This is a genomic window from Rhodococcoides fascians A25f (assembly GCF_000760935.2).
Classification (GTDB): domain Bacteria; phylum Actinomycetota; class Actinomycetes; order Mycobacteriales; family Mycobacteriaceae; genus Rhodococcoides.
The window spans coordinates 1,782,838-1,827,500 of record NZ_CP049744.1 but is presented as its reverse complement, the minus strand read 5'-3'; the positions used below and the strand labels follow the sequence as shown (position 1 = coordinate 1,827,500).

37 protein-coding genes (2 of these 37 only partly in view) are annotated in these 44,663 nt (G+C 65.1%); 16 read left to right on the top strand and 21 right to left on the bottom strand.

Translation table 11 applies throughout. The annotated features are described in order from the left end of the window. Positions 1 to 800 carry the 3' portion of a LysR family transcriptional regulator gene (locus BH93_RS08780; protein ID WP_037178075.1) on the top strand. The gene continues 88 nt to the left of window position 1, outside the view, so 800 of the gene's 888 nt are visible here — the last part of the coding sequence; its start codon lies beyond the left edge, outside the window; its stop codon occupies positions 798 to 800. A 50-nt stretch (positions 801 to 850) separates the two neighbouring features. Here the strand turns inward: BH93_RS08780 and BH93_RS08775 are convergent, their stop codons facing one another. From BH93_RS08775 to BH93_RS08745, 7 genes are all read right to left on the bottom strand, one after another. Further along, a complete protein-coding gene (locus tag BH93_RS08775) occupies positions 851 to 1,549 on the bottom strand; it encodes an SDR family oxidoreductase (RefSeq protein WP_037177756.1) in 699 nt (232 codons plus the stop codon). Between the two features lie 109 nt (positions 1,550 to 1,658). Further along, positions 1,659 to 2,207 (bottom strand): LpqN/LpqT family lipoprotein, encoded by a 549-nt coding sequence (locus tag BH93_RS08770; RefSeq protein WP_052065912.1) that lies wholly within the window; start codon positions 2,205 to 2,207, stop codon positions 1,659 to 1,661. A gap of 76 nt (positions 2,208 to 2,283) precedes the next feature. Next, the gene (locus tag BH93_RS08765) at positions 2,284 to 3,201 is read right to left on the bottom strand and encodes a hypothetical protein (RefSeq protein ID WP_052065910.1); all 918 of its coding nucleotides are present in this window, start codon (positions 3,199 to 3,201) and stop codon (positions 2,284 to 2,286) included. A gap of 4 nt (positions 3,202 to 3,205) precedes the next feature. Continuing rightward, positions 3,206 to 3,988: a hypothetical protein gene (locus BH93_RS08760; RefSeq protein WP_155291135.1), complete on the bottom strand. Its 783-nt coding sequence runs from the start codon at positions 3,986 to 3,988 to the stop codon at positions 3,206 to 3,208. A 63-nt stretch (positions 3,989 to 4,051) separates the two neighbouring features. Continuing rightward, positions 4,052 to 4,891, bottom strand: coding sequence for an HAD family hydrolase (locus tag BH93_RS08755; protein ID WP_037177753.1), 840 nt, complete (start codon positions 4,889 to 4,891; stop codon positions 4,052 to 4,054). 28 nt (positions 4,892 to 4,919) lie between these two features. After that, entirely contained in the window at positions 4,920 to 6,125 is a 1,206-nt protein-coding gene (locus BH93_RS08750; protein WP_037177751.1) for a metallophosphoesterase, read from the bottom strand. A gap of 9 nt (positions 6,126 to 6,134) precedes the next feature. After that, positions 6,135 to 11,198 (bottom strand): AAA domain-containing protein, encoded by a 5,064-nt coding sequence (locus tag BH93_RS08745; protein WP_052065906.1) that lies wholly within the window; start codon positions 11,196 to 11,198, stop codon positions 6,135 to 6,137. Between the two features lie 293 nt (positions 11,199 to 11,491). On the opposite strand from BH93_RS08745, the gene BH93_RS08740 reads away from it, so the two are divergent. Both BH93_RS08740 and BH93_RS08735 read left to right on the top strand, forming a co-directional pair. After that, complete coding sequence (locus tag BH93_RS08740; RefSeq protein WP_037177748.1) at positions 11,492 to 12,166, top strand: TetR/AcrR family transcriptional regulator; 675 nt, start codon at positions 11,492 to 11,494, stop codon at positions 12,164 to 12,166. Between the two features lie 415 nt (positions 12,167 to 12,581). Continuing rightward, positions 12,582 to 18,059 carry an ATP-binding protein gene (locus tag BH93_RS08735; protein ID WP_037178064.1) on the top strand — a complete coding sequence of 1,826 codons (5,478 nt, stop codon included), beginning with the start codon at positions 12,582 to 12,584 and terminating at the stop codon, positions 18,057 to 18,059. 97 nt (positions 18,060 to 18,156) lie between these two features. Here BH93_RS08735 and BH93_RS08730 read toward each other — a convergent pair whose 3' ends face one another. From BH93_RS08730 to BH93_RS08715, 4 genes are all read right to left on the bottom strand, one after another. After that, positions 18,157 to 18,369: a hypothetical protein gene (locus BH93_RS08730; RefSeq protein ID WP_141215851.1), complete on the bottom strand. Its 213-nt coding sequence runs from the start codon at positions 18,367 to 18,369 to the stop codon at positions 18,157 to 18,159. 98 nt (positions 18,370 to 18,467) lie between these two features. Further along, positions 18,468 to 19,343 (bottom strand): pseudouridine synthase, encoded by an 876-nt coding sequence (locus BH93_RS08725; protein WP_037178047.1) that lies wholly within the window; start codon positions 19,341 to 19,343, stop codon positions 18,468 to 18,470. A 3-nt stretch (positions 19,344 to 19,346) separates the two neighbouring features. Next, a complete protein-coding gene (gene trhO / locus BH93_RS08720) occupies positions 19,347 to 20,189 on the bottom strand; it encodes an oxygen-dependent tRNA uridine(34) hydroxylase TrhO (protein ID WP_037177743.1) in 843 nt (280 codons plus the stop codon). Positions 20,190 to 20,207: 18 nt separating this feature from the next. After that, the gene (locus tag BH93_RS08715; protein ID WP_037177740.1) at positions 20,208 to 21,860 is read right to left on the bottom strand and encodes an alkaline phosphatase D family protein; all 1,653 of its coding nucleotides are present in this window, start codon (positions 21,858 to 21,860) and stop codon (positions 20,208 to 20,210) included. A gap of 127 nt (positions 21,861 to 21,987) precedes the next feature. Between BH93_RS08715 and BH93_RS08710 the strand changes: the two genes are divergently transcribed. Next, positions 21,988 to 23,460 carry a cryptochrome/photolyase family protein gene (locus BH93_RS08710; protein ID WP_037177738.1) on the top strand — a complete coding sequence of 491 codons (1,473 nt, stop codon included), beginning with the start codon at positions 21,988 to 21,990 and terminating at the stop codon, positions 23,458 to 23,460. 371 nt (positions 23,461 to 23,831) lie between these two features. Then, positions 23,832 to 25,271 (top strand): HNH endonuclease signature motif containing protein, encoded by a 1,440-nt coding sequence (locus tag BH93_RS08705; RefSeq protein WP_165712666.1) that lies wholly within the window; start codon positions 23,832 to 23,834, stop codon positions 25,269 to 25,271. Positions 25,272 to 25,507: 236 nt separating this feature from the next. Here the strand turns inward: BH93_RS08705 and BH93_RS08700 are convergent, their stop codons facing one another. After that, on the bottom strand, positions 25,508 to 26,569 hold the full coding sequence (locus tag BH93_RS08700; RefSeq protein WP_037177735.1) for an iron-siderophore ABC transporter substrate-binding protein: 1,062 nt from the start codon (positions 26,567 to 26,569) through the stop codon (positions 25,508 to 25,510). A gap of 102 nt (positions 26,570 to 26,671) precedes the next feature. Here BH93_RS08700 and BH93_RS08695 point away from each other — a divergent pair, with 102 nt between their 5' ends. Together BH93_RS08695 and BH93_RS08690 are read left to right on the top strand one after the other, a co-directional pair. Beyond that, complete coding sequence (locus tag BH93_RS08695) at positions 26,672 to 27,496, top strand: SDR family NAD(P)-dependent oxidoreductase (protein WP_037178043.1); 825 nt, start codon at positions 26,672 to 26,674, stop codon at positions 27,494 to 27,496. After that, on the top strand, positions 27,493 to 27,987 hold the full coding sequence (locus tag BH93_RS08690; protein WP_037177732.1) for an SRPBCC family protein: 495 nt from the start codon (positions 27,493 to 27,495) through the stop codon (positions 27,985 to 27,987). The genes BH93_RS08695 and BH93_RS08690 overlap by 4 nt, the downstream gene beginning before the upstream one ends. A gap of 3 nt (positions 27,988 to 27,990) precedes the next feature. Here BH93_RS08690 and BH93_RS08685 read toward each other — a convergent pair whose 3' ends face one another. Further along, entirely contained in the window at positions 27,991 to 28,500 is a 510-nt protein-coding gene (locus BH93_RS08685; protein WP_037177729.1) for a mycothiol transferase, read from the bottom strand. A gap of 100 nt (positions 28,501 to 28,600) precedes the next feature. Between BH93_RS08685 and BH93_RS08680 the strand changes: the two genes are divergently transcribed. Next, positions 28,601 to 29,635: an NADPH:quinone reductase gene (locus tag BH93_RS08680; protein ID WP_037177726.1), complete on the top strand. Its 1,035-nt coding sequence runs from the start codon at positions 28,601 to 28,603 to the stop codon at positions 29,633 to 29,635. Between the two features lies 1 nt (position 29,636). Here BH93_RS08680 and BH93_RS08675 read toward each other — a convergent pair whose 3' ends face one another. Continuing rightward, a complete protein-coding gene (locus BH93_RS08675; RefSeq protein ID WP_032380613.1) occupies positions 29,637 to 30,110 on the bottom strand; it encodes a phosphoribosyltransferase in 474 nt (157 codons plus the stop codon). Between the two features lie 83 nt (positions 30,111 to 30,193). On the opposite strand from BH93_RS08675, the gene BH93_RS08670 reads away from it, so the two are divergent. The 3 genes from BH93_RS08670 (at position 30,194) to BH93_RS08660 (ending at position 32,888) form a co-directional block, all read left to right on the top strand. Further along, complete coding sequence (locus BH93_RS08670) at positions 30,194 to 30,862, top strand: class I SAM-dependent methyltransferase (RefSeq protein ID WP_052065902.1); 669 nt, start codon at positions 30,194 to 30,196, stop codon at positions 30,860 to 30,862. Between the two features lie 10 nt (positions 30,863 to 30,872). Beyond that, positions 30,873 to 31,235, top strand: a complete 363-nt coding sequence (locus tag BH93_RS08665) for a VanZ family protein (RefSeq protein WP_037177724.1) — start codon at positions 30,873 to 30,875, stop codon at positions 31,233 to 31,235. Between the two features lie 153 nt (positions 31,236 to 31,388). After that, positions 31,389 to 32,888, top strand: coding sequence for a stealth family protein (locus BH93_RS08660; protein ID WP_197914652.1), 1,500 nt, complete (start codon positions 31,389 to 31,391; stop codon positions 32,886 to 32,888). Here BH93_RS08660 and BH93_RS08655 read toward each other — a convergent pair. Beyond that, entirely contained in the window at positions 32,885 to 33,796 is a 912-nt protein-coding gene (locus tag BH93_RS08655) for a phosphodiesterase (protein WP_037178037.1), read from the bottom strand. The genes BH93_RS08660 and BH93_RS08655 overlap by 4 nt on opposite strands. A gap of 158 nt (positions 33,797 to 33,954) precedes the next feature. Between BH93_RS08655 and BH93_RS08650 the strand changes: the two genes are divergently transcribed. Next, the gene (locus tag BH93_RS08650) at positions 33,955 to 34,764 is read left to right on the top strand and encodes an alpha/beta hydrolase (RefSeq protein ID WP_165712663.1); all 810 of its coding nucleotides are present in this window, start codon (positions 33,955 to 33,957) and stop codon (positions 34,762 to 34,764) included. A 77-nt stretch (positions 34,765 to 34,841) separates the two neighbouring features. On the opposite strand, the gene BH93_RS08645 is transcribed toward BH93_RS08650, so the two are convergent. Continuing rightward, positions 34,842 to 35,969: an acyl-CoA dehydrogenase family protein gene (locus BH93_RS08645; RefSeq protein ID WP_032403844.1), complete on the bottom strand. Its 1,128-nt coding sequence runs from the start codon at positions 35,967 to 35,969 to the stop codon at positions 34,842 to 34,844. A gap of 16 nt (positions 35,970 to 35,985) precedes the next feature. Then, a complete protein-coding gene (locus BH93_RS08640) occupies positions 35,986 to 37,161 on the bottom strand; it encodes an acyl-CoA dehydrogenase family protein (protein WP_037172276.1) in 1,176 nt (391 codons plus the stop codon). Between the two features lie 78 nt (positions 37,162 to 37,239). Between BH93_RS08640 and BH93_RS08635 the strand changes: the two genes are divergently transcribed. From BH93_RS08635 to BH93_RS08620, 4 genes are read left to right on the top strand one after another with little or no spacing between them, the layout of a single operon-like run. Then, positions 37,240 to 37,794, top strand: coding sequence for a histidine phosphatase family protein (locus tag BH93_RS08635; RefSeq protein WP_037172277.1), 555 nt, complete (start codon positions 37,240 to 37,242; stop codon positions 37,792 to 37,794). Between the two features lie 14 nt (positions 37,795 to 37,808). Then, positions 37,809 to 38,291: a RidA family protein gene (locus BH93_RS08630; RefSeq protein WP_037172278.1), complete on the top strand. Its 483-nt coding sequence runs from the start codon at positions 37,809 to 37,811 to the stop codon at positions 38,289 to 38,291. 39 nt (positions 38,292 to 38,330) lie between these two features. Next, positions 38,331 to 39,821: an ABC transporter permease subunit gene (locus BH93_RS08625; RefSeq protein WP_080738947.1), complete on the top strand. Its 1,491-nt coding sequence runs from the start codon at positions 38,331 to 38,333 to the stop codon at positions 39,819 to 39,821. Beyond that, positions 39,818 to 40,564, top strand: a complete 747-nt coding sequence (locus BH93_RS08620) for an amino acid ABC transporter ATP-binding protein (protein ID WP_037172280.1) — start codon at positions 39,818 to 39,820, stop codon at positions 40,562 to 40,564. Before BH93_RS08625 ends, BH93_RS08620 begins: the two co-directional genes overlap by 4 nt. 50 nt (positions 40,565 to 40,614) lie before the next feature. Here BH93_RS08620 and BH93_RS08615 read toward each other — a convergent pair whose 3' ends face one another. The 4 genes from BH93_RS08615 to BH93_RS08600 all read right to left on the bottom strand — a co-directional run. Continuing rightward, positions 40,615 to 42,687, bottom strand: coding sequence for a xanthine dehydrogenase family protein molybdopterin-binding subunit (locus tag BH93_RS08615; RefSeq protein ID WP_197914580.1), 2,073 nt, complete (start codon positions 42,685 to 42,687; stop codon positions 40,615 to 40,617). Continuing rightward, a complete protein-coding gene (locus tag BH93_RS08610; protein WP_037172282.1) occupies positions 42,684 to 43,697 on the bottom strand; it encodes an FAD binding domain-containing protein in 1,014 nt (337 codons plus the stop codon). Before BH93_RS08610 ends, BH93_RS08615 begins: the two co-directional genes overlap by 4 nt. Next, positions 43,694 to 44,194 (bottom strand): 2Fe-2S iron-sulfur cluster-binding protein, encoded by a 501-nt coding sequence (locus BH93_RS08605; RefSeq protein ID WP_037153784.1) that lies wholly within the window; start codon positions 44,192 to 44,194, stop codon positions 43,694 to 43,696. The genes BH93_RS08610 and BH93_RS08605 overlap by 4 nt, the downstream gene beginning before the upstream one ends. A gap of 98 nt (positions 44,195 to 44,292) precedes the next feature. Next, positions 44,293 to 44,663, bottom strand: partial view of a DEAD/DEAH box helicase gene (locus BH93_RS08600; RefSeq protein WP_032380623.1) — the end only. It continues 1,438 nt past the right edge of the window; the window shows 371 of its 1,809 coding nt (coding positions 1,439-1,809); its start codon lies off the right edge, out of view; it ends in the stop codon at positions 44,293 to 44,295.

Genomic DNA, 44,663 nt, shown 5'->3' with positions numbered 1-44,663 from the left:
AACCCGCCCTGTCGCATCAGTTGGCCGCGTTGGAAACCGAGATCGGCACATCCCTTCTCGAGCGACTACCTCGCGGTGTTCGTCCCACCCCGACCGGCTTGGCAATACTCGCTGACGCCGGAGCCGCACTGGCAGCGGCCGATCGGGTGGTCGAGACCGGACGAGCCGTGGCCGACGGTTCTCGCGGACGACTGCGGCTGGCCTGTGTGGAAACGATGACAGTCCCGGTGGTCGCTCCGATCGTGCGCACGTGGGCCCGCAAGTATCGCAACGTCGACGTGGAGCTTTCCGAACACAGCAGCGCCGACGCCATCGCCGATTCCGTGACCGGCGGCGCATCCGACCTGGCCGTCGGCCCAGCGTCGGATCGATTCACCGGGCAGGTCACCGAAATCGGCACCGAGGACATCGTCGCGGTGATACCCGAAGGCCTCGACCTCACCGACGAGCCGAGCATCTCGTGGAACGACCTCCGCGGTAGACCGATGGTCCACTACCACCCGTCGAATGGACTCGGAGCGTGGATAGACGCCGAGGCCGCGGCGCACGATATTTTCCCGACGGTCGGCACACGTACTCGAAGCGCCACTACCGCAGCGCAATTGGCCCGCGCCGGCTTGGGAATTGCGCTGGTGCCGACGTCTGCTCTCCCTGACCGATTCGACGGCGTCGTCAAGCCCCTACAACCGAACCTACGTCGCACCGTGGTCGCAATGGTCGGATCGCCGAGTGACGCCTTGGTTCAGCGGTTCGTCGCCGACCTGCTCCGCCGCGGGATTCCAGCCGGCCCGCCGCGATGACATGCGTCCACTCGTCCCCACCAGCAACGACAACCCGAGCGACACCCCCCTCAGACGAACCGTCCCCCGCCGTCGACGTGCAGGGTGGTACCGGTGACGAATGTGTTGGTGAGTGCGAAGAGCACCGCGGCCACCACGTCGTCCGGCCGGCCGACCCGACCTGCAGGATTGGCTCGCGCTGTCTCGGCGAAGAACGAGTCCTTCCCTGCTCCCATCGAATCCCACGCGCCGGAATCGACGATGCCCGGCGACACCGCGTTGACCCGAATCGGAGCCAATTCGACCGCGAGCGCCTCCACGAGAAACGCCACGGCCCCGTTGGTCGTCGCCATCACCGAGAGACCGGGTGCCGGCTTCCACGCGGCCACCCCGGAGAAGAACAGTAGCGAGCCGCCCTCCGCAATACTCGATGCGAAATGCTTGGCCAGCACAATGGGCCCGATCACTTTCGCGTCGAACGCCTTTCGGATGTCGGCGACGTCGAGGTCGGCGACCGAACCGTTCGCGTGATCGGCCGCGAGACTCACCACGTGATCGACCGATCCGACCTCCGCGGCCGCTGCGGCGATCGATTCCTCGTCGGTCAGATCGACGATCACCGAGGTTGCCCTCGGACCCATCGCCGCGGCCGCGTCGTTCAGCACATCCGGACGTCGACCGGCGAGGATCACCTCGCCTCCCCCGTCGACGATCTCGGCAGCAACGGCCCGCCCGATTCCCGACGCTCCACCTATAAGCAGTACTCGCATGACACATCACCCTTCGCTCGATTGGTACCTCACCAGCCAAGCGAAGAGTTCACCGTCGGACAATCGTAATTACCTACTACTGCCATAAACGAAATCGATGGATCCGAGGCTACGATCCGCTGGTCGTCAAGCCGTCGTTGATCGCTGTGACGTCGAAGGCCAACGCGTCGAGCTGAGATGCCAACGTAGTTACCGTCAACTGCACCAGGTACTGCGTATCGACGCCTACCAACACGTACCGAGTCGTCACCGCTGCTTCGAGTTGCTGAGCGACGTAGGAACCCCGAATGAATCGCGACGGCCAACCGAGCCACGACGCTGCACTCGCCTCGCGCTCCACCCAGCCGGGCATCGCCCGCCCGTCTCCGAAACCCAACGCCATCAACGCTTCCGGATCGATCGTGCGCGAGAGAGCACCGACGAGAAGCACAGCATTGGGAGCGAATCCGTTCTCCACGAGATTCGGTTCCACGATCACCTGGGTGGCCCCGGGAAACTGTGCCGGATCGAGCGTCTGCCAGCCTGCAGGCACCGGCACGGTGATGCCCAGCTCTGCCGCCGCGGCACCGTCGAGCGGGGACACCCGTATCGCGTTCGCGTTCAAGTACTCGGCAATCGTGGTGGGTTCGGTCGGCTCCGGCGACTGGGCGTCGTTCACAGCATGGGCCTTTCGATGGCGGACGAATCACTGGCACGCCAGAGGCTACCTGCGCCGATCCGGGCCTCGACAATCGCTAGAGGCAGTGCCCCGCGGGAAGCCGATCACTGCGCGACTCCAGCCAATCACCGACCGCGTCGAGCATGGCGGTTCCGTCGGTGAACGAACCCGAATCCGGTTGCGCCGCAATCGCTACACCGACACGTCCAGCAACGGTGGTGACGATACCGACTTGTCGCACGACGTAGCCACCGTCCACTCGCGGTCCCCAGCCGCCTTTGAACGCTGCGTCGGACAGCTGCCCCAGACCCCATTGCTGCTCCGGCACAACATTGTTCATCATCTCGACCACGGGCCCCGCATCCGGAATGCACGACAAACCGGCCGCGAACGTCGCCTGATCCTGCGTGGACCATTCGGTCTGCCCGAACGCGCTGAATTCGGGACGGATCCGCTCCCGCTGAATCGTCGTGGCAGAGTCGCCGCCTTGCCGCAGAACCGACTCGACCGCGGCACCCGCAGCAGCGGAATCACCCAGCGAACCCCACAGCGCGTCGGCCGCCGCGTTATCGGAGCTTTCGATCGCCGCTGCGGCGTCGGCCAGAACCGCGTCGCCGCCATTGCGTAGAGCGGCGACGGCCATCGGTACTTTGACCGTCGACCACGCGACACCGGAGGTCCACGTTCCGAGCACGGTGGCCGGCCCGCCGCCGACCGGAACCAGAGCAAGGCCGATGGGGCCACCTGCCGCGGATTCGAGTACGCCGAACTCCTCAGCGAGATCGGCGACAGGCAACGGTTCGACCGGAACTGCGGTGCTCCACACTCCAGGGTCCGACGTCGGTCGGTCCGACCGGGGCATCGGCAGGGACGTCGACTCGGAGACCCTGGGCGTATCCGTCGCAGTGCCGTCGTCCGTGGCAATCGTGCAACCGGAGACCAGCAGTGCAAGCGAAAGTGCGACCGCGCAGAAGCTTCCGGTGCCGCGGTGCATCGACCTAGAAGAGGTAGACAACAGCGTTCTCGCCACCGGTGCACGTCACCAACTGCGCGGACGACACGCAGTTCATCTCGTACCGCTTGCCGGTGACAGGACTGCTGGCCACCACCGTTCTGGAATTACGATCCGAGCCGCCACGCGTGTAGGCCAACCGCACTTCCTCGGCGAACGGGCACGACGTTGCCGTCGACCCCACTGCCGAACCCCGAAGGCCGCCGGTCGACGCAACGGTGGCCGGGCAGGTCTGGGCACCCGCCGGCAGAGTTGTCACGCCCGATTCCTGTCCAGCCGTCGACGAGGAGCCCGGCACCGCGCCCGAAGCGCTGCCGTCGCTCTCCACCGACGGCGGTGCGGCACTCGCCGACGCCACGGCTGGACCGGCGTCGTCGCGCAGCGTCAACCAGGCGAACACTCCCCCGAGAATCAGTGCTACCGCCACCAGAACGGCAACGACGATCCAGAGACCGCCGTTTCCATTGCGCGGCGACTGCGGCGGACAACCCGCGAACACCGGCGGGAAGGGAACTGCGCCGGGCCCTCCCGACTGCGCTGCGACATTGGGCTGCGCCGCGACATTGGGCTGCGCCGCGACATTGGGCTGCATTGCGGCACGCGGCGGGCGAAGGGGACGACCGGACGGAGACGGGGAATCGGAAGACCCGGAGTCGGCAGTGTCCGGTGAATACCCCGGCGGTGGAATCACTCGATCGGACGGATTCGGCTGCGCGCCGTACTGCCCGTAGGCGCGCTGCGAGGGGTCCCCCGAACCTGGATAGCTCATGGTGTCCTTCTGCCGATGATGGGGCCAGCCTTTCACACAGGGTCGAAACGAGCAGACCGGACGTTACAGTCCGGCGCGGAGTGCGGTGAGTTCTTCCAGGTAGCGTGCGACCGCATCGTCGTCGTTGCATCCGAGGACACCATCTGCGACGGCAAGCACCGGTGCCGCGGCATTCGACGGACACAACGCCGTGCCCGCCCAGGCGAGCATCGGCAAATCGTTGCGCGCATCTCCCACTGCTGCAACCGAATCCGCCGATACACCCCACTGCTCACACAACTCGTGCAGCGCGCTTGCCTTCGAAACTCCCGCAGCGGACATCTCGATGTACGGCGCACCCGAGTGCGTCAACTCCACCCCGGTCAGGCCGGCCGCAGCGACGAGCTCGTATAGGGCCTCACTGCTTGTATCCCTGTGCCGGGCAACGATTTTGACCGTCGGCTCGACCTCGACCGACAAGCCGTGATCGGAGAGTTCCATCTCGTGGGGTTGCCGATGATGGTCGGCGAACACGCACAGTTCCGCATACCCGGCCTCTGCCACGAATCGAGTGGCACCGACGGTCGCGAAGGCCACGCCGGGTACGAGAGACCGCACAGCCGACTTGACCGACGCGACAGTGTCGGCCGGTACCGATCTGGTACAGACGATGTTCGGGGTACCGTCGGCCAGATCGAGAACCACGGCCCCGTTGGCCCCGATAGCCGTTCCACGGAATCCGCAGGACGCAGCGAGTTCGTCGATGGAGTGCCGCGCCCGTGCGCTCGCCCACACCACCCTTATCCCGGCGGCGTCGGCACCGGCCATCGCGTCGGCCGTGCGCGCCGAAATCGTTCGGTCCGAACGCAACAGCGTGCCGTCGAGATCGGTTGCGACCACAACGACGTCTTCGGCTCTCTTCACGTCACCGATACTGCCAGGTGTCGCTGCCTCAGCCGGCGACCAACGTCAGAACGGAAATCTCACTCGGTGCGAACACCCGAAACGGCGGACCCCAGAAGCCCGATCCGCGGCTGGTGTAGAGCTGAGTTCGGTCGCCATGACTGCTCAGTCCGTGTACGACCGGCTGATCCAGGCGGACCAACGCCGAGAACGGCCAGATCTGGCCGCCGTGCGTGTGACCGGACACCTGCAGATCGACACCCGCCAGGACGGCGTCGCCGATCTGTTTGGGCTGATGGGCCAGCAACAACACAGGCGTCGAGGGATCGGTACCTGCGAGAGCTCGAGGAAGATCGGCACCGTGGCCGGGCGCACCGGAACCCTTCGCCGTGGCGTCGTCGACGCCGGCGATGATCAGGGCATCGTCACCGCGATGGAGCACCACGTGCCGATTGTGCAGAGAGTTCCACCCGATGCTCTCCATGTGATCGAGCCACTCCTGCGCCTCGCCGAAGTACTCGTGATTTCCGGTGACGTACACGCGCGCCGATGTTGCGAGCATGGATTCCAGCGGTGCTGCCTGCTGTCGACGCCGATCGACCGAACCGTCGGCGATGTCTCCCACATGGGCCAACACATCGGGTTCGAGCGCATTGACCGCATCGGTCAATCGGTGCGACCACGTTGTCCGATCGAGCGGACCGAAATGTGTGTCGGTCACCAGAACTACTCGCAGACCGTCGAATCGAGGGCCGAGCCGATCGATCCGCACTGTCGTGTGCCGTACCCGCGGTGTGCGCATGGCCTCGTAGTGTCCCCACAGGGCAAGGACCACCACGATTCCCACGGTCGAAACCGACACGATCCGCGACCGCACCGGGTCGTCGACTCCGGCGAACCACAGGCCGAGCCGCAGCAGCAACGACAGCGCCGACCACACGAATGCGATCCAGACCAGACCGAGCAGCACGTCTCCCACGCGCGCCCAGGCATCTTTGCTTCGCCCCTCGGGACCGGGCCGGTGACCCATGTACATCGACGTGGGGAGCGCGAGGAACGCGGCGACCGCGACCGAGGTCCCGACGACCTGCACAGCCGATCCCCACTGTGCGCCCGCGAACACAACCGTCCACGTCGGCAGCGCGAAAAGTACCGCGCAGACCGAGAACACGACGGTGGGCACCACTATCCGGCGGCGACGCGAACGACCGGGTGAGGCCGACCGGTCGGGGTGCTGTGTCTGGTGATCTGTCATCGGCGGGCGCTACGGTCGACGCCGGGTGGTGTAGCCGCGGAGTCCGTTGAGCGGGAGTTCGTGCTCGGCGATCTTCTGGTCCTCCGATTCTTCGAGACCGACGCTCGTCTCGACGTCGGTCTTCTCGGGCTCCACCGGACTCTCGTCCGCCCCGTTCGACTCGGCAGCGCCGGACTCGGTAGTGCTGGACTCGGGCGGCACGACGCTCGGCGTGGTCTCGTCCGGAGCCGCAGCCTCCTCCCCTGCAGGTGATGTCGTTTCGGCGTCGGCCGTGTGTTCGGCTTCTGCGGGTGCCTGCTTCTCGAGCTTGGGCTGCGTGGATCCGTTGGTCATCGGCGATCGACTCGGCGTCGAAGACCCGTTCGGGTGTGCAGAGCTACGGGAGGCAGCGGACCCGCCGGATCCGTTGGTCGCGTGAGCACCGTTGGTTCCCGACCCGTTGGTCGGCGTCGTAGTCGATGTTTCTCGGTCTCCGGAGTTGGCCTCGGTCGGGATGTCGATGTGCGGCATGGTCCACAGGGACAACACCGACCGATGGTGCACCGAAGAGTCGTCGGTGGAGGAGGTGTCGAAGGCACCGGAATCGTCGAACTGCGAGGCCTCGAGCGGCACCGGCGTCCACGCTTCGTCGGAAGACGTAACGCCGTCCACCACAACGCTGTTGGGCTTGATTCCCAGCTGCGCCAACGTTGCCCAGAGACTTTCCAACGCCGCATCGCGGTCGAGGTAGTACTCCGATTCACGCACCCGCCAGAACGTCCAGCCGCAACGCTTGAGTTCCTGCTCACGCTGCAGATCGGCCAACCGCTGCGCCGAGGTGGACAGGAAGGTGTCGCCGTCGCACTCCACCGCCAGCCGCGAGGATTCCCCGGTGACCACGAGGCCCAGACGCCGATTGTTCACCATCACACCGGGATTGACGTGAAATCCACGTTCGACGAGGTCGCTCCACAGCTGCTGTTCGAGAAGCGTCTCGAAGGGTGCCGTCCGGACCTCACGTGAGACGTTCACCGGCATCGGGTCGGCCGGCGCGGGCGAAACGGAAGTGACATAGCTCAGCAACGAGTTGCGCAGGTCCGCTCGCTTGAGGCGGTCGACCGTCACCGAATGGAAGAGCCACAACTGATCCTGTGCCCGCGAGGCCGCCACGTTGAACCGCCGCTTGTACTGGTTGGCGGTGAGGGTGGCGAAATTTTGGTCGGGAGCCACCACCATCGAGAGAAACACGACGTTACGTTCGTCTCCCTGGAAGTCCGGCGGCGTGCCGACGCGCAGCCGCCGCTGCTCCCACTGTTCGATGCCGATGCGCTTGATCAACTCGTTGCGAATCTCGTCGACCTGCGACTGTCCTTGCAGCACAACGACGCCGAAGGTCAAGTTGTCGTACGAGGGATCCTCGAGGCAGTCGGCGATCTGTTGAGCGATCGCAACGGCCTCGGTGCGGTTGACGAGCGACGCATTCTTTCCGGTCACCGTCGCACCGCGAACGTACGTGTGCCGCAACGGCGGTAACCGATCCGCCCCGAATTGCCGCACGGGAACGAGCGGTGAGTCTCCGTAGAACTGCTGGCTCGACCAATTGATGATCTCGGGCATCGACCGGAAGTGCTCGCGTAACCGCACCACCTGGCCGAACCTGGTGCGCAGCATGGAGAACAGACTCGACCTCGGCGTCAGAGTCGCCCGTACGTGTTCGGGTAGATCGGGCAGGTAGACGTCCAAGCGATCGAACACGTCCTCGAGGGTGCCGGTCTGCATGACGTCGGCGGGGGCGCACTGCCGGTCGTCACCCACCACGATCACGCGAGGCGCGAGATACAGCAGGAAGAGGCTGGTGATGTCGGCCTGGCTGGCCTCGTCGACGATGACGACGTCGAAGCTACCCGGTACCGGCGGAATCGACGACAGCACCTGCGAGAGCGGCATGACCCAGGCAGGCACCGCGCTCTGCGCCTCGCGCATCGCCGATCGTGCTGCACTGCGGTAGGTTTCGGCGTACTTGCCGGCCCCGGATCCGATGCTGGAGATGTGCTCGCGGTAGGTCTGCAACGCACGGACCTCGACGGCTGTCATGCGCTCGAGACTGTTGCGCCACGCACTCGCGGCAGCGAGACGGGTAGTGAGATAAGCGATATCGGTATCGGCAGCGGCCAATTCCGCTTCGAGTTGCTGTTCGAGACCGCCATGATGCTGCTCGCCGACCCACTCGCGAGCACGACGCCACGCCCAGGCCTTCGACATCTGCCAACTGAGCTCGTCCCATTCGAGGTCGGCGGCGGTGTCCTCGACCAGATCGAACAGGGCGGGTGCCACCGCGGACAACGACGCCGACATCGATTCGAGCAGGAGTTGATCTTCTTGCTCGGCACATGCCTGCGAATACGAGGCAACGGCGGCAGCCAATTCCACCGGATCGGCGGTGCTCAACGCACTCACCAGGGTCGAGCCCTCGGGCGACGGCCCGGCATCGATGCGAGTGGCGACCGAAAACTGCAGGGCCTCGAGTTCGGCACGCGCGGCGTCGATGTCCGCTCGCTGGGCGATGGCGTCGGCAGCTCCGGCGACCTCGTGAGCCTCGGCCAGGCTTCGAATCCACGGTGCCGCAGGGGAAATGGCGTAGAGACGGTGCACCAGAGCGTCACGTGCGGACACCACCTGCGCCACCAGGCCGAGCCGATCGGCGATGCGCGCTACGTCGTTCACACGAATCGAACGCGTTCCGTCGAGCGGAACGATGATCGCAAGGTCGGCCAGCAGCACCGCTGCGCTCTGCACGGAGTCCAGCGCGCGGAGGTGTTCGGCCACCAGACGCGCCGCCATCGCCGTTGTCGCGGGCTGTCCGTCGACCGTGGCCACGATGTCGAGAGCCTCGACGGCTTTCTGTTCCTCGCTGCGACGGAACCGCGGCTTCCATTCGACACCCGACTCCAGCGCTCCGGCGAGCGCATCCATCGCCGCCAGCGCCGCCGACGAACTCGACGAACACTGCACGTCGTGTGCACCGACGTAGCGATCCGACGCAGCTGCCGTCTCCACCATCAGGTCCAGTCCGCTGACCCGGGACCACAGGTGCGCGGCTTCGCCGGACAGCACCGAATCGGTCAGGCGCGAATAGGAATCGTCGAGTTCGACCACCGCTCGAACTCGGGCGGCAAGTTCTTCGCACAGTTGCCTGATCTCGGCGGACACCGCCGGCTGCACGCCGTCGAGCAGCGCGATGAGGGACTGGGCCTGGGGCGAGACAGCGTCGATCTGCGCGCCTGCACGCTGGCAGAGCGCCGCGAGTTCGGCCGAATTCGGCAGCATCGTCTCCGGGCGGGGCAGCACCTGGCGAGAGCGCAGCTCACGATTCTCGTCCGAGGTCGCGATCAACGTGCGCAAACGATCGACCTGGGCACCGTCGAGTGGTGGCCGGTCGGCCAGCAGCGGGCCCGGCAGCCACTCGTGTGAGCTCTCGGCCGCTTTGACCTTGCGCACGATCGACGACACCGTGCCGTCATATCCGTCCGAAACATACTCGTGCACAACAGTTTCGGACTCACGGAGCGCGCTGACGCGGTCCAGCAGCTCGGCTCGCCGAGCAAGAGCCGCCGCACGCTGCGTCGTCAGCGCCTCGATCTTCTGCACCTCGCTGGCCTCGTCGAACGAGGTCTTGCGTTCGGCTATCTTCGCGACGCTGCGGTTGAGCTCGTCCGAACCACCACGGGAGAGGTCGGTGATGGACACGCAGAGCTCCTGCAGCTCCGGCGGCAGTTTGTCACGCAGCACCCGCAAAGCTTGTGACTTTTCACTAGTCACCAAAACCCGCTGACCGCGCGCCAGCAGACCTGACATCAGGTTCGCGATGGTGTGGGTCTTGCCCGTACCGGGTGGCCCCTCGACCACGACACCGCTGTCGCGTCCGAGACGTTCGATGATCTGCGACTGCTCCGCGTTCGCCGGCAACGGAAACAGAGGATCCTCGGCCAGTACCGCCGACTCACCCGCTCCGGTGCGCTCGAGCCACGCCAACCGATCGGCCGGTTCGATGGCATCGACGAGCTGCGCGAGACCCAGCGGTACCGGGGAGTCGGCGAACTCGAGATCGGCGATCATCTGCTCGTAGTACTCGACCAACGCAAACGAGTTGCGGGTACGGAGCACGAGGGCAGGCGAGATGGTCAGTGTTCGGTCGTCGTCGATGTAGGCGAGAGCTCCGGGCGGTCCGACCCGATCGAGTACCTCGATCTCGTGCCGCGGAACTCGCGCAGCCCAGGTTCGGAGGAACTGCTCCACTCCGGCTCCGACGGGCGAGGTGACCGAGTCGTGAAGTTGCTGCGCCAGGTCAACCGATCCGGAAGTATCGAATTCGTTCGAGCCCGTCAGCAGCTGCCCGTCCTCGAGCCGCGGGGTTGTGTTCGCCGCGAGACGTACCAGCAGGTCACCGGTACGAACATCCCGCTCGATGTTGGCCGGCTGCGTGACCAGGTGGGTGCGCACACTGCGCTGCGGATCGACGTTGCTCGACGTCAGCAACCCCGACGCCACCACCAGTTCGATCGACTCGGGCCGCGACGCAAGCTCTTGCATCATCAACTGCAGGGCCTGGTAGATCGCAGCCTGGGGGCGCCGCTCCCGGTCCTCCTGCGCCCATTCCTTCCACGACTGCGAGTACTCCTCGAAAGCCTTCTTGATCTCGTACGCCTTGCGGATGTCGAAGTCGGCATCGGATTCCTGCGCCTCCGCACGACGGCGGGACGTCACCGACGCCGCATCGGCCAGCTCCAGCTCGCGGTAGCGGCTGTCGGCGACGATCTGAGGATCGAGCCACCCCGACAGCAGCTCGGGAGGTGCGGGCGGCTCGTCGACCGCGATGCGCGGCGCACGGAGCACCACGCCACCCTGCTTGGCCAGCAGGTCGAGCTGCATGGGCACGTCACCGGAATGCACCCACTCGACCTGGACGTGATCGTCGAATCGCAGCACAGGGTTCGATCTCGCCTCGACGATCTCGCGAAGGAAGCGCAGCAGGCGTTGCACCCTGCTCTTGAGCTCGTCGTCGTGTTCACGACCGGTAGCCGCTGCAGCCGTCACAGTTTCCCCACAGATACTCGAATGGTCGTCCCATTTCAGGGACAGTGCTTGCGCACCCCGGCCACACTAGCCGCTCGACAGCAGTTGTTCACCGCGTGCTGAGCACACAGAATGCGTTCTAGTGCCCGGTCACAAAGTCCGAGTTTCGGTGGCCGTATGCACCACAGCGGAACACCCCGCTCCACTCCCTCGGCGCCCGCTCGAATCCGCACGATCACGCGAGTTCCGCAGCGGGGTGAGATTCGCAGGTTCATCCGCACGGAACCGTGCGCACAATGACGTATAAAGACTGAATGCCTGCTGCGCCGGAGTCCGATGGCGACCTTCCGAATCGGGAGCTGCCGATCACCCCACGCGGGCTACGAACTCGATCCTCGCTCGTCGCGGCCGCACGACGCGTCTTCGAGGAGAGCGGATACCTGGACTCCCGACTGATCGACATCACCCGCGCTGCTCGGTGCTCCGCCGGAACCTTCTACACGTATTTCACCAGCAAAGAAGAAATCCTGGCCGCGGTGCTCGAACAGGCCAGGGACGACATGCTGCACCCCGGTACGGAACGGGTGGATCCCCGCGAAAACCCGGTAGCCGTGATCGCAGCGAGCAATCGCGCATACTTCGAGGCGTACCAGCGCAACGCGAAGCTGATGGCCCTGCTCGAGCAGGTCTCGAACATCGATCCCGAATTTCGCCGGCTACGCCGCGAGCGCGCCGACGCCTTCGTCAGACGCAATGCTCGCAGCATCGAGAGCCTGCAGAACCGAGGCCTGGCCGACACCGAACTCGATCCACTTCTCGCCTCCCGAGCCCTCTCTTCGATGATCAGTCGGCTCGCGTTCAATCACTTCGTCGTCGACGCCGCCGGCGGTCGGGCCGCGGCGGACTACGAGGGTCTGCTCGAGACCGCGACGAGGCTGTGGGTCAACGCACTGCGGCTGCCGTACACCGACGACGGGGACGCCGAGTGAGGGCTGGATGCGCGACGTGTCGGCTAGCTCGAGGGGGCTCGGCCGAGTTGTACCCACCGGTAATGTACTCGCCGGTAGGAACGTGGGTGTCCGAACAGCGAATTAGCTGTTACGCCAACGCTACTCGCGGGTACGAGAGTGTTACTGCCCGGTAGCACCGTCCGAAGGGAGTCGAAATAGGTTGTCACAGAGGATAATTCCGATCTTGGTGATCAATCACACTCACGCCGAACGTCGTTGGCGATGCACGGGGGCGCATTGCAGTTAGAATAGGTCGGTCGGAGTGCTGCATGAGCGTAGGAGTGGAGCCTGCGGAACGACCCGATGACACATGAACGGACATGCTCAGCACCAATCCACGTTCCATCGAGAGTGCACCGACGAAGTGCGCCCATACCGAGCGAAGAGAGATACGTTGTTCAAGCGGATTGCAGTAGTCAACCGAGGCGAGGCAGCAGTACGGCTGATCCGAGCCGTCCGAGAGCTCAACGCCGAACACGATTACGGCATCCGCACCGTAGCGCTGCACACCGAGGCGGAGAAGCGGGCCATGTTCGTCCGCCAGGCCGACGAGGCCGTCACGCTGCGTAAGCCCGCAAGCGGCTCGGCGTACCTCGACTACAGCGTCCTCGAGGCGGCGCTGGTGGAGTCCGGTGCCGACGCGGTGTGGGTCGGCTGGGGCTTCGTCGCCGAGGACCCGACGTTCGCAGATCTCGTCGCCCGACTGAACATCACCTTCATCGGCCCGTCCGCGGACGCGATGCGTCTGCTCGGCGACAAGGTCGAAGCGAAGATCCTCGCCGAAAAGGTCGGCGTCCCCGTCGCACCGTGGTCCGGTGGACCGGTCGAGACCCGCGCCGATGCCCGTCGTCACGCAGCGGCGATCGGCTACCCGCTGATCATCAAGGCCCGCTCCGGCGGCGGTGGCCGCGGTATCCGCAAGGTCTTCCACGAGGACGAACTCGAACTCTCCCTCGAACGCACCCAGGGCGAGGCCGAGCGTTCGTTCGGCGACCCGGTCGTCTTCCTGGAGCGTCTGGTCACCGATGCCCGCCACGTCGAGGTACAGGTCATCGCCGACAGCCACGGCAACGTCTGGGCTCCGGGTGTGCGCGACTGCTCGATCCAGCGCCGCAATCAGAAGGTCATCGAGGAGTCCTCCTCGCCGCTGCTGACCAAGGAACAGGCCGATCAGCTCCGCACCGCGTCCGCCGAGCTCGTCAAAGCCGCCGGCTACCAGGGCGCAGGCACCGTCGAGTACCTGTACCAGCCCGAGCAGAAGATCTTCACGTTCCTCGAGGTCAACACCCGCCTCCAGGTCGAGCACCCCATCACCGAGTACACCACCGGCATAGACCTGGTGAAGCTGCAGATCCTCGTCGCCGACGGTCAAGCACTGCCCGGCGAGTGCCCCACCGAGTTCGGTCACGCCGTCGAGGCCCGCCTCAACGCCGAGGACGCCGACAACGGCTTCGCGCCGGCCCCCGGCACGGTCGAGCTGCTCAAGTTCCCGCTCGGCACCGGCATCCGCGTCGACACCGGTATCGCCCAGGGCGACGTGATCCCGCCCGACTACGACTCGATGGTCGCCAAGGTGATCGCCTGGGGCCGCGACCGCAGCGAAGCTCTCGCACGGTTGCGGAACGCACTACGCGAGACCACCGTCGTCATCGACGGCGGCACCACCACCAAGTCGTTCCTGCTGAGCCTGCTCGACCGCGAGGAAGTCATCTCCGCCTCCGCCGACACCGGCTGGCTCGACCGCACCGAGGCCGGCTCCCAGGTGGGCCCGACGGCCGTCGCGGACATCGCCATCATCGCCGCGGCCATCGATGCCTACGACGCCGAGGAGGGCCGCGAGCGCACCGCGTTCCTCAACTCCGCTCGCGGTGGTCGTCCGCGCGCCACCCATGCCATCGGCCGCACCGTCGAACTGAACTACCAGGGCCAGGCCTACAAGATCGAAGTAGGCCAGACCGGCACGCACCGCTACAGCATCGACGGAGATGCCATCGGGGAGTTGCAGGTCGACGTCGAACGCCTCGGCACCTACGAGAGCCGTCTGGTCATCGGCGACCGTCGCTACCAGGTCGTCACCGTCGCCGGAGCCGCCCACTTCCTCGTCGAGGTCGACGGCATCAGCCACCAGATCTCCCAGGACGAGGCCGGGCTGGTCCGCGCACCGGCCCCCGCCGTCGTCGTCGCCGTCCCGGTCGCCGTCGGAGACGACGTCGAAGCGGGACAGACCCTCGTCGTCCTCGAGTCGATGAAAATGGAAACTGCCGTCCGGTCCCCGTACGCGGGCACCGTGCGTGAGGTGCTGGCCTCGGTCAACGGACAGGTCGACGCGGGAGCGGCCCTGCTGCGCGTCGATCAAGCCGGTGAGCAGAAGGTCTCCGAGCAGGCACCGCGCGTGCAGTTCCGTGGCATCGACGACGCCGCGCAGCGCTCGCCGCAACGCCGCGCCCTGGACCGCCTCGACGAGCTCGCAGCACTCATCACCGGTTTCGACGTCAGCGGAGCCCGCGCACGAAACCTGTTGTCCACCTACGAGACTCTGCGTGCCGACGTGCCGCGGAACGACTCGGAGCTCGTCGGTGCCGAACTGTCGTTGCTGAACACATTCGCCGATATCTGCGAACTCTCGCGCAACCGACCGACGATGGACGAGGAGAGCAACGACGAGCGCGTCCACTCCCCTCGCGAGCACTTCCACTCGTTCATGCAGTCGCTCGACGCAGACGTGCAGGGACTGCCGGAATCGTTCCGGGGCAAGCTCACTCGCGCCCTGGCGCACTACGACGCCGCCATCGACGAAGGTCGCACACCCGAGCTCGAAGAAGCCGTCTACCGCGTCTTCCTCGCCCTGCAGCGCATGGAGAACCAGGTTCCGGTCATCGCCGCTCTGCTCGGCCACTGGCTCAGCGATTGCTCGGAACAACCCGACGCCACCCCGGCCATGGCCGAGGTACTCGAACGACTCATCGGTGCCACCCAGGCCCGCTACCCCGTCATCGGCGACGTCGCCCGCAACCTGCGCTTCCGACTGTTCGACGAGCCGCAGATCCGCACCGCACGAGAGAAGATCTACGACGGAGTCCGCGGCAGCCTGCAGTACCTCGCCGAGAACCCCGACGCCGCCGATTACTCGGCGCGCGTTGCCGCTCTCGTCGCTACCCCGGAACCGTTGATCGAGCTGCTGGCACAACGGATCACCGATCCCGGTGCCCTGCTCGAGGTGATCACCCGCCAGTACTACGAGATCCGCACCCTCGAAGACGTCAAGGCCTTCGACCGCGACGGCAAGCACTTCGTCACCGGTAACTTCGAGCTCTCGGGCGAGCGACTGCACCTTGTCTCCACGGCTACCGACTTCGATTCTCTCGCAGCCACTCTCGACGCTGTCGAGGACATCGCCGGGCCGTCACCGGAGCACCTGGCCGTGGACCTCTACCTGTCCTGGCCGGACGCGCCGACGGACGGCGACGCCCTCTCGGAACAACTCCAGGCTGCACTGGCCGCGCACCCGAGCACCGGCCGCTGGCGTCGCGTCACCGTGACCGCCTTCGGATCCGCGACCCGAAAGATGACCTACCGCCGCACCACGGTCGAGGGATCCGAGCCCCTCGCCGAGGACACGATCATCCGGGACATGCACCCGCTGACCGGTCAGCGACTGGACCTGTGGCGACTGAAGAACTTCGACGGAGTTCGCCTGCCTGCCAGTGCCGGAACGTACCTGTTCCACCTGACGTCGAAGGCCAACCCCTCCGACGAGCGACTGGTTGCCCTGGCCGAGATCCGCGGTGTCACAACACAGTTGGATGACGCAGGCAACATCGTCGCCGTACCCGAGATCGAACGCACCGTCGCAGCCTGCCTCGACGGAATCCGCCGCGCCCAGGCCGGACGCGGCAAGAAACGCCTCGACGCCAACCGCGTCGTGCTCTACGTCTGGCCGGTACTGAACGTGCCTGCCGACCGCATCGCCACCATCGCCCGGCACATCGCGCCGCTGACGATCGGGGCAGGCCTCGAGGAGATCACTCTCATCGCTCGCCTGGCCGAAACACCCGGCGCAACACCGCGCGAGGTCGCGTTGCGCCTGTCGTATCGATCCGGCGCAGGCATCGTCGCCAAGATCACCCCGCCGCCGACCGAGCCGATGCGTCCACTCGACGAGTACACCCAGAAGGTGCAACGCTCCCAAGCCCGCGGCACCGTGTACCCGTACGAGTTGATTCCGTTGCTGAGCAGCAACGGTGGCACGTTCACCGAGTACGACTTCGACGCCGACGGCGTACTCGCACCGGTCGATCGTCCGTACGGCCGCAACACCGCAGGCGTCATCGTCGGTCTCGCGACCACACCGACCGCCAAGTACCCCGAGGGCATCACCCGCGTCGCACTGTTCGGCGACCCGACCAAGGCACTCGGCACCGTCGCCGAAGCCGAGTGCTCGCGGATCGTCGCGGCCATCGACCTCGCCGAGCAACTCGGCGCACCTGTCGAGTGGTTCGCATTGTCCTCCGGTGCAACGATTTCCATGGAATCGGGCACCGAGAACATGGACTGGGTCTCGCGCGGCCTGCGTCGCATCATCACCTTCACCCAGGCCGGCGGTGAGATCAACATCGTGGTCGCGGGCATCAACGTCGGCGCACAGCCGTACTGGAACGCCGAAGCCACCATGCTCACCCACACCAAGGGCATCCTGGTGATGACCCCCGACAGTGCGATGGTGCTCACCGGAAAGCAGTCCCTGGACTACTCCGGTGGCGTCTCGGCCGAGGACAACTTCGGTATCGGCGGCTACGACCGCGTCATGGGCCCCAACGGCCAGGCGCAGTACTGGGCACCGAACCTGCGGGCCGCGTGCGACATCCTGTTCGCGCACTACGACCACGCGTATGCGGCTCCGGGAGAACGCTTCCCACGTCGAGCAGCCACCGCGGACCCGACCGAGCGCGACGTGCGCACCTACCCGCACGTGCACCCGTCGAGCGACTTCACCACCGTCGGCGACATCTTCTCCTCGGTCACCAACCCCGACCGCAAGAAGCCGTTCGACATTCGCACCGTGATGCGCGCCGTGGTGGACCAGGACCACTCGGTGCTCGAGCGTTGGGCCGACATGGCCGACGCCGACACCTCCGTGGTGTTCGACGCCCACCTCGCCGGAATCCCGGTGTCCGTCATCGGTATCGAGTCACGGGCCATCCCCCGCAAGGGCTGGTTCCCCTCCGACGGCCCCGATCAGTGGACCTCGGGCACCCTGTTCCCGAACTCGTCGAAGAAGACCGCTCGCGCCATCAACGCCGCCAGCGGAAGCCGGCCGATCGTGGTGCTGGCAAACCTCTCCGGCTTCGACGGATCACCGGAATCGCTGCGCAACATCCAGCTCGAATACGGAGCCGAAATCGGCCGCGCCATCGTCAACTTCGACGGACCGGTCGTGTTCTGTGTCGTCTCGCGCTACCACGGCGGCGCGTTCGTGGTGTTCTCCGGAGCGCTCAACGACAACATGGAAGTCCTCGCCGTCGAGGGGTCCTTCGCCTCCGTACTCGGCGGTGCCCCGGCAGCAGCAGTGGTGTTCACCCGCGACGTCAACGCCCGCACCGCAGCCGACTCCGAGGTCAAGGAACTCGAAGCACGACTGAACGCAGCCGAGGACGACGCCACCCGCTCGGCCCTGCGCGTCGAGCTCGGCACCGTGCGAGCGAACGCCCGCAACGCCAAACTGGGTGAAGTGGCAGCCGAATTCGAGGCCATCCACAACATCCAGCGCGCGCAGAACGTCGGATCGGTGCACCACATCGTCCCCGCCGCCGAACTGCGCCCGCAGCTGGTCGCCGCCATCGAACGCGGAATGGCGCGGTCGCTGGCAAAGTAGGGCCTGGCTCGACGCAAACGCGCGCGCGTTTGCTGGATGCTCGCGGAATGGTTACCCATTCCGCAAGCGTCTGGCGAATGCGCGCGCGTTTGTCGGTTCAGGGGAGGTTGTACTGAGGAATCGTGGCCACGATTCCGGTGCACTGTCCCGTGAAGATGGTGAGCGCGCAGGCCTCCCACAACCGAGACAGATCCGAAATCGCTCCGCTCGAGCTACCGGTGCTTGCGCTTCCGGTATCGGCTACCGCGACCGCAGGCGATGCTACGGCGATGACTGCGGCTCCCAACACGACAGCAATACGACGCTTCACGCTGTACTCCTCTTCGATTCCGTCGAACACGTTCCGAACGCGACGCTAGTCTCGCGCCCGAATCGTCACAATCGTCCGAACGAACGATTCGAAGCCCGTCAGACCTCGAGTACGCGGGCGCTGACGAAGCGCCTGGCCCCACCGGTCAGCGGGTCCGTGAAGTTCAGTGCCCGGGCGAGGAGCTGCAAGGGTCTGGTGAAGTCATCGGCCGGAACCGAGGTGAACACCGGATAGTACGGGTCGTTCTCGATCGGAATTCCCAACGAGGACAGGTGAATCCGTAGCTGATGGGTCTTGCCCGTCTCGGGAAACAGTCGATAGCGGGCGCGATCACCGAACGTTTCGACGAGTTCGATACGCGTCTCGCTGTTCGACTCCCCCGGCTCCTCGTACGCCGTCATGACCCCGTGCTCCTTGAGTATTCGACTCCGTACGATGCGCGGAAACTGCAGCGCCGCATCGAATCCCGCGATCGCCTCGTATTCCTTGATGACGTTTCGCGTCGAGAAGAGTTCCTGATACGGCCGTCGGGCATGCTTGGTCTTGGTGAAGAGCAGCACCCCAGCGGTGGCACGATCGAGTCGGTGCGCCGGCGTGAGGTCGGGGCAGTCGAACTGGTTGCGTAACCGCACGGTCGCGGTTTGGGTGACGTGCCGACCACGCGGGATGGTGGCGAGGAAGTGCGGCTTGTCGACCACCAGCAGATCGTCGTCCTCGTGCAGGATGCCGATCTCGAACGGAACCGAAACCTCTTGCGCTGGCACGCGATAGAAGTACACCTGACTGCCTGCGCGGTACCGCGTCGCGTCGGAGATCGGTCTGCTCTTCTCGTCGACCACTTCGGCGTCGCGCATGGCCCGCCGCCAGTCGTCCTCGGGCATCTCACGTTCCAGATACTCCGCGATCGTGGTAGCCGGATCACCATGCGGTAGAAGCAGTCTCAGAGGCGCGAGACCGTCCCGAAAAGGCAGCATCACTCAGGCGCAATCGAGACAGATCAACCGCAAACCACGGCCGGCATCACCGTCGAAGTCCTGATACCGCGACGTCGGATTGCCGCAGGCACTGCACCGACCGATGACGGCGGTGTGGTCGGAGAAATTCTGCGCCATCCGCTTGTCGAAGACGAACAGCGAGCCCTCCCAGAGCGCGTCGTCACCGAAAGTCTCTGCGTATCGGACGATTCCGCCGTCGAGCTGATAGACCTCCTCGAACCCACGGGCCACCATCAGCGAAGACAGCACCTCACACCGCACTCCTCCTGTGCAGTACGTGACCACCGGGGACTTCTTCAGATGGTCGTACGCACCGGAATCGAGCTGCGAGACGAAGTCCTTCGTCGTCTCGACGTCGGGGACGACAGCATTCTTGAACTTTCCGATCTCGGCTTCGAAAGCGTTGCGGCCGTCGAAGAAGACGACGTCGTCGCCCCGGGAATCGACGAGCTCGTGCACCTGCTCCGGGCTCAGATGAGTGCCACCGCCGACCACGCCGTCGGCGTCGACCTTCAGTTCCCCGGGGGCTCCGAACGTGACGACCTCGTCCCGGACTCGGACGGACAACCGCGGGAAGTCGTTGCCGAGGCCGTCGGACCACTTGATGTCGGCCGCATTGAAGGCCGGATAGCTGCGGGTGCCGCGGACGTACCTCTTGACGTCGTCGACGTCGCCGCCCACCGTCGCGTTGATGCCGTGTTCGGAGATGAGGATGCGTCCGGTCAGGTTGTTCGACGCGGCCAGCGACTGTTGCCACAGCCTGATCGCTTCGGGATCGGGCAGCGGAGTGAACACGTAGAACAGGACGATTTTCGGTACAGCCACGCTGTCCAGTATGGCGTGTCAGCCCAATGGTGGCGCTGCCGCCCGAACGCGCTGAGTGCCGGAGTCGACGGTGAAGCCCGCTCCCCAGTACACCGCGGTCTGCGGATCCTCCTTGGCGGTGAGGAACCAGTGGTCCATCCGAGCCGCCGTCTTGGTGACCTCGAAGACGCCGAACCCGTGGCTGTCGAGGTCTACGAACTTCACGTGGTGGTTGAGTGCCTTGAATGCTTCCTCGGCGACCCGGCCCAGCGTGTGCGGCGGAGCTTGCGTCAGATCGTCGATGTTGGCCGAGCTCACCGAGGTGACGACCAGCTCGGTGGCAGCAGGCTCCGTCGTTGCGTAGTGCGCCGCGTCGAGAGGCACCTCGCAGGCCCAGGCCGAGTGGATGTCGCCGGTGATGAAGACCGTGTTGTCGACGCCTGCATCGACGATCGCTCCGAGCAGCTTGCGGCGGTCGGCGGTGTATCCGTCCCATGGATCGGCGTTGTAGGGCAGACCGCCCTCGGGAATGCCGAGCAGCGAGGTGACCGCCCTGGCTGCGTCCCGGTCGAGCGGCGGGATCAGGGTGGGCGTGATCATCACCGGATTGCCGACGATCTTCCACTGCGTCGGCGACGAGACGATGCCGTCGGTGAGCCACTGCATCTGCTCGGCACCGGTGATGGTCCGGTTCGGCGAATCGACCTCGGGGCCGTTGAACGGCAACACCTGCTGCGAGCGGTAGGTCCGCAGGTCCAGCATCGAGAGTTCGAGCAAGTTGCCGAACCGGAGCCTGCGGTACAGGTGACGGTTGGTCGCGGTTCCTGCCGCGCGTACCGGCATCCACTCGTAGTAGGCCTGCTCCGAATTGGCCTTGCGCGTGTACCAATCACCCTCGGTGGCCGGAGTGTGGTTCTCGGCGCCGCCGTCGTACGCATCGTTGGCCGACTCGTGGTCGTCCCACGTGCAGATCCACGGGACGTCGACGTGGGCGGCCTGCAGATCCGGGTCGGACTTGTACTGGCCGTGCCGCTGGCGGTAATCGGCGAGCGTGACTATCTCGTGCGTGGGCGAATGCTGCCGCACGACGCCGTCGCGCCCCGGGAAGCCGCCCGTCTCGTACTCGTAGATGTAGTCGCCGAGGTGCACGATGGCGTCCAAGTCCGTCCTGGCGGCCAAATGCCGGTAGGCACCGAAGTAGCCCGACTCCCAGTTGGAGCACGAGACGACGCCGAATCGCATCGCATCGATGTCGGCATTGTTGGCCGGTGCGGTGTGCGTGGTCCCGACGGCCGATGCCGCGTCGCTCGTCCGGAAGTCGTAGAAGTACGTGGTGCCTGCGCTGAGGGCGTCGACGTCGACCTTGACGGTGTGATCGGTATCGGGGCCGGTCGAGACGGTGCCGGAGGAGACGACGTCACCCATGTCTGCACTACGGGAGATCCGCCACGTCACCGACACCTGCGGGCCGACGCCGGAGCCCGGGGTGGCGTCGGGCGTGGGGGTGATGCGGGTCCAGAGAACGATCGCGTCGGGTAACGGATCTCCCGATGCGACGCCGTGGAGGAAGCCTCGGTCGCTGCCCTGTGCGTGAGCAGTGGCAGGCAGTGTCGTGGCGACTCCGGCCACCGCGACGGCCACCGACGACGAGCGAAGAAACGTCCTTCTGGAAAGCGCAGACTCAGCGTGCATCGGGTCAGTCCATGCGATGGATGGTCGGTGGTCAAGTAAGGCGCGCCTGGGTCGGCCACAGTGTTCACCAGCCGGCCATGCTCCGGACGCGGGTTTGCCTTCGTCGCTGCGGGAGAACACTCCGATAATGGACGCTCTGTGGTTGTTCGGTGATCAGCTCGGCCCGCACTTCCACTCGGTGGACGAGCATGCCGAGCGAGACGTGCTGATGATCGAGTCCCGTCGCGTGTTCCGGCGTCGGAGATACCACCGGCAAAAGCTGCACCTCGTGTTGTCGGGGATGCGTCATCTGGCCGACGAGCTGGGTGATCGCGTCACCTACCTGCAGACCGAGACGTACCGCGAGGGGTTGGCCGAGTACGGCAAGCCCGTGGTGGTGTACGAGCCCACCTCGCACGCGGCGGAGAAGTTCGTCGCCGCCTTGCACGAGGAGGGCCTGGTCTCGGAGATTCTGCCGACGCCGATGTTCGCGCTTCCCCGGGCAGAGTTCGCCGACTGGGCGGCCGAGCGTGGGACCTTTCGAATGGAGACGTTCTACCGCGAGCAGCGCAAGCGATTCGACGTGCTGATGGACGGTGCCGATCCCGTCTCGGGGAAGTGGAACCTCGACGCCGAGAATCAGTCGCCACCGCCGAAGGGACGGCTGACCCTCGGTGTGGAGGAACCGTGGTGGCCGACCGAGGATGCCGTCGACGATCAGGTGCGCGCCGACCTAGACGAGTGGGACCTCGACACCGTCGGAGTCGACGGGCCCCGAGTGTTCGCGGTGACGGCGGCCGAGGCGTCGGACGCGTTGGCGCACTTCGTGAATTACCGCTTGGACGACTTCGGCAAGTACGAGGACGCGGTGATGGCCGATGACTGGACGATGTCGCACTCACTGCTCTCGGTCCCCCTGAACCTCGGCCTGCTGCAACCGCTGGACGTGGCGCACGCTGCCGAGGACGCCCATCGAGACGGCACCCCGCTGGCGAGCGTGGAGGGTTTCGTTCGGCAGATCCTCGGCTGGCGCGAATACGTGTGGCACCTGTACTGGCATCTGGGGCCGGAGTACCTCGAGCGCAACAAACTCGAAGCCCATGAGCCCCTTCCGAGTTGGCTGACGGAGTTGGACGGTGATGCCGTGGTGGCGAAATGCCTGTCCAGCACCGTCGACGGCGTACGCGACCGCGGCTGGGTGCACCACATTCCTCGACTGATGATTCTGGGAAACTTTGCGCTGCAACATGCTTGGGACCCGCGAGCGCTGACCGACTGGTTCGCAACGGCTTTCGTCGACGGGTTCGCCTGGGTGATGCCGGTGAATGTGATCGGCATGAGCCAGCACGCGGACGGCGGAGTGATCGCCACCAAGCCCTACGCCTCGGGCGGGGCGTACCTCAATCGCATGACCGACTACTGCAAGCCGTGCGAATTCAACCCGAAAAAGCGACTGGGCGACGACGCATGCCCCTTCACCGCCGGCTACTGGGCCTTCGTACACAGGCACCGCGAGATGTTGGCGCTCAATCACCGCACGGCGCGTCAGGTGTCGTCGATGAACCGATTGAGCGACCTCGAGCAGGTGTTGGAACAGGAACATCGGCGCGAGGTGTACTGACGCGTCGGATGCCTGCACCGCGGATTTCCGAACTTCGAGAGCGTCGCACTCGGTGACGGATCGCCGCGTCGGTCCGATGGCCGTACGTTGGGCGAATCTGCATGCGCAAGAGATGAACCGCCACGAAGACACCCAAGTAACGCCAGCGGCGGATGGGAACGAGTTGGTGCTGGTCGATTACGCGTCAGAAATCGAATCAGTCACCGCGCTGCTCGGACTGAAATCGCTGCGGCGATCACCATCTGGAAACGGGCTCCGTAGCTCCTACCACAGGCTACCGACAGGTCCCGCTTCACGAATCCTTATGCACGGCAGTAGTTTTCGATTCGACTATCATTGCCACTCGAACGCACGTTCGATACACTTACCCCATGACCACAGAGATCTGGCAACTGAGCGAGGCAGAACTCCTCGCCGACGCTGCTGATGTCTCCCACCAGATCCAGTTGATGGAAGCCCGGCGCATCGCTCTCGTCGGCGAGATCGACACCCGTGTGGCCCGCGAGAAACTCGGATTTCCCGGACCCGCCGGCTGGCTGACCTCCACCACCCTGCTCACCCCCAGCAAAGCGACCAAGATCGTTGCCCTCGCCCGGGGACTGAAGAACTTCCCCGATATCGCCGACGCCGTGAACACCGGTGTCATGTCCGTCGACCATGCCGCGTTGATCCTCGCCTTCGCCGAAACACCACCGAAGAACCTCCCGCAGGAGGGTCGCGATATCGCGCGCAAAGCGATGATCACCGCCGCCACCGGACCCGGCGCGCGCACCGACCGCATCCGTGAAGCGATCACCAAACTGAAAGACACCTACGGTGGCAACAAGCCACCACCCGAGGACACCGACCGCAACGAACTCTTTGCCTCGAAGACCTTGAACGGGCGGTTGGCGTTGAAAGGTGATTTCGACGCGATCACCGGAGAAAAACTCCTCGCCGCTCTCTCGCCCCTGACCGAACCTCGACCCGCGGCCGACGGCACCCAGGATGAACGCAGCCCCGCTCTACGCCGCGCCGACGCGTTCGGACACATCCTCGACCGCTACCTCGCGTCGAGTAATCGCCCCACCGAGGGCGGCGAAAAACCGCACGTCAACCTGCACATCAGCCTGAAAGATCTCACCGACCTCCGCGGCACTGCAGCAGGCGCAGGCTCCGGTGACAGCGGCAGCGGCAGCGGCAGCGGCAGCGGCAGCGGCAGCGGCAGCGGCAGCGGCAGCGGCAGCGGCAGCGGCAGCGGCAATGACGAGAACACAGGTACGGCAACCAGATCCGATAGCGCGAGCAGCAGCACCAGCGGCGATGATGCTGATGGTTGTGACAGTGGACCGGCCTCCGATCGGGGCGCATATCGCGATCTGTTCGGCGACGGCACCACCGTCGGGTGGCTGCCCTGGATGGGACCGCTCTCCCGTGAGACGTCCCGGCAGCTCGCCTGCGATTGTCTTCTCACCGCGATCGTCATGGACGAGAACGGATCGCCGATCAACCTCGCCCGCACCGCCCGCACCGTGAACGCGAAACAGAAGCGGGCCCTCACTGCACGCGATCACGGGTGCGCGTTCCCTGGTTGCGGCAAACCCGCAGCGTGGACCGAGGGTCATCACATCTGGCATTGGACCGACGGTGGACCCACAGACATGAACAACCTCGTCCTCCTGTGCGGATTCCACCACCGACTCATCCACCACAGTGACTGGGAAGTGTTCATCGCCGCCGACAACCACCCGTGGTTCGTCCCACCCGCCACCGTCGACCCGTACCGAGAACCCCGACAATCCCACGCCCGAGCCGGCCCCCACATCGCGTAAGCCCACACAAACAATCCAGCCCCGCACCGAGAACACGGTGCGGGGCTGGAAGAGGTTGTTCGACAGATTGATTCGAGTGAGTCCAGTATGCCGTCACCGCAGTGATGCAACACAACTTCGAGCACTGTTCAGGCTACGGCTGCCAGGTCATCGGAACACAGGCTGCCAGATCGACCGTGGACTTTCGGCGGTGGGCCCGAGTCGCGTGGAGTCGAGACCATGTTGTCCCGCTGCGCTCAATTGACCGACGACGTGCCGGCGTCGAGCTTCGCGACAGCCTCGTCGATCATCGGCACGTATCGCTCCAGTGCCCACGGCACCGTCAGGGGATTGATGATGGACGACCCCGTGACGAACGACTGATCCGTCGGCGCAACGACCGAACCCCGGGACACAGCCGGAATCTGCTTGTACGCAGGCTGATTCTCGGTGTCGGTACGGTTCTGGGGGTCCGAGTAGAACGTGAAGATCAAGTCGGAATCGTTCAGCAGATTCGCATTCTCCAACCCGATGACCGACGAGTCGGTGCCCTCGGTCTCGTCGAGCGTGTTCACTACCGGATCGACCTGCAACCCGAGACCGCGAACCATCGCGACGCGCTGTTCGTCGGCGAGAAACACGCCGAGCGTGCCGGGGCCGGTGTTGTAGATGTACGAAAAGCTCACGTCCGCGTACTCGGGATGCTGGGCGGCGGCGTCCGCGAAGCGGCTCTCGATCTTGTCGATCTCCTCCGCAGCTTTCTCCTCCTCACCCATGGCCTTGCCGATCACGGTGATCTGGTCTTCCCAGGTAGTCGTCCACGGCTGCTCCTCGTACGCAACCACCGGGGCGAAGGCACTGAGCTTGTCGAACTGATCCTGCGTGATGCCGGACCACGGTGCCAGGATCAGGTCCGGTTCGAGCGCCGCGACGGCCTCGATGTTCAATTCGGTACCGCCGGTGAACTGTTGGGGAAGTTCGGCACCCAAGTCCGTCACGGCGTCGTGCACCCACGGCAGATAGCCGGTGTCGTCTGCACCCCACGAATACTCCTCGACACCGACCGGGACGGTGCCCAGCGCGATCGCGGTTTCGGCCGAGCCCTGCCCGAGAGTCACGATGCGCTCCGGCTTCTCGGTGATGACCGCCTGCCCCAAAGCCGAATCGATCGTCACGGACGCGAAGTCACCGCCGTCGGCGTTCTGCGTATCGGCGGTGTCGCTGCTGCCACATGCGCCGACCACGAGGACCGACACGGCGAGCGCGGACAGCGCGGAGAACCGTCGAACAGACCGACCGGCCGTTGGAGCAGAAAACATGGTTACCTCTCGATAAGCAAAGGGACGTTAAAGTTAGACTAGGCTAACCTCTTATCGAGATTCAAATGCGCTGCACAACACGCATTCGCTACGGTGGGACACATGAGCCTTCCTCGTCCCGCACCCGATCGGACTGCCGTCGTGACCGGAGCGTCCTCCGGCATCGGTGCCGCCATCGCTCGCCAACTCGCGTCCCGAGGCCACGGTGTCACGCTCGTCGCCCGGCGTGCTGACAAGCTCGAAGAATTGGCACAGGAGATCCGCGCACGAGGCGTCCGCGCCGAGGTGCTGGCCGCAGATCTCTCCGACCGCACAGCGCGCGCCGAACTGCTCGGCCGCATCACCGATCTCGGCTTGGTCCCGGACATCCTGATCAACAACGCCGGACTCTCCACCCTCGGACCCGTCGCGGAATCCGACCCCGACTCCGAGATGCACATGATCGAGGTCGACGTGGTCGCCGTCGCGGACCTCTGCACCCGGTTCCTCCCCGGCATGATCGAACGACGACGCGGCGCGCTGCTCAACGTCGCGTCGACCGCCGCGTTCCAACCGTTGCCCGGGCAAGCCGGATACGGCGCATGCAAGGCGTTCGTACTCTCCTACACCCAGTCTCTGACCGGTGAACTGCGCGGAACCGGCGTGACCGCAACCGCACTGTGCCCCGGACCGGTCCAGACCGGGTTCGGCGAAGCCGCAGGCTTCGCGAAAGACGATGCAGAGAAGGCTCTTCCGTCGATCATGTGGGTCTCTGCCGAGACGGTGGCCAGGACTGCCGTCGACGACATGGCCAAGGGACGCATGGTCTCGATCCCCGGGCCCGCCAACCGCATCGGATCGATCTTCGCCCAAATCACCCCGCGAACGCTGTTGGTGCCCATGCTCACTCGTATTCATCCCGGCCTGAAGAACGGTGCGTCATCATGAAACGCGAACTCGTGGTCTCCGACAGCATTGTCGTGAACGCCGATGCAGACACCCTCTACGCTGCGATCAGCGACCCCACCAAGATGGGGCAGTGGAGCCCCGAAAACACCGGCGCAACGGTCCACGAACCTCGCGAGAGTGCTTACGTGGGAATGGTGTTCGACGGAACCAACAAGCGCGGCCGGGCGAAGTGGATCACTCGCTGTACCGTCACGGCAGCCGACCCGGGCAAGACCTTCGAGTTCCGCGTCCACGCGATCGGCAAGAGCACTCCGAAAATCAAGGGCGCGAACGCAACCTGGCGATACGACTTCGAGCAGGTCGCGGACGGCACAAAAGTCACCGAAACCTGGACCGACGACCGAACGAAATGGCCAGACGCCCTGGCCCTCGTGTTCGACAAGATCGTCACCAGCGGCAAGACGTTCCCGCAGTTCCAGCGTCGAAACATCCGTAAGACGCTGGAGAACCTTCAGAAGCGTTACGCCTGACGGCTAGGTCTGCCGGGTGTACAGGCCGAGAACGTACGAGGCCTGCCCGGCATGCTGCAGGTCGTCGGACACCACCGATACCAGTCGCGCACCCAATGTGACCGGCGGATCCCAGTTCTCGTCGACGATCCGGTCCAGATCGTCGGTCGAGATACTGCTCACGTACGCAACGGTTTTCGAGTGCACGGCGTCGTGGTACTCACGCAGCAACTCGGCGCTCGAGGTGACCTGAGCGACGTCGGAGGACGATTGGCCGTAGCCGATGTCGGACTTGTCGAACGGTAGTCCGAAACGCTCGAACCACGAGTCCGACGTCCAGACCTGTTCGCTCCCGGCCACACCCGCAATGTGGTCGTCCTGCACCCGCGTCAGGTGCCACAGCAACCACGCGATGCTGTTGGCGTCGGCGTCGGGTCGATACGTCAACGCGGCAGTGGGGATATCGTCCAGCACCGAGTGGACGAGTTCCTTGATCCGGCCGAACGCGTCGGTGAGCAGGTCGTTGTGATTCATGAAAGATCCATCTCTTCTCTGACAGCACTGATGACCACTCATGCATACCCCGATGGGGCCGGAGGGAACATCGGGGCGGGCCGAGCGCGTTGGAACGGATATGACTGCTCCAGCAATTGTGTACACCCGCACCGGCGATTCGTCCGTCCTCGAGTTGAAGGACCGCGAGGTGACCGAGCCGGCCGCAGGCGAAGTCCGCGTCCGCATCGTGGTCTCGGGCGTCAACCCGACGGACTGGAAGAACCGAACCGGCTCCGGGCCGGGTGAGAAGCTGGCATTCGACGAGGTGGTGCCGAACCAGGATGGTGCCGGAGTGGTCGACGCTGTCGGCCCCGGCGTCGATGGCGTCTCCGTCGGAGATCGTGTCTGGGTGTACCTGGCCCAGCACCAGCGTCCCTCCGGAACGGCACAGTCGTTTGCAATCCTGCCCGCCACCCGGGTGGTTCCTCTGCCCGACGGCGTCGGATTCGACGTGGGCGCAAGCCTCGGGGTGCCCGCGATGACGGCGCACCGCGCACTCACGGTGTCCGAGGACGGACCCGCGCGGCTGCACCCGGGCGCACTGGAAGGCAAGTCGGTACTCGTCGCCGGTGGTGCCGGTGCCGTCGGCCATGCCGCGATCCAACTGGCCCGCTGGGCAGGCGCGACCGTGGTGACGACGGTCAGCGGACCAGAGAAGGGTGCACTTGCGACCGCCGCAGGCGCGCATCACGTGGTGAACTACAAGGCCGGCGACGCCGCCGCCGAGATTCGTGAATTGGTGCCTGCCGGAATCGATCTCGTCGTCGAGGTTGCTCCCGCACAGAACGCCGCACTCAACGCTGCCGTGGGAGCGAACCGCGCATCGGTTGCCGTCTACGCCAACAACGGCGGCGACACCGTGACCCTCGATGTCCGGCCGAACATGGTGCTCAACACCCGCTACCAGTTCGTCCTCCTCTACACCGTGGGCGACGAGGCTCTTCGTAACGCCGAGGCCGACGTCAGCGCCGCAGCGGCCGCAGGCGTGCTGGAGGTGGGCGAAGAAACCGGTCTACCGCTGCACCGGTTCTCGCTGAGCGAGACCGCTGCCGCCCACGACGCCGTCGAGAACGGAACCGTCGGCAAGGTGCTGATCGACGTCTCCAGCGAGTAACTCAGGTGATGACCGGCAACGTGGACCACGGAAAATTGATCCACTTGTCGGTCTCTCGCCACGAATAATCCGGCTGCACAATGGTTCTGGGCTTGGTATAGATCACGGCCGACCGCACGTCGGGCGTATGCGCCTTCAGCAGGTCGATCACCAGAGCCAGGGTGCGGCCGGAATCGGCGACATCGTCGACCACGAGCAACTTCTTGCCGACGATCGCATCGGTGTCCAGAAGTGGCTCGAGGACAACAGGATCGGGCAGAGTCTCCTCGATGTCGGAGTAGAACTCGACATTGAGGGTGCCCGCAGCCTTGACGCCCATCGCATAGGCGATTGCACCCGCGGGAATGAGTCCGCCACGGGCGATCGCGATGACGATGTCCGGAACGAACCCGTCGTCGACGATCTTCCTGGTCAGATCGCGCGAGGCGTCTCCGAACGTCGCCCACGTCAGTACTTCACGTTCCTGTTCGGTCATGACAAGCCACTCTACCCAGACTCGCTTTTGCCGAAACGGCAAATTTGTTTGCGTCCACGGCCGTGAGCGGGCAGTCTCGAAGCATGGCCGACCACACACACGCTCACACTCCTCCCGCCGACCGGACCGGCGCAGAACCGGATTTCGAGAACGGTGCCTTCGACGAAGCATTCTGGGACGACCTCTACAACCAACGCACCGCCATCTGGAGCGGCAATCCCAATGCCGTGTTGGTGCAGGAAGCGTCCGAGCTGACTGCAGGCCGCGCCCTGGATATCGGCTGCGGAGAAGGTGCCGACTCCCTGTGGCTGGCCGGTGAAGGATGGCACGTGACCGGCGTCGACATCTCCGATGTCGCCCTCGGCCGCGCTCGCGCAGCACAACAGGCACTCGAGCCGCTGACATTCGCAGTGAACTGGCAACAGGAAGACGTTCTGGACTGGACTCCCCCGGCCGCGGCGTTCGATCTGGTGTCGGTGCACTTCCTGCAGGTGCCACCGGACGAACTCGAACTGACCACCCGCAGGTTCGCCGCAGCGGTCGCACCGAAGGGGCGTCTGCTGATCGTCGGCCACAGTCCCAGCGACAGCCATGCCTCGCAGCATCCGGCCAAGAACCGGCTGTTCGCACCGGAACCGGTGGTCGCTGCGGCAGGCGACGGGTTCGAGGTGATCCACGCCGAACACCGCACCCGTACGACGCCGGACGGCGACGAGCGAATCGACACGGTGGTGGTGCTGCAACGCCGGTAAACTCTTCGCGGTGCTCTCGCCGTCGACGTATCGAATTCCCCTGGCCGTCACGTTCGTCGTCGCGCTGATCGTTCTCTTCACCCCCGCGTCGGGGGTGCCTTCCGGATTTCAGCACAGCGACAAGATCATTCACTTCACGCTGTTCGCGGCCCTCGCCTACACCTCGCGTGTGGCCGACATCGGCTGGGGCCGGACGGCTTCGTGGGTACTGGCGTTCGCGGCGCTCTCGGAGTTCCTGCAGGCGATCCTGCCCCTGGGACGCTCGGGATCGGTCGCCGACGCTCTCGCCGACACTGCCGGAGTTGTGGTGGGCCTGGTCGCGGCGAACTGGGTTCTACCGCAGCGCGTCAAGAAAGCCCCGGACCTGCACTAGACTGAGTCTGCACCGGGTTTCCCCGGCCAGCGCGCGCACTCAGGAAGGAACGCCATCACCTCGTCTTCTGCCCCGCACGATATCTACCTCGTTCCACCGGAGCACGAGACAAATGATGCCGTCACCCGGGAATCTGCAGCGTCCGCAGCACGCCTGAGCGAACGATCCGACGTGGTCAGCCACGACGGCCGCTACGCACTGACGATCACCTCCACCACCCCACATCAGGCGATGGTCGAGGATCTACTGTTCGTCCGCGCCGTCCTCGAAGCCGCACGAATCAAATACCTGCTCGTTCGCGGCAACGACGAACGACCCGTCATCGCCATCGAACTGGCGGCCCGGGACGCGCTCACCACAGCGCTCGTGCACGCCTGCCGCGCCGAGCCGTTCTACTCCAAGACCGTCGACGCCCGCGGAAAAGCCGTGCTGGTTGCCGACGGCACCCTCTCGCCGTCTGCGAACGCGCGGATCGTCCGTCTCTACCGACCGCGCGTCGAGCCGTTCAGTGGGTTGTACTACGGCGCGTCGACGGCTGTGCAGATCGAACTGTGGTCCTTCTCCCCGTCCGAGATCGTGCTGCCGATCGAGAACTCCTTGACCCGCCGCAACATTCGGCCCGACGAGGCCGTCCGCGGCACCGTCGAACGCTTCGGTAGAACGTGGCCGACCATCGAGAACATGTTTGCCGACCACGCGTCGGACATCAATTTCGACATCGACATCGTGTTCTCCTGGGTCGACGGCTCGTCAGCAGAGTTCCAGGCTCAGCGTGCGCGGCGGATGGCGAACTACGTCGTCGGTGAGGGCGACGATTCAGCGGCCCGCTACCGGCAGATCGACGAACTGAAGTACGCCCTGCGGTCGGTTCACCTGTACGCACCGTGGATCAGACGCATCTTCGTGGCCACCGACTCCCCGAGGCCGGCGTGGCTCGCCGACCATCCCAAGGTGACATTCGTGCCGAACGAGGCGTTCTTCGTGGACACCTCGGTTCTGCCGACACACAACTCGCAGGCCGTCGAAAGCCAGCTGCACCACATCCCCGGCTTGTCCGAGCACTTCCTGTACTCGAACGACGACATGTTCTTCGGTCGTCCGGTCAGCCCGTCGATGTTCTTCTCCCCCGGCGGAATCAGCATGTTCATCGAGGCGACGACGCGAATCGGGTTGGGCTACAGCGACGCCGACCGCAGCGGCTTCGAGAACGCGGCGCGGGTGAACCGTCGAATCCTGCAGGACAGATTCGGAATGACCACCACCCGACATCTGGAACACGCAGCAACTCCGTTGCGCCGCAGCGTGATGCAGGAAATGGAGAACGAGTTTCCGGACGAGTTCGCCTCCACAGCGGCGAGCGCATTTCGCGCGAGTACCAACATCTCGGTGACGAACTCGCTGTACCACTACTACGCATTGATGAGTGGACGCGCGGTGGTGCAGAAGGACGCGAAGGTTCGGTACATCGACACCACGTCGGTAGCGGGCCTCGACTTGATGGAGAAGCTGCTCCCCAAGCGATCTGTCGACTTCTTCTGCCTCAACGACGGCAGCTTCCCGGAAGTCGACCTGGATCTGCGCACCCGCACCGTGACGCAGTTCCTGGACAAGTACTTCCCCATCGTCGCACCCTGGGAACGCGAACAGCGCTAGGCGTCGCTGAACGTCTTTCGTCGGGCGCTGTCTGCGATGGTGACTCCCGCCGCATCGAGCCTGCGTGCCGTCTCCTCCGCCGAGACCGCTTCTCCCACTGTGTCGTACGACCCCGTCGGCACCACCGAATGGACGACGGTGTTCTCGTAGACGTGGACCAGGTTGTATCCCTGAGCCCCGTCGCGGCCGCGCAGTCCGCCTGCGAGCACGTTGAGATCCTGGGTGTAACAGGTGGCCGATGCCACCGAGACGGGTATGCCCGCGAACGTGGCCGTAGTCGAATAGTGCAGGTGCCCGGCCAGAATGGAGCGCACATCGGTTCCGCGGAGCACGCCCGCGAGCCGCGGCTGATCGATCAGCTCGACCAGCACTGCGAGATCGAGCACGGTCGGCACCGGCGGATGGTGCATCGCCAGGATCGTCCCGAACTCGGCGGGGGTTGCGAGAGTGTCGGCCAGCCAGGCCAATTGATCGTCGCCGAGCTCGCCGTGGTGTTTGCCCGGAACCGTGGTGTCCAGGGTGACGATGCGAAGACCGTCGACATCGTGCACGCGATCGATGGACTGCCCACTCGGTTCGGCGTCGAGCAGCGTCCGACGGAACGTTGCGCGGTCGTCGTGATTACCCATCGCCCACACGATCCGTGCGCCGAGCTCCTCGGCAACCGGCTCGACCAGCGCACGGAGCTTTTCGTAGGCACCCGCCTCGCCCTTGTCGGTCAGATCTCCGGTGAACACCAACGCGTCGGGCCGCACTCCGGAGTTGCATACGTCGGTCATCACCTGTTCGAGCCGCAACTCGCTGTCCACGCCGCCGTACAACCGGCCGTCTCCGTCGACGAGATGCGTGTCACTGATATGCAGTAAGCAGTGATGGGGACGTGGGTACTCGGCCATCCGAGACTTCATCGAACTCTCGCTCACGATCGGACCTACCGTTTCACGTTCGCCCGGCCGGGCGAACGCCACTGCTGCAAGCCAAGCATACGAGCGTTCACTGAGAAAAAGCTGGTCGAATCTTGGCGGTGAACACCGCGGAAACTTTGAGCGTGTGACAGGTTGAGAGCATGACGAAACCGAAGTGGACTTCACTGCTCACGGCCGCAGCATTGACCGTGGGCACGATGGTCGGTATCGGCGTGGCCCCGGCCGCTGCGCAGGGCCTCCCTACCGTGGTTCTCGTGCACGGAGCCTTCGCCGACAGCACCAGCTGGGACGGCGTCGCAGCGAACCTGCGCGGCCGCGGCTACCCGGTGGTGACCGCAGAGAACTCGCTGCGCGGGCCCGCAATCGACGCGGCCTCCGTGACCGATGTTGTCGAGAGCATCGACGGCCCGGTGGTCCTGGTGGGCCATTCGTACGGCGGCACGGTGATCAGCAATGTGCACGCCGACAATGTGGAGGCGCTCGTCTACGTCGCCGCATTCATGCCCGTCGAAGGTGAACCCGTCGCGCTCGAACTCGATCCGTTCCGATTCCCCGTGACGGCCCTGGTTCCGCCGGTGATCGGCCTGTCGATCGTCGACGACTCGTCCAACCTGATCGGCAAGAACGTCGACTCGTACATCACGCCCGCGCTGTTCCGCCCGTTCTTCGCGCCCGACGTGAGCGAGGAGCAGGCTGCGCGCATGGTCGCTCACCAGAAGACCATCGCCGCCGGTGCACTGCTCGAGCCGAGCGGCCCACCGTCGTGGGCGCACACCCCGTCCTGGGCGTTGATCCCCCAGCAGGATCAGATCATCCCGACCTCGGCGGAGCGCTTCATGGCGCAACGGGCCGGGGCGACGGTGACCGAGGTACCGGGCTCGCACGCGATCCTGGTCTCCAACCCCGCAGCCGTGGCCGACCTTGTGGTCCAGGCTGATTCAGGCAGCTGACGCATCTCTGGACACGACTCGGGCCCGGTCACCTTTTCGAAGGTGGCCGGGCCCGAGTCGTGTCTTTCCGAGGAGCGTCAGATCCCGATGAGATCGTGATCGGAGACCTTCGACGCCAGGATGCGCAGGTGCTCGTCGGCACCACCGAGAGTGTGCTCGATGGCCACGAGCCGACTGGTGTAGTGCCCGACCGGATACTCGGCGGTGACGCCGATGCCGCCGTGCAACTGAATCGCCTCTTGGCCGAGCTTGCGCCCGGACCGCGAGATCTGCAGCTTCGCCCGCGACGCGATCGTCGTGTCCACGTTGCCGTCGGACAGTGACATCGTGGCGTAAAGGCTCATGCTGCGGGCGAGCTCGAGCAGCACGTACATGTCCGCAGCGCGGAACGTGAGCGCCTGGAACTTGGCCAGCGGAACCCCGAACTGCTTGCGCGCCTTGAGGTAATCGGTGGTCAGGCGCAGCGCTTCTTCCATCGCACCGATTGCCTCTGCACACAGCGCAGCCTGCGCCCGCACCTCGGCACCGGTGATCGCGGCAGCTGCGTTCTCGGCGGTGCCGAGCGGCTCGGCCGCGACGTCCACGAATTCGATCTGTGCGGCGCGCTGACCGTCGTGCGTGGCGTAGGACTTGCGCGTGAGACCCGTCGCGTCGGCGTCGACGACGAACAGTCCGGTTCCTCCGGCGGGAAGCACTGCACTGACGACGATCACGTCGGCGCTACCGCCGTGCGGTACCGGATTCTTGACACCGTTGATCGACCAGGACCCACCGTCCTCGGTGGCCGTGGTGGCGACCTCGATGTTGGGCCAGCGACTGCCGGATTCGTTGTGCGCGAACGCCAGCATCGACGATCCCTCGGCCACCGGCGGCAGGAGCCGCGAGCGCTGCTCGGCACTGCCGAGCTCGGAGATCAACCCGCCCGGAACGAGGACGGCATCGAGAATCGGCTCGGGTGCGAGGCGTCGTCCGACCTCGGTCATCACCGCCATGATCTCCACGGGACCGGCGTCCATGCCGCCGTCTTCCTCGCTGAACGTCAGACCCAGCAGGCCGACCTCGGCCAGCTGCTTCCAGACGTCGGTGCTCCAACCCAGCTCACCGGCAACGATCTTGTTGCGCTTCTCGGTGTCGTAGGCCCGCGTGAGGACCTCACGAGTGGTGTCGCGCAGCAGCTTCTGCTCTTCGTTGAGTTCGAAATCCATGTCTTCAGATGCTCCCTTACAGTCCGAGAATCGCCGAGGCGATGATGGTGCGCTGAACCTCGTTCGAGCCGCCGTAGATCGACACCTTGCGGTAGTTGAGATACCCCGGTACCGAGCGCTGCGCCCAGCCTTCGCTCTCGATGTCCTCGCCCGCCTCGTAGGGCAGCGAGTCCGGGCCGGCGACGTCCATCAGCAATTCGGTTGTGGCTTGCTGCAATTCCGATCCCCGCAGCTTGAGAATGGACGAGGCCGGATTCGGCTTGCCGTCGTCCGAGCTGGACACCAGGCGCAGCTGAGTCAGCTCGAGGGCGAGCAGTTCGTTCTCGACCTCGGCCATCTTGGCCGCGAACAGTGGATCCTCGAGCAGCGTGCCGCTGCCCACCTTGGTCTGCGCGGCGTGCTTCTTCGCCTGTCCCAGATGCACTTTGGTGTGTCCGGCCCGGGCGACGCCGGTGCGCTCGTTACCGAGCAGGAACTTGGCGTAGCTCCAACCCTGGTTCTCCTCGCCGACGAGGTTCTCGGCCGGAACGCGAACGTTGTCGAAGAAGACCTCGTTGACCTCGACGCTGCCGTCGATCAGCTTGATGGGCCGCATCTCGATGCCGGGGGTGTTCAGATCGATGAGCAGGAAGGAGATTCCGGCCTGTTTCTTCGGCGCGTCCGGGTTGGTCCGCACGAGCGCGAAGATCCAGTCGGCGTACTGGCCGAGCGTGGTCCACGTCTTCTGCCCGTTGACGATGTAGTCGTCACCGTCTCGAATAGCGGTGGTGCGCAGCGACGCCAGGTCCGATCCGGCCTCGGGCTCGGAGAAGCCCTGGCACCACCAGATGTCGAGGTTCGCCGTCTTCGGCAGGAACTTCTCCTTGAGCTCCTGAGAGCCGAACGTCGCGATGACCGGGCCGACCATCGAGGCGTTGAAGGCCAGGGGCTCGGGCACCGACGCCAGCTGCATTTCGTCGAGCCAGATGTGGCGCTGCACGGCGGTCCAGTCGCGGCCACCGAACTCGGTGGGCCAGTGCGGCACCGCCAGGCCGTTCTCGTTGAGGATTCGCATGGTCGTGACCACCTCGTCCTTGCTCAACTCCTGACCCGTCGCGCTCTTCTCGCGAATCTCGGCGGGGAACTTCGTAGTGAAGAACGTCCGCATCTCGTCACGGAACGCGGCCTCTTCTTCTGTCAGGGCAAGATTCATCGACAATCCTCCAAGCTCGTTCACGTATCTTCGTATCGACCGTACTCCCTGGTAACTCTGGGATATTCTCCGCTCACTATGACTTTTCTGGCACTGGTTCGGCACGGTGAAACGAACTGGAATCTGCACGGGCGTCTGCAGGGCTCGTCGGACATTCCGCTCAACGACACCGGCCGTGCTCAGGCCCGCGAGGCCGGCTACGAACTCGAGTACCGCCAGTGGGACCACCTGGTCAGTTCACCGTTGATCCGAGCAGCCGAAACCGCCGACATCATCGGTACGCACCTCGGCCTGACACGCACCGCCGAGTTCCCCGATCTGGCCGAACGACACTTCGGCGAGGCCGAAGGATTCACCGACTGGGATGCGTATTCGCACTGGCCGAACGGCATGTACCCAGGCTTGGAGCCCCGCTCGGATCTGATCGTGCGAGGCGTGCGCGCCGTCGACGACATCGCGTCGCGCTACCCGGACTCGGCGGTGATCGCCGTGGCACACGGCGGCGTCATTCGGGCGATCTTCGACGCGATCCGACGGCGGCACTCCCCACGCATCCTCAACGCCGGAGTGTCCACCCTCGAGCACGACGGTTCTCGCTGGACCGTTCGCACCATCAACGGTGTTGCGGTCTGACAGGATTTTCGTTCATGGAGATCGAACGTCGCATCACCGAACTCGGTTTCACGTTGCCCGGGGAACCGACCGCGCCGCCTGGTTTCGAGTTCTCGTTCGAGTGGGTGCGGGTACGGGGCAATAGAGTGTTCGCCTCCGGCCACTCGCCACTGGCACCCGACGGAACACTGGCGGGACCCTTCGGTGCAGTTCCGTCCCAGGTGAGTCTGGACGCAGCCACCGATGCCGCGCGCGACACCGCATTGGCTCTCCTCGGTAGCGTCGCCCGCGCCGTCGGCGATCTCGATCGAATCAGCGCGTGGCTCACCGTCACCGGTTCGGTCAATGCCGATCACGGCTTCACCCAGACCACAACGGTCGTCAACGGCTTCTCCGATCTGGTGCTGGCGATCTTCGGTCCCGAAATCGGTGCGCACGCACGCACTGCACTCGGGGTGGCGGCACTACCGATGAACAACACCGTGGTGGTGTCAGCGGAATTGGAGATCGACGGGTAGGTTTCGGAGCACTCGTAGTTACGGTGAAAGCAGGCGCGGATGGTGCGCAGATCTACCCTTGCTCTGGTCGCGATTCTGATCGCCATACTGGGGTTGTCCGGATGCAGCTCGTCCTCGCAGTCGTTGCTGGACCGCGTCCGCGACGACGGGGTGCTGGTGGTCGGCACCGAAGGCACCTACAGCCCGTTCAGCTATCAGGGCGCGGACGGGCAGCTCACCGGGTACGACATCGACGTGATCACCGCAGTCGGTGCCGAATTGGGGGTGCGTGTCGACTTCGTGCAGACCCCGTTCGATTCGATATTCGCCGGCCTGCAATCCCAGCGATTCGACCTCATCGCCAACCAGGTCTCGATCACCCCGGCCCGGCAATCGGCATACGACCTGTCCACGCCCTACACGGTGTCGGAAGGTCAGATCCTCACCGCTGCAGACGACTCCACTATTTCGACTCTGGCCGACCTGGCAGGCAAGACCACCGCCCAATCCTCGACGAGCAACTGGGCCGAGGTCGCGGCGAACGCAGGAGCCAACGTCGAAGCCGTCGAGGGATTCGTCCAGGCCGTCACCCTCGTCAAGGACGGCCGCGTCGACGCCACCGTCAACGACTCCCTTGCGATCGCCGAATACCTACAGCAGACCGGCGATACCGGTGTGAAAATCGCCGGCGAGACCGGGGACACGACACTGCAATCCTTCGTGGCCCGCAAGAACAGCGGCCTGATGGACGAGGTCGATACGGCCGTCGACACGCTGCGCGAGAACGGCACCATCGCCGAGATCTCGAACAAGTACTTCGGTAGCGACGTCGCCGCTCCGACGGCCGACACCGAGGTCCCCGTGAGCGAGGACGCGGGAACCACTGCACCGTCGAAAATGCAGTTGGTGCTCGACAACCTGTGGCCGATGCTGAAAGCCACTGTCACCATGACCATTCCGTTGACGGCCATCAGTTTTGTCGTCGGACTCGTCATCGCCCTCGCGGTCGCGTTGGCTCGAATCTCGTCGATGAAGCCGCTCGCCGCAGTCGCTCGGTTCTACGTCTCGATCATTCGCGGCACTCCCCTACTGCTGCAACTGTTCATCATCTTCTACGGGCTACCGCAGTTCGGCATCGTGATCTCACCGTTCCCGGCCGCAGTGGTCGCGTTCTCGTTGAACGTCGGTGGTTATGCCGCCGAGGTCATCCGTGCCGCGATACTGAGCGTGCCCAAGGGACAATGGGAGGCCGCGCAGACCATCGGCATGGGATACCGAACCACGTTGCAGCGCATCGTGCTTCCGCAAGCACTACGCACCGCGGTACCACCGTTGTCGAACACGCTGATCTCGCTGGTCAAGGACACCTCGCTCGCGTCGACCATCCTGGTGACCGAGCTGCTGCGCGTCGCGCAACTCGCGGCGGCACCGACCTTCGACTTCTTCACCCTCTACTCCGTTGCAGCGCTCTACTACTGGCTGATCTGCATCGTTCTCTCGTTCTTCCAAGGCAAGCTCGAAGTCCGACTCGACAGGTACGTGGCGAAATGACAGACCTGCTGGAAGTTTCCGCTCTGAAGAAGTCGTTCGGGCCACTCGAGGTGCTGAAGGACATCTCGTTCACCGTTCCGTCCGGGACGGTCACCGTCATCATCGGGCCGTCCGGATCCGGCAAGACCACGGTGCTTCGCACGTTGAACGCACTCGACCGAGCCGACGCAGGGGTCATCCGAATCGGCGACGTGTCGGTGGATTTCGCTCAGCCCGTCGGCGCGCCGCAACTGCGTCACTTCCGCGCCCAGAGTGGCATGGTGTTCCAGAGCCACAACCTGTTTCCGCACAAGACGGTGCTGCAGAACATCATCGAGGGACCGGTGATCGTGCAGAAGCGCGCCAAGGACGACGCCATTCGCGATGCACACGCAATCCTCGACCAGATCGGCCTCGACGCCAAGTCCGATCAATACCCGTTCCAGCTCTCCGGCGGCCAGCAACAGCGCGTCGGAATTGCTCGCGCCCTCGCCCTGCACCCCAAACTAATGCTGTTCGACGAGCCCACCTCGGCCCTCGATCCCGAACTCGTGGGCGAAGTGCTGGCCGTCATCAAAAGCCTTGCCGCCGAAGGCTGGACGATGGTGATCGTGACGCACGAAATCCGCTTCGCGCAGCAGGTCGCCGATCAGGTGCTGTTCATCGAGAACGGCGTCGTCCTCGAACGCGGCACGCCGGAGCAGGTGCTCGTGAATCCGACGGAGCCCCGTACCCGGCAGTTCCTGCAGCGGATATTGGCCTAGAGCGCTACGCGCATGTGAGTAAAACTTCGTAGCAGGGGTCGAGTTTCCACTCACATGCGGCGAAGCCGCTCTAGCACCTTGTCCAGGGTGATCGGCAGGTCGCGGACTCGGACGCCGGTGGCGTTGTAGACCGCATTACCGATGGCCGCCGAGGAACCGACCGCACCGATCTCACCGATTCCCTTGCCGCCCATCGGCGCGAGTTCCGTATCGACCTCGTCGATCCACACGGCCTCGAGATCGGTGACGTCCGCACACGCCGGGATGTGATACTCGGCGAGATCGTGGTTGGCGAACCCGCCGAACTCGTGATCGACGATGCCACTTTCCATCAGCGCCATCCCGAGCCCGAACGTCATGCCGCCGATGAGCTGAGACCGAGCCAGCCGTGGATTCATCACCGCGCCGATGCCGAACACCCCGAGCATCCGACGCACCCGTACCTCACCGGTGTCGATGTCCACGGCAACCTCGGCGAACTGAGCGCCGAAAGCCATGCGCGCCAGCTCCTTCTGCCCCTCCACGTCATCGGTCGTATCGGCCTCGGCCGAGTTGCCCGGCTCGTAGGAACCCTGGGATTTCAGCTCGTGACACACCTTGGTGACGGCCCAGCCCCACGACGAGGTACCCGAGGAGCCGCCGGCACCAGGCGCTTTCGGCAGTGCGCTGTCGCCGAGTTCGAGTGTGACGGTATCCGCGTCGACTTCGAGAGCGTCGGCGGCAATCTGTCGCAGCACGGTCCGCGCACCGGTACCGATGTCCGACGCAGCGACGGACACCGTGATCGTGCCGTCCTGCTCCACTCGCGCCGCCGCAGTACTCGGCGAAATCAGCACCGGGTAGCTGGCCGTCGCGACCCCCATGCCCACCAGGACGTTGTCTTCTCTACGCTGTCCCGGCGTCGAGACCCGACGGTCCCAGCCGAACTTCTCGGCACCCTCGCGTAGGCATTGCACCACGCTGCGTGAGCTGAACGGGTTCCCGCTCGCAGGGTCGACGGCGGGCTCGTTGCGAATGCGCAACTCGATCGGGTCGATTCCGGTGGCCTCGGCCAGCTCGTCGATGGCCGTTTCGACGGCGAACATGCCGGGCGCTTCGCCGGGTGCCCGCATCCATCGCGGCGTTCCGACGTCCAGCTTCGCGAGTCGGTGGGTTGTGCGACGGTTCGGCGCCGCGTAGATGTGCCGAGTCGATTCCGAGGTCTGCTCGCAGAACTCGAAGATCGTACTGGTCTGCTGAAACGAATCGTGCGCGATCGCCGTCAGTGCGCCGCTCGAATCAGCACCCAGGCGAACATGATTGAGCGTCGGGGTGCGGTATCCGACGACATCGAACAGCGCCTGCCTCGGCAGGACCAGCTTGACGGTCTTGCCGGTGGCCCGCGCAGCCATCGCGGCGAGGACCGCATTGGGCCGAGTGCTGCCCTTCGCTCCGAATCCGCCGCCGACGTTCTCTGCGATCACGCGAACGTTCTCGGGTTCGAGACCGAACGCCGTAGCCAGATCACCTTGAACGCCCGACGGTGCCTGCGTCGAATCCCACAGTGTCAGAACGTCATCGGACCACTGCGCCGTGGTGGCATGCGGCTCCATAGGACTGTTGTGCATCGGAGCCGTCGAGTACCAGCTGTCGATCACGTGCTCGGCCGTCCCCAACGCAGCATCCGGATCGCCGACCGTGACATCGGTGGGGAACCCTGCGTTGACGGATTCGGGCGCGTACAGCGAGCTGTGCTCGGCGGTCAGCGTGTTGTCGGGTGAGCGAACATCGCCGTACCGCACCTGCACGCCGGCTGCGGCGGCGCGGGCATCCTGGAGGGTGTCGGCCACGACGACGGCCACGATCTGACCGCGATAGGCAACGGTATTCGACTGCAGCACATGCAGTTCGGCGTCCTCGACCTCGCCGAGCTTCTCGGCGTTGCCGTGCCACAGGACGGCGTGCACCGAGGAGTCGGCACCGAGTTCGACGTGTTCGACCGTCCCGGCGGGAACTGTTGCGGGCACGTACCAGGCATACAACTGCCCGACGGCCGGCGGCTGTTCGGCGGCGTAGCGCGCCCTACCGGTGACCTTGGCGATGGACTCGGTACGCCGAATCGACTGTCCGATCGAGGCCGTCATGATCGGTCTCCCATTTCTTTCGTAGCGCTCGATTCCACGAGTTCGACCAGAGTGCGGGCAACCAGATTGATCACCAGCGGAATCTTGAACGCGTTGTCGCGTAACGGCTCTGCTGCATCGAGCTCGAGCGCCACGGCCCGCCGGAACGACGCCTCCTCGGCGGCCGTGCCCAACAGCGCGTGTTCGGCGGTGTGCGCTCGCCACGGCTTGTGCGCGACGCCGCCCAACGCGATCGACACTCCGCGCACGATTCCGTCCTCGACGTCGAGAACAGCGGCAACCGAGGCGACCGCGAATGCGTAGGACTGCCGATCCCGCACCTTGCGGTAGGTGGAGACGGCGGTGTCGGCCGGCTTCGGAATCTCTATCGCCGTGACGATCTCGTCCCGAGCCACCGTGTTGTCGCGCTCAGGCTCGTCCCCTGGGAGCCTGAAGAAGTCGTCGATCGCGAGAACACGTTCGCCGTCGACTCCGCGAACGACGATGCTCGCATCGAGTGCCGACAGCGCAACCGCCATATCCGAGGGGTGCGTCGCCACGCAGGCCTGCGAAGCCCCGAGAATGGCCAGGTTTCGGTGTTCACCCGTGCGCGCAGGGCAGCCCGAGCCTGGTTCGCGCTTGTTGCACGGCTTCGAAGAGTCCATGAAATACACACACCGAGTGCGCTGGAACAGGTTTCCGCCGGTGGTCGCCATGTTGCGTAGTTGACCCGACGCACCGGAGAGCACCGCCCGCGAGAGCACCGGGTAGCGCTGGCGCACCACCGGATGCACGGCGAGGTCGCTGTTGGTCACGGCCGCACCGATACGCAGGGAACCGTCGGCGATCACCTCGATGTCGTGCAACGGCAATCGCGTCACATCGATCAGAGTCGACGGGCTCGACACCCCGAGCTTCATCAGATCGACGAGGTTGGTTCCTCCGCCGAGCACCATCGCGTGCTCGTCCCGGGCGAGGCGGGCCACTGCGTCGTCGACCGCGGTAGCGGCGTCGTACTCGAAGGTCTTCACGATGCGTCCTGGACGGCCGGAACGATGTTGGCGTACGCACCGCAGCGACAGAGGTTGCCGCTCATACGTTCTCGTACTTCGCCGGAATCGAGTTCGACGTCGGTGGCCTCGAGGTCCTCGGTGACGGCACTGGGCCATCCCTGCTTGGCCTCTTCGATCACCGCGACCGCCGAGCAGATCTGCCCGGACGTGCAGTACCCGCACTGGAACGCGTCACGATCGACGAAGGCCTGTTGCACCGGGTGCAGCGTGTCGCCGTCGGACAACCCCTCGACCGTGGTGATCTCGCGATCCTGCTGCGCGACAGCGAACGTCAGGCAGCTATTGATCCGGCGACCCTCGACCAGAACGGTGCAGGCACCGCACTGCCCGTGATCGCACCCCTTCTTGGCCCCGATGAGATCGAGGTTCTCTCGCAATGCGTCGAGCAGGGTGGTTCGGGTGTCGCAGTCGATCTCGCGATCGGTGCCGTTGACACGCAGAGTGACGTGGGTCATGTGCGGCTGGATACCCGCGGCCTCGGCCACCAAACGCTCGACCTCGAGGTCGTGCGCGGAAACTCGTAGTGGGCTACGAGTTGCCGCGCACGTGCGCGCTAGCGCCTACCCTTGAACTTCCCGCCGCCGCGCGGCCCGCCGCTGCGTCCGGGAGGACCGGAGTCGGGCTGCAACTGAATCAGCACGCCACTGATGCGGGTTCGGCGCAATGCCTCGACCGTCTCGTCGGCGAGGTCGGCCGGTAGCTCGACCAGCGAGTGATCGGGGCGAATGCTGATGTGCCCGAAGTCGCTTCGGCGCAGTCCGCCTTCGTTGGCGATGGCACCGACGATGGCACCGGGAGCGACGTGATGACGCTTTCCGACGCTGATGCGGTACGTCGCCATCTCCTGGCCCGTCTTGCGGTGATGCGAGCTGGCCGCATCCTCGTCGAACGTGCGAGGGGGACGCGGTTCGCGAGGCTCACGGG

Bases quoted from the DNA above. Each gene is read 5' to 3' on its own strand.
- BH93_RS08775 (WP_037177756.1), bottom strand. From the start codon at position 1,549: ATGCGAGTACTGCTTATAGGTGGAGCGTCGGGAATCGGGCGGGCCGTT.
- BH93_RS08765 (WP_052065910.1), bottom strand. From the start codon at position 3,201: ATGCACCGCGGCACCGGAAGCTTCTGCGCGGTCGCACTTTCGCTTGCA.
- BH93_RS08760 (WP_155291135.1), bottom strand. From the start codon at position 3,988: ATGAGCTATCCAGGTTCGGGGGACCCCTCGCAGCGCGCCTACGGGCAG.
- BH93_RS08750 (WP_037177751.1), bottom strand. From the start codon at position 6,125: ATGACAGATCACCAGACACAGCACCCCGACCGGTCGGCCTCACCCGGT.
- BH93_RS08740 (WP_037177748.1), top strand. From the start codon at position 11,492: ATGCCTGCTGCGCCGGAGTCCGATGGCGACCTTCCGAATCGGGAGCTG.
- BH93_RS08725 (WP_037178047.1), bottom strand. From the start codon at position 19,343: ATGCTGCCTTTTCGGGACGGTCTCGCGCCTCTGAGACTGCTTCTACCG.
- BH93_RS08715 (WP_037177740.1), bottom strand. From the start codon at position 21,860: ATGCACGCTGAGTCTGCGCTTTCCAGAAGGACGTTTCTTCGCTCGTCG.
- BH93_RS08710 (WP_037177738.1), top strand. From the start codon at position 21,988: ATGGACGCTCTGTGGTTGTTCGGTGATCAGCTCGGCCCGCACTTCCAC.
- BH93_RS08705 (WP_165712666.1), top strand. From the start codon at position 23,832: ATGACCACAGAGATCTGGCAACTGAGCGAGGCAGAACTCCTCGCCGAC.
- BH93_RS08700 (WP_037177735.1), bottom strand. From the start codon at position 26,569: ATGTTTTCTGCTCCAACGGCCGGTCGGTCTGTTCGACGGTTCTCCGCG.
- BH93_RS08695 (WP_037178043.1), top strand. From the start codon at position 26,672: ATGAGCCTTCCTCGTCCCGCACCCGATCGGACTGCCGTCGTGACCGGA.
- BH93_RS08690 (WP_037177732.1), top strand. From the start codon at position 27,493: ATGAAACGCGAACTCGTGGTCTCCGACAGCATTGTCGTGAACGCCGAT.
- BH93_RS08685 (WP_037177729.1), bottom strand. From the start codon at position 28,500: ATGAATCACAACGACCTGCTCACCGACGCGTTCGGCCGGATCAAGGAA.
- BH93_RS08680 (WP_037177726.1), top strand. From the start codon at position 28,601: ATGACTGCTCCAGCAATTGTGTACACCCGCACCGGCGATTCGTCCGTC.
- BH93_RS08675 (WP_032380613.1), bottom strand. From the start codon at position 30,110: ATGACCGAACAGGAACGTGAAGTACTGACGTGGGCGACGTTCGGAGAC.
- BH93_RS08670 (WP_052065902.1), top strand. From the start codon at position 30,194: ATGGCCGACCACACACACGCTCACACTCCTCCCGCCGACCGGACCGGC.
- BH93_RS08655 (WP_037178037.1), bottom strand. From the start codon at position 33,796: ATGAAGTCTCGGATGGCCGAGTACCCACGTCCCCATCACTGCTTACTG.
- BH93_RS08650 (WP_165712663.1), top strand. From the start codon at position 33,955: ATGACGAAACCGAAGTGGACTTCACTGCTCACGGCCGCAGCATTGACC.
- BH93_RS08645 (WP_032403844.1), bottom strand. From the start codon at position 35,969: ATGGATTTCGAACTCAACGAAGAGCAGAAGCTGCTGCGCGACACCACT.
- BH93_RS08640 (WP_037172276.1), bottom strand. From the start codon at position 37,161: ATGAATCTTGCCCTGACAGAAGAAGAGGCCGCGTTCCGTGACGAGATG.
- BH93_RS08635 (WP_037172277.1), top strand. From the start codon at position 37,240: ATGACTTTTCTGGCACTGGTTCGGCACGGTGAAACGAACTGGAATCTG.
- BH93_RS08630 (WP_037172278.1), top strand. From the start codon at position 37,809: ATGGAGATCGAACGTCGCATCACCGAACTCGGTTTCACGTTGCCCGGG.
- BH93_RS08625 (WP_080738947.1), top strand. From the start codon at position 38,331: ATGGTGCGCAGATCTACCCTTGCTCTGGTCGCGATTCTGATCGCCATA.
- BH93_RS08620 (WP_037172280.1), top strand. From the start codon at position 39,818: ATGACAGACCTGCTGGAAGTTTCCGCTCTGAAGAAGTCGTTCGGGCCA.
- BH93_RS08615 (WP_197914580.1), bottom strand. From the start codon at position 42,687: ATGACGGCCTCGATCGGACAGTCGATTCGGCGTACCGAGTCCATCGCC.
- BH93_RS08605 (WP_037153784.1), bottom strand. From the start codon at position 44,194: ATGACCCACGTCACTCTGCGTGTCAACGGCACCGATCGCGAGATCGAC.